The organism is Streptomyces sp. NBC_00414, assembly GCF_036038375.1.
Taxonomy (GTDB): Bacteria; Actinomycetota; Actinomycetes; order Streptomycetales; family Streptomycetaceae; genus Streptomyces.
Map to the genome: position 1 here is coordinate 5,388,003 of NZ_CP107935.1, position 56,270 is coordinate 5,444,272.

A 56,270-nucleotide genomic window follows, 5' to 3' on the forward strand; every position below is an offset into this window, starting at 1 on the left:
GGTGTCGCCGTCGAGCCGGTCCGCGTCCTCGTCGAGGACGTCGGTGACGGCCGACATCGCGGCCAGCGGCGTACGCAGCTCGTGCGACACGTCCGCGACGAACCGGCGGGCGCGGGCCTCCATGCGCCGCAGTTCGGCGACGGACTCCTCCAGCGCGGCGGCCGTCTCGTTGAAGGTGTGGGACAGGTCGGCGAGTTCGTCGGAGCCGTTCACCGCGAGCCGGGTGTCGAGGTGGCCCTCGGCGATGCTGCGGGTGGCGCGGCGCAGTTCGCGTACCGGACGCAGTACGCCCCGGGCGGCCAGCAGAGCGAGCAGGACGGCGAGGCCGAGGGCGGGCAGGACGGCCCGCCCGATGGCGGTGACCAGGGCGTCGACGTAACCCTGTTCGCCGGTCTGCGGCACGGTCAGGAAGACCGCGACCCCGGAAGCCGGGCGGTCGCCGGGTGAGCCGAAGGTGACGGGCATGCCGACGACGAGCGAGGAGCGGCCCTTCGTGGTCACCCGCTGGAAGACGGCGGCCCGGCGGGATCCCACGGCCGACCGCATGGCGGGCGACAGCTCGGTGAACCCGTCCTGCGGGGTGGAGGTGGCGCGCAGATCGCGGTAGGTGGCCAGGACGCGCCAGTTCTGCGTGGGTTCGGCGCGGGACACCTGCGCGGCGACCCATTCCAGGTCGGGCTGGGTAGGGGGGTAACTGATCTCGGCGGCGAAGGAGTTGACGTGATCCCGCAGCCGTTTGATGACGTTGTCCTGGCTCTGCTGGAGCACGCCGGTCCGGGCCTCCCGGAAGGTGAGGGCACCGGTGGTCAGGGTGGCGAGGGCGGCGACGAGCACGAAGGCCACGAGCAGCCGCCCGCGCAGACCGCGCAACGGCGACTTCACCGCGACTGGGAGTGGGGCTGGGGCTGGGGCTGGGGCTGGGACTGAGCATGTGGCTGGTGTCCGGACTGGAACCGGTAGCCGAAGCCGCGCACGGTCTGTATGTAGACCGGGTGCCCGGCGGGGTCGCCCATCTTGGTGCGCAGCCGTTTGACGCACGCGTCCACCAGCCGTGAGTCGCCGTGATAGCTGTGCTCCCAGACCGCCTCCAGCAACTGCTGGCGGGAGAACACCTGGCCGGGCGAGGCCGAGAGCGTCAGCAGGAGTCGCAGCTCGGACGGGGCGAGGGGGACCGGGACGCCCTGCCGGGCGACGGTCAACCCGGCCCGGTCGATGGCGAGTTCGCCGTTCTCGCCGTGGGTCTCGATCTTCGGTATGCCCCCGTCGGGGTTCGGCGCGCCGCCGACCCGGCGCAGGACGGCGCGGATACGGGCTTCGAGCACGCGGGCCTGCACCGGCTTCACGACGTAGTCGTCCGCTCCGGCTTCGAGCCCGACCACGATGTCCGTGTCGTCGCCCCGGGCGGTCGCCATGATGATCGGCACCTGGTCCTCGGTACGGATCCGGCGGCAGACCTCAAGACCGCTGAGGCCGGGCAGCATCAGGTCGAGTACGACGACGTCCGGCCGGAAGGTCCGCAGCCGGGCCAGTCCCTCCTCGCCGGTCCCGGCGACGGTGACGTCGTGCCCCTGGCGGCGCAGCGCGAGCCGGACACCCTCCTGCACGGCGCGGTCGTCTTCGATCAACAGGACGCGTGGCATGGGCTCAGTATCCGTACGGCCGACGGCGGTTGAGGCGGGGAACGGGGAGCGGGCGGGAATTGTTACGGGACGATCACAAAGTCCGGTACGGACCGGGGGCGTTATGAGTTCGTTATGCCTTGAGCCAGAACCCATCACATGCCGTATTCACTCTTGATGCTCATGACCATGATCAACCGCCGCGCGACCGACGCACTCCCGGTCGCCAGGTCCTCGACCGCCAAGCCCCCGGCCGCGCGATCCCGACGCCGTCGCAGAGGCTCCGCGCACGGGGGCGGCGGGCGCGGCGGCCGGCGGGGGAAGGGGCCCCTGCTGTGGGGCCTGGCCGCGCTGGCGGTGTTATCCGCGACGGCCTTGGCGGTGAACGGGACGACGCCGGCGGCCTCCGACTCGGAGGAGGCGCCCGAGGCGACGGGCCGGCAGTCGGACCAGCCCTCGCCATCACCTTCGCCCTCGGTGTCGGCGTCCGCCGAGGACGAGGGCGAGTCCGGTGCGGGTGACGCGGAGTCACCGGACTCGGCTTCCTCGCCCTCGTCCTCTTCTTCTTCCTCCTCCTCACCCTCGATACCGTCGACGGGGCCCGGCACGTTCACCACGGCCGGTGGGGGGAGCGGGACCGTGGGGAAGGGTGCCCGCACGCTGCGCTACAAGGTCGTCGTAGAGGACGGCCTTGAGCAGTCGGCCACGGATGTCGCCCGACAGGTGGAGGGCGTGCTGGCCGACCGGCGCGGCTGGACGGCCGACGGCCGGTCGGGCTTCAAGCGCGTTTCCAGCGGTACCAGCGACTTCGTCGTACGGCTCGCGACGCCGGGAACGGTCGACGAGATCTGCGGCCGCTACGGCCTGAACACCCGTGGCGAGGTCAACTGCAGTGTGGGCAAGGACGTCGTGGTCAACCTCAAGCGGTGGCTGCTGGCGACGCCGGTCTACGCCGCCGACGTGGACGCGTACCGGGCCCTCATCATCAACCACGAGGTGGGCCACTTCCTCGGCCACGGCCATGTGACGTGCCCGGGAGCGGGCAAGCCGGCCCCGGCGATGATGCAGCAGATCAAGGGCATGCGCGGCTGCACACCGAACGTCTGGCCGTACGACACGAAGGGCCGGTTGGTGACGGGGCCTTCGGTGCCCTGAGCACGGGCCTGCCCGCGGGACTGGTCCCGAACGGCTCCTATGCGCTGCCGAGGGTGCCGAGGCGTATGCCGTGGAGGAGGTGGGCGAGGGGGACGGGGGTGGTGACGAGTTCTATGGAGGGGGTGTCGCTCTCGCGGAGGCGGATGGCGTGGGGTTCGGTGGCGAGTTCGACGCAGGCGTTGCCGTCGCCGCCACCGGAAAAGGATGACTTCTGCCAGTTGCCGAGGGTCGTCATGGTGCGCCTCACAGCTCCTTCGCAAGCCTGTGGATGAAGTCACGCGACCGATCGGGTTCGAGTGACGATGCTTCCACCCTACGGAAAAGCGTCCGAAAGCTGGTGAGTTGGGCTTCGGAGTCGACGAACGCCGAGCCGTGAGGCGCGTCCCGCACGACCGTGTCCAGCTTGGGGACGGCCCCTCCCGAGAAGATCATCGCGCTTCCGGCATCGATGAAATCGTCGATGGCGAACGGGATGACCCGCACGGTCACGTGATCGTCCTCCGAGAGTTCCTGGATACGGGCGAGCTGGGCCTGCGAGATGGCGCGGTCGCCGACCTTGATGCGCAGTGCCGCCTCGTGCACCACTGCCGTGTACGGGATGGAGTGGGCGCCGTCGATGATGGTCCGCCGCGCCATGCGGTGCTCGACGCGCAAGTCGAGTTCACGCCGAGGGAGCTCGGGCACTCTGTGCGAGAAGACCCGTTGGGCGTATGCCTCTGTCTGAAGAAGACCGGGCACGTACAGGCAGTCCACGTCCCACCGGAAGGTGGCGTGGTGCTCCAGTTCCGACAGGTCCATGAACGACGTAGGCAACAGGCCTCGGTACTCCTCCCACCAGCCATGCGTCCGATCGGTCGCCATCGCCACCAGGGACTCGACCAACTCCGCGTCCGCGCAAGAATAATGAGCGGCGAGCCTGCGTAGGCGCTCCTCGCTCACACCGCCGATCCCGGACTCCATCTGACTCATCTGTGCCGAGTCGGATCCGATCAGCGCGGCGGCTTCGCGCGCCTTGAGGCCTGCGGCTTCGCGTAGTTTCCGCAGTTCGGTCCCCAAGCGTTCCTGGCGTGCCGTGGGTTGCCGTCTACGCGGCATGACGTCCTCCTTGCCTCAACTGTTGTGAGGCAGTGACTCGTTCGAGGGGCAGGTGGCGGTGGCGGCTTGCGCGGTACCAAATTTTACCCATACCGTCGGTGACGCGACGCACACTCTGCGAATTCGGGGCTCCGGAAGCGCACCACTCCGTCCTGCCATGACGGCTGCGGCATGCCACTACTCCCCACCTCAACTCCCCTTCATGGAAAGGAGTTCACGCATGCCGCAAAACGCCGTCGAACCCTGGGAATACACGCTCCACATCCCCCAGGACCCCCGCGCGGTGACGGTCTGCCGCCGCACCCTCCGCCTCATCCTCACGATCCACGGCCTGATCCGCCTCACCGACGTCGCCGAACTCCTGGCGACGGAGCTGATCTCCAACGCGGTGTGCCACGCGAAGGGTCCCGCCGCCCTGCGCCTGCGCTGGCGGAACGGGGTCCTGCGGATCGGTGCGTGGGACGGCGACCCCGAACCCCCGCAACCAGCACCGGCGTTGACGAACGCGGCGGACATGGCGGAGTCGGAATCGGGCCGGGGCCTGGTCCTCGTCCAGGCCTGCGCGGACGTCTGGGGCTGGCACCCACTGCCGGGAAACGGCAACGGGGGCAAGTACGTGTGGTGCGACCTGGGCGTCGCGTAGTTCGTTGATCACGTGGGCATGCCTGGTCATTCCCCCGGCTCCGCGTACGCGAACGGGGTGGCCGGACACCGTCGTCGTGCGGTGTCCGGCCACCCCGGCCGTCAGAAGGGGGAGTGCGTTACTCCGGCGCCCCGCCGAAGCGCTCCTTGTACGTTTCCAGGTCCTCGTCCGTGATCTTGGCGAAGAGGACCGGGGGGACCGTGAAGGGGGTGCCCGCGGGGAGGGAGTCCAGGGACTTCGCCCCCTCCTGCGTCACCCAGGTCGCCGTGTCGGCGGGGAGGGCGAAGGCTGCCCGCATGGCGGCGGACGACGCCGGGATGAACGGCTCCGAGACCACCGCGTACAGGTGGATCAGGTTCATCGCCGTGCGGAGCGTGAGGGCCGCGCCCTCCGGGTTCGTCTTGATCTCCAGCCAGGGGGCCTTCTCCTCCAGGTAGGAGTTGCCCGCCGACCACAGGGCGCGCAGCGCCGCCGCCGCCTTGCGGAACTGGAGCGCCTCCATCTGGGTCTCGTAGTCGGAGAGGAGCGCGGCGATCTCCTCGCCCAGCTTCGCCTCCGGCTCGCCCGCCTCCGCGCCCGCCGGGACCTCCTCGCCGAAGCGCTTCCTGGAGAAGGACAGGACGCGGTTGACGAAGTTGCCGAGCGTGTCGGCCAGGTCCTTGTTCACCGTCGCCGTGAAGTGCTCCCACGTGAACGACGAGTCGTCCGACTCGGGGGCGTTGGCGATCAGGAAGTAGCGCCAGTAGTCCGCGGGGAGGATGTCCAGGGCCTGGTCGGTGAAGACGCCCCTCTTCTGGGAGGTGGAGAACTTTCCTCCGTAGTACGTAAGCCAGTTGAACGCCTTCAGCTGGTCGACCTTCTTCCACGGCTCCCGTACGCCCATCTCCGTCGCGGGGAACATCACGCTGTGGAAGGGGACGTTGTCCTTCGCCATGAACTCGGTGTACCGCACGTCGGAGGCGCCGGCCGGCTCGTACCACCACGACTTCCAGTCGCGGTTCTCCTCCGGGGCCGCGTCCGCCCACTCCTTCGTCGCCCCGATGTACTCGATCGGCGCGTCGAACCAGACGTAGAAGACCTTGCCGTCGGCGGCCAGCGTCGGCCAGGTGTCGGCCGGGACCGGCACGCCCCAGTCCAGGTCACGGGTGATCGCGCGGTCGTGCAGGCCCTCGGTCAGCCACTTGCGGGCGATGGAGGAGGCGAGCTGCGGCCACTCGTCCGCGACCTCGTCGATCCAGGCCTCCACCTCGCCCTGCAGCTTCGACTGGAGGAGGAAGAGGTGCGTCGTCTCGCGTACTTCGAGTTCCGTCGAACCCGAGATCGCCGAGCGCGGGTCGATCAGGTCGGTCGGGTCCAGGACGCGCGTGCAGTTCTCGCACTGGTCGCCGCGCGCCTTGTCGTAACCGCAGTGCGGGCACGTGCCCTCGACGTAACGGTCGGGCAGGAAGCGGCCGTCGGCCGGCGAGTACACCTGCCGGATCGCGCGCTCCTCGATGAAGCCGTTCTCGTTCAGCTTGCGGGCGAAGTGCTGCGTCAGCTCGGCGTTCTGCGGGCTGGAGCTGCGGCCGAAGTAGTCGAACCGCAGCTGGAAGCCGTCGTACACCGACTTCTGCGCGTCGTGCGCCTGGGCGCAGAACTCGGCGACGGGGAGGCCCTGCTCCTTCGCGGCCAGTTCGGCCGGGGTGCCGTGCTCGTCCGTCGCGCAGATGTAGAGGACGTCGTGGCCGCGCTGGCGGAGGTACCTGGCGTACACGTCCGCCGGGAGCATGGACCCCACCATGTTGCCCAGGTGCTTGATCCCGTTGATGTACGGAAGGGCGCTGGTGATGAGGTGTCGAGCCATTGCGGGCTGCTCCCGAGTCGCTACGTGGGGTGACGTCCGGTCGAGTACTGCTTCGACTTTCGGCCGTCTTACGAACCTTGAAATCGTAGCCGACATGGGTGGGCCGCCCGCTCCTCCTTTTGAAGGGTGGGAAGCGGGCGGCCGGGGTGGGGCTGCGGCGCGGGATTACGGGCGCCAGTTCGCCAGTACGCCCTCGTAGATCTCCGTGTCCGTGAGTTCGCGGGGCGTCGGGCCCGCGTGGAAGAAGGCGGTGTTGTCCGACTTCAGCTTGCGGAGGTAGTCGAAGGCCTTGTTGTCCTGCTCGCCGAACGCGACGAAGGAGAAGAAGAGGCCGGGGTGGCTCTTCGCCGCCGACGTCAGGGCCTGGGTGGCCGGGGTCTTGGCGTCCGGGGCGCCGTCCGTCTGGAAGACGACCAGGCCGGGCTCCGCGGGGGTGCCCGACTTCTCGTGCAGGGCGATCACTTCCTCAACGGCCGCGTGATAGCTGGTACGGCCCATGCGGCCGAGGCCGGCGTGGAGTTCGTCGATCTTGTTGTCGTACCCGGCGAGGGTCAGCTCGCCGGTGCCGTCCAGCTCGGTGGAGAAGAAGACGACCTGGACGTTCGCCTCCGGCGCGAGGTGGGCCGCGAGGGCGAGCGTCTGCTCACCGAGGGCCTGCGCGGAGCCGTCCTTGTAGTACGGGCGCATCGACGCGGAGCGGTCCAGCACCAGGTAGACCTTGGCGCGGGCGTCGGTGAGGCCCTGGTTCGCCAGGGCGGTGGCGGCGGCCTTGTAGGCGCTGAGGAGGGCGGGGGCCTCGGACGCGACCGCGTCCTCGCCCCCGGCGGGGGATTCCGGTGCCGCCTCGGCCTTGGCCTCGGGCGCCGACGGCTTCTCGGCCTCCGCCGCGAGGGGCTCGGGCTTGGACTCCGGCCCGGATTCCGGCTCGGGCGTCGGCTCCGGGGTCACTTCGGCGACGGCGGCCTCGGCCTCGGCCTCCGTGTCGGAGGCCTTCTCGGCGGCGGCGGCCTCGGCCTCGGGCTCCGCCTCGACGACCGGCTCGGTCTCGGGCTCCGGGACGAGCTGGATGACCAGCTCGGGTTCGGCCTCGGCCGCGGCGATCACGGGCTCCGGCTCCGGCTCCGCCTTCGCGGGCTCGGGCGTCGGCTCCGGGGTCACCTCGGTGGCGGCGACGGGCCCGGTCTCGGGCTTCGCCTCGGGCTCGGGCGCCACGACGGGCTCCGGCTCGGCCTTCGGGGCGACCTCGGTGACCTCGGCGACGACGGGCGCCGCCTCCGGCTCCGGTGCCGTCTCGACGACGGGCTCGGGCTTCGCCTCGGGTTCGGCCGCCGCGACGGGCTCCGGCTCGGCCTCCACCACAGGCTTCGTCTTCGTCTTCGTCTTCGCCTTCGCGGCAGGCGCTGCCTCGGGCTCCGCCTCCGCGACAGGCTCCGCGGCAGCCGCGGGCTCCGGCTCAGCCACCGGCTCCGTCTCGGTCTTCGCCGCGGGCGCAGTCGCCTGCTTCGGGACCGTCACGTTGTCGAACGCCGCCGAGACCAGGTCGTCCACCGTGGACGCCTTGGACCCGGTCGTGGAGTCGGTCTTGGAGTCGGTCTTGGGTTCGGTTCCGGACTCGGTCGTGCGGTCGGTCCCGGCCACGGGCTCAGTGGCCGGTGCGGGGACAGAGACCTCAGGCTCGGCTGCCGCAGGCGTGGGCTCGGGAGCCGTCTCCTGCCGGGCCGCCGGGACGGTCGGCTCGGTGGCGGACGCGGAAGGGTCCGCACCGGCAGCGTCCCCCTTGCGTGACTTTCCGAACGCATTCCGCAGGCGGGTGAGAATGCCCATGTGCGCAACCCTTCGCATGAGTTGGTTCCGTCAATCCCTGGCCAGGACGGACACGTAAGGTTAGCCGCCAGGACCGAAGATCTTTATCGGGCCCAAACATGGGCCCGATTACCGCACGCATGTCGGGTTCAAAGCCCTTTTGGCACGGCCTAGTTCACTCTCCGTTCACCTCACGTCCGCGCCCTCGCACGCGCGTGCCCCTAGCGTCTCGCCAGACACAGACATAGGGGAGGGAACGTGCGCAACCTGCTGCCTCTGCTCGGCTCGACCGGTTCACACCCGGGCGGCCGTTCCGAGATGACCTGTCGGTACCGCTGTGGTGATGCCTGCTTCCACCCGGCGCCCAACACCAGCGCCAACGAATACGTCGGCGACGTCATCGCCGGGGCGCTCAGCCGTCGTTCCATGATGCGTGCCGCGGCCGCGGTGACCGTGACCACGGCCGCGGCCGGGAGCGCGGTCCTCGGCGCCGGCGCGACCCCCGCCGCCGCCCAGCCCGCCGAGGGCGCGGCGGCCACCCTCGGAAAGGGCTCGCACGGTTCGCACGGCTCGAAGGGCAAGGCCGCCCGCGGCCTGCGCTTCACCCCCGTCGCGCCGAACACGACCGACGCCGTGACCGTCCCCGAGGGCTACGGCCAGAACGTGGTCATCCGCTGGGGCGAGCCCATCCTGCGCGGCGCTCCCGCCTTCGACCCGGACCGGCAGACCGCGGCGGCGCAGGCAGGCCAGTTCGGCTACAACTGCGACTTCCTCGCCCTGCTCCCGCTGCCGGGCGAGCGCGGCCGTCAGCTGCTCGTGGCGAACCACGAGTACACGGACGAAGTCCTGATGTTCAAGGGCTACGACCCCGCGAACCCGACCCGCGAGCAGGCCGAGATCGCCTGGGCCGCGCACGGTCTGGGTGTCGTCGTGGTCGAGGAGGAGCGCAGGACCGGCAAGCTCACCGCCGTTCCCCGCCACCACCTGAACCGGCGCGTCACCGCGACCACCGAGTTCAAGGTGACCGGACCGGCCGCGGGCTCCGCCCTCCTGAGGACCTCCGCCGACCCGACCGGCAAGAAGGTCCTCGGCACGCTCAACAACTGCGCCGGCGGCGAGACCCCCTGGGGCACGACGCTGCACGGCGAGGAGAACTTCAACCAGTACTTCGCCAACGCGAGCCGCACCACGGACGCCCGCTACGGCATCGGCACCGGCGCCACCGAGCGCAAGTGGGAGCGGTTCGACAAGCGCTTCGACGTCGCCCAGGAGCCGAACGAGGTCCACCGCTTCGGCTACATCGTCGAGCTGGACCCGTACGACCCGACCTCGACGCCCCGCAAGCGGACCGCGCTCGGGCGGTTCAAGCACGAGGGCGCGACGATCCGTCTCACGGACGACGGCCGCCCGGTCGCCTACACCGGTGACGACGAGCGCTTCGACTACATGTACAAGTTCGTCGGCAGCAAGCGGATGCGCCACGGCAGCAGCCGCGCCGCCCGCGAGCACAACCTGACCCTCCTCGACGAGGGCACGCTGTACGTCGCCAAGCTCACCGGCGACTCCCCGGCGATCGAGATCGACGGCACCGGCAAGCTCCCCTCCGACGGCGAGTTCGACGGCAGCGGTACGTGGATCCCGCTCGCCACCGCCACCGCGAAGGGCGCCGTCTCGCACGTCCCCGGCATGACCGCCGAGGAGGTGTACGTCTTCACGCGCCTCGCCGGTGACAAGGTGGGCGCCACGAAGATGGACCGCCCGGAGGACATCCAGCCCTCCCCGCACACCGGCAAGGTGTACGTCGCCCTGACGAACAACGCCAACCGCGGTGTCGGCGCCAACACCAAGGCCGACGAGGCCAACCCGCGCAACGCCAACAAGCACGGGCACGTCCTGGAGCTGACCGAGCGCCGCAACCGCGCCGACTCCACCGGCTTCGCCTGGTCGCTGTTCCTCGTCGCGGGCGACCCGAAGGACCCCGCCACGTACTTCGCGGGCTACCCGAAGGACAAGGTCAGCCAGATCTCCTGCCCGGACAACGTGGCCTTCGACCCGCACGGCAACCTGTGGATCTCCACCGACGGCGCGCAGCTCGGCTCGCACGACGGCCTGTTCGGCGTGGCGACGAAGGGTGAGCGGCGCGGTGAGCTGAAGCAGTTCCTGACCGTGCCGAAGGGTGCCGAGACCTGCGGCCCGCTCGTCCAGGACCGCCGCGTCCTGGTGGCGGTGCAGCACCCGGGCGAGATCACCGGCGCGACCGTCGAGAACCCGGCGAGCGTCTGGCCCGACGGCCCCGGAAAGATCGTCCGCCCGTCGGTCGTCTCCGTCTGGCGCAAGGACGGCGAGGACATCGGCGTGTGACGCACCCATGACCGGAGGCGCCTCCTACGGCAGGGGGCGCCCCCGGCGCCCTCAGGGGCGCGGGGGAACTGCGCGACCAGCCTCCACGCATCCGCATCCGCACCCGCACCCGGCACCCGGCCGCAAGCCGTGAGTCACGCGGTGACAAGATTCAGCCACTCCCCATAGCCGGGGGATTCCCGCGCCACCTCCGCGTACGCCTCCCACAGTTCCGGGAACACAAGGTCCAACTCCCCCTCCGTACGCGCCGCGAGCACCAGCCGGACCCCCAGCGGATCCCCCTGGATCCGCCGCACCGCCATCTCCGGCCGCGGCTGGCACGTCGGCTGGCAGACCGTGACGACCTCGCCGGTCGCGACCAGCGAGGCGGCCGTGTGGTAGTCCCCGTGCAGCACCCGGGGCCGTAGCCCCGCCGCCCGCAGCATGCGGTGCACGGCGTCCCACTCCCCGTCCACCGTCGGATCGATCATCCACCGGTCCCCGGCCAGGTCGGAGAGCTGGACCTCCGGGCGCGAGGCCGCCGGGTGGTCGGCCGGCAGCGAGACGAACTGCGGCTCGCGGTCGACCAGGACGCGCAGCGCCAGCCCGTCCGGCATCCGCAGCGGGCTGCCCTCCACCTCGTGGACGAAGGCCACGTCGAGCCGCCCGTCGGCGAGCATGCGCAGCAGGGCGTTCGGGGAGACGTCCATCTGCAGGACCGGCTCCCGCTGCCGTGAGCGCAGCCGGCGCAGCCAGCCCGCGAGGGCGCGGCTCGCGGTCGAGCCGATCCGGAGCTGGGGCCCGTCGGCGTCCGTCGCGGCGGCCCTGGCCTCCGCTATCAGCGACCGCATTTCGGCCACCAGCGGGCGGGCGCGGCCGAGGACGACCAGCCCGAGGGGCGTCGGCCGGCAGCCGGTGCGTTCGCGGAGGAAGAGAGGGCCGCCGAGCTCCTGCTCGATGCGCTTGAGCTGGGTGCTCAACGAGGGCTGGGCGACGCCGAGCTGCCGGGCGGCCCGGTGCAGGCTGCCGGTGTCGGCTATGGCGCACAGTGCGCGGAGGTGCCTGACCTCTAGGTCCATGCCGTCGGAGCCTAAAGCGGAAGTACAGCTTTCACCAGACGCACAAACCCCACCCAAAACAATCGAGTTGGACGATCGGATTCGGGCGGATAGCTGCGTCCTATCGCCTGTTGGCATCATCACAGCCGCCTCACAGACACCGAAACTCACCGGTGACGACTTCACCCCCCCCACGCAAGGAGTCATCGATGCGACTGTCCACACCCATGCTCTCCGTCGCGGTCGGCCTCGGCCTCACCGCGGCCGCGCTCGGTACCGTCCCGGCCTCGGCGGCCCAGGCGCCGGAGCCGGTGTCCACCGCTTCCCTGCCGGGCGCGGGCTACAACGGTTCCGGCGAAGAGGCGAAGGCCAACCAGGCCTTCTTCGACGCCGTGCTGAAGTCCGTGGCCGAGAAGCGCGCCGCGAACCCGACGTCCGCCGCCGCCGTCACCGTGGTCTACAACGCCTCGGCGGCGCCGTCCTTCGCCACCCAGATAGCCCGCAGCACGTCGATCTGGAACAGCTCCGTCTCGAACGTCAAGCTCCAGGCCGGCAGCAGCGGCGCGAGTTTCACGTACCGCGAGGGGAACGACTCGCGCGGTTCGTACGCGTCCACGGACGGGCACGGCAGAGGCTACATATTCCTCGACTACAGGCAGAACCAGCAGTACGACTCGACGCGCGTCACCGCCCACGAGACCGGGCACGTGCTCGGGCTGCCGGACCACTACTCCGGGCCGTGCAGTGAGCTGATGTCGGGCGGCGGTCCCGGTACGTCCTGCACGAACTCGATCCCCAACAGCGCGGAGCGCGCCCGCGTGAACCAGCTGTGGGCCAACGGTCTCGCGAAGGCGATGGCCAAGGTCAACCAGGGCTAGCCGGCTGCGAGGCGGTGCGGAGTCGGCGCCGCACCGCCTAGAACCGGGGCCGGCAGGCCCCCCTCGGACGCACCACCCCACCCCCCACGGACGTGGGCCGCCCCTCCTGCACAGAGGGCGGCCCACGTCGTGTTTTCCAGGGCTGCGGGGGACAGGGTCGCGGGGGACCCGGGGGTTACGGGTTCTTGTTGAGGGTCAGGTCCACGACGAGTGCGCGGTGGTCGGTGTTCCCGAGGTCCAGGAAACGGGTCCGGGTCGCCGTGAAGCCACGGGACACGAGGACGTGGTCGATCTGGGCTCCGAAGGCCGGGGTCGTCAGAGAGGGCCAGCTCGGGGTGCGGGTGTCGCCGGTGAGGCGGGCGCCGTCCATGAAGCCGGTGTCCAGGATGCGGCGGAAGGCCGCGTGGTCCTGGGTGGCGTTGAAGTCGCCCGCGACGACGGTGGGCCTGCCTATGTTCGCGGCGGCGTAGTCCCGCAGCGCGGCCAGCTCCTTGCGCCAGGTGCCCAGGTGGGACGGGAGCGGTGGCATGGGGTGGGCCAGCTGGAGGCGGATCTCCTGGCCGTCGACCTCGGCGGTGGCGCCGGGCATGCCCATGGTGGCGGGGATGCCTTTCGCGGGCCGCAGGGGATGGCGGCTGAGGATGACCGACCCCTCGGACTCGGCGCCCTCCACGGCCTGCCGGTAGGGGTAGACGACCTTGCCGTCCTTCTCGCCCTTCGTGTCCTTCTCGCCCTTCGCGCTCTTCCCGAGGGCCTGTTCCAGCTTCTTCTCGCAGGTGCTCTCGCACTCCTGGACGAAGACCAGGTCGGGGCGCTGCTTCCCGACCGCCTCGATCAGGCCGTCCGTTGCCTGGCCGAACTCGACGTTCGCCGTGAGGACGCGGACCTCCGCGACCGGGACGCCCCCGGGCTCCATCGTCTTGCCGTACGGCTCGATGTACCAGGCGGTCACGGCGAGGGCGGCGACGCCCCAGACGAGGCCGATGCGCCAGTGGGACAACGCGGCGAACAGGAGGGCGACGCCGGTGGGGGCGAGGAGCCAGGGCAGGAACGCGAGCAACTGGGGTACGGGGGTGACGGCGTCGGTGTCCGCGACGCGGCAGCCCAGGACGATGCTCACGGTGAGGAGCAGCAGGCCGGCGAACCAGGCGCCGGGCCGTGTGCTGCCGTGTCTCGGCGCCGGGACGTTGTTGTCCCCGGTCCACTCGCCCGTCTCCGCCGTCGTGCTGCGCAAGGCCACGTCTCCCACCCCTTCTGACCCACCCACCCCAGTCATCTGCATGGATCCTCCCTCAAAGACGGGGGGAGTGCGTGCGGGGTTGCGTGGCGGGGGGTCGGCTGCGAGCCGGTGGGGGTGGGCCGCGCAGTTCCCCGCGCCCCTCAGGAGCGGGCCCGCCCCCCGGCTCCCCGGGCCGTCGGGTGCGGGTGGGTGGGGGCCGATCGCGCCGTTCCCCGCGCCCCTTCAGGGCAAAAGCTGGGACGCGGCCCCGCTTTCAGGGGCGCGGGGAACGGTGCGGCTCACTTTCACCGGCCCGCACCCGCCGAACGGACCGGTCCTCTCAGGGGCGCGGGGAACTGCGCGATCAGCCCCCGCCCGGCCGCACCCGGTCGCAACGGTCCAGCAGCCCGGCCAGGGCCTCGTTGAACTCCGCCGGGCGTTCGAGATTCGGCATGTGGGCCGCGCCCCGTACGACACACAGCGTCGAGTCCGGGACAGCCTCGTGCATGGCCTCCGCGTCCCCCACGGGAGTGAACTCGTCGTCCTCCCCCACCACCACCAGCGTGGGAACACCGACCCGGGTGAGCAGCGACCGGTAGTCGGGCCGCTCGGCCCGCCCCCGCAGGGCCGCCGCCGCACCCTCCGCCGACGTACCGGCCATCATGCGGTGGACGTGCGCCGCCACCTCCGGCCGGGCGTACGGCGCGACCATCTTGTACAGCACCTCGTCGGCGTACCCGCCCATCCCCTCGCGGAGCAGCCGGTCGGCCGTCGCACCCCGGGCCTCCTTCCCGGAGGGCGTCTCGGCGGCCGGGAACGTGTCCGCCAGGACCAGGCCCCGGATCCGCCCGGGGAACAGGCGGTAGCACTCCATGACGATCTGGCCGCCCATCGACAGTCCCCCGAGGACGAATTCGGGTACCCGGAGATCGTCGAGGAGGGCCGCCACGTCCTCGGCGAAGACGGAGAGCGGGGTGATCCCGGGGACCACCGGGGACGCGCCGTAACCCCGCAGGTCCGGGACGATCACCCGGCGGCCGGCGGCGAAGGCCGCCACCTGCGGGGCCCACATCGTGCGGTCGAAGGGGTGGCCGTGGATCAGGACAAGGGGCAGCGCCGTGGAAGCATGCGCGCCTTTGTCCTCGTATGCGAGGAAGGGAGCCATGGACCGGACCCTAGGTCCACCCCCTTGCTCGGTGCAATAAGATCTTTGCTCTCGGTGCAATCCAGAAAGGGGCCGGTGTGGAGGACTATCGGCGTATCGCCGACCGGTTGGCCGAGGAGATCTACTCGGGGCGGCTGAAGGCCGGCGAACGGCTGCCGCCGCAGCGGGTGTTCGCCCGGCGCCGGAGCATCGCGGGATCCACGGCGGGGCGGGTGTACGGGGAACTGGTGCGGCGCGGGCTCGTCGTCGGCGAGGTCGGGCGCGGCACCTTCGTACGGGCCGCGCCGGCGCCCTCGGGCCGGGCACTCGCGGAGGCCACGCACGCTCACGACCCGCACGTGAAGGTCGATCTGGAGCTCAACTACCCCTCCGTACCAGGCCAGTCGGAGCTGATGGCGGACGGGCTCGCGCCGCTGTTGCGGGCCGACGTGCTGGCCGAGGCGACCCGTACCGTCCCGGCCACCGGGACCGCCGCCGCGCGCGAGGCCGTCGCGGGGCTGCTGGCCGGCTGCGGGTGGCGGCCACGCCCGGAGCAGCTCCTCTTCGCGGGCAACGGCCGGCAGGCCATCGCGGGCGTCCTCGCCTCGCTGGTACGGCCCGGCGGCCGGGTCGGCGTGGAGGCGCTGACGTATCCGCTGGTCAAGGAGATCGCGGAGCGGATCGGCTGCACGCTCGTGCCGCTCGCCACGGACGAGGAGGGACTGCGGCCCGACGCCGTCACCGCCGCCCACCGGGCCGCGCCGCTCTCCGCCCTGTACGTCCAGCCGACGCTGCACAACCCCACCGGGGTGACGGCCGGAGATGCGAGAAAGCGGGAACTGGCCGCTGTGGTGCGGGACTTGGACCTGCCCGTGGTGGAGGACCGCATCTGGTCCTTCCTCCATGAGGGAGGCGTGCCGTTCGCCGCGTACGCCCCCGAGCGCGTCCATGTCGTCGACGGACTGTCGAAGCGGGTCGCGCCCGGACTGACCGTCGGCTTCCTCGTCGTGCCCGGGGAACGGGTCGGGGCGGTGGCCGGGGCGCTGCGGTCGGGCGGGTGGACGGCGGGGCGGTTCGCGCTGGAGGCGGGCACGCGGTGGATCCGGGACGGGACCGTCGAGCGGCTCGTCGGGCAGAAGCGGGCGGACGCGGCCCGGCGCCAGCGCGTCGTCGCGGAACTGCTCGACGCGTTCACGGTGCGGGCCGACCCGTACGCGTACCACGCCTGGTGGGAGCTGCCCGCGCCGTGGCGCGCGGACACCTTCACGGCCGCCGCCGCCGCACACGGTGTCGCGGTCACTCCGGGGGCCGCCTTCGCCGTCGGCCCGCAGGGCGCGCCGGACGCCGTCAGGCTCGGGCTCGCGTCGGTTCCGGTACCGGTACTGGGGCAGGCGCTGCGGACGCTGCGCGACGTCGCGCGCGGTGGTCCGTCAGCCAGGTGGCCAGGGCCACGGTGAGGCCGAGGGCGAGGATGAACCAGGTCGCCGTGCGCAGGGTCTCGGTGAGGGCGTCGTAGACCGCGCCCGCCGCGGCGCGGGAGACGTGCTCGGGCAGGCCCGCGAGGGTCAGGGCACGTCCGAGGACCGTGGCGAGGGCCAGCAGGGCGGCGCCCAGGGCCATGCCGAGCGAGGTGGCCGTGACGGCACGGCGGCGGCGTACGGCGAGGAGGATGCCGCCGACGGCCAGGGCGACCGCCGCCAGGGGCAGCCAGAAGCCCGCGATCTCCAGCATGTGGAACCCTTTCCGCAGGGAGCTGAGCTCCTGGGCCCGGAGGACGGTGACCTCGGTGTGCGCGACGGGGATTCGGTTCGCCAACGGCACGCGGTCGTCGGCGAGCTGTGCCTTCAGGCGGGCCGTGACCGGTGCCAGGTCGAGCGTGACGGCACCCTCGCTGTCGCTGCGCAGGGCCCGCAGGACGGCGTCGTGCGCGGCCCGGTTCGCCGTGGTCCAGGCCGCGCGGAAGGCCTCCGTACCGGTGAAGGACCGCACCGCCCGGTGGACGTACGCGCGGACCTCCCCCTCCAGCGGCCCGACCTCGACCTCGCTCATGATCCCGTCGGTGACAGTGTCCGCGATCGCGCCCTGTACGTCGGGCCCGGCGGCGAGGGGCGCCATCGTGTCGACGTACCGCCCGGTGTCGCCGATCTCGTATTTCGCCCACGCCGAGAGGCCGCCCAGCGGCACGAGGACGCAGGCGAGCACGATCAACAGCGCCGAGAGGACTTTCCGCAGCGCCGAGAGGTCTTTGCGCATTCCTCAAGGAAGAACCCCGGCCGCGCCCTTCGCCATCGGGGCGCGGCCGGGGTGACTGCATCCGGACGCGGATTGCGTTCTTCCGGGGGACCCGGACGGCCTTCGGGAAGCCGTGGAGGGCCGGCTACTTCCGGTTGTAGAGCCTCATCGTGACCGGGCCGAAGACCGCGACCAGCAGTCCGGCCCAGCCCAGCGACCACGCGATCTCGGCGCTCGGCCAGGAGCCGTCCATCAGGCCGCGCACCGCCGAGGAGAGGTGGGTGACCGGGTTGTTGTTGACGAAGGCCTGCAGCCAGCCCGGCATCGTCTCGGGGCGGACGAAGATGTCGCTGAGGAAGGTCAGCGGGAACAGGATCATCATGCTCACGCCCATCACCGACTTCTCCGTGCGCAGCAGCAGGCCGAACATCGTCCACACCCAGGAGAAGGCGAACGAGAAGACGATCAGGAGGAGGACGCCGGCCACCACTCCCTGGACCCCGCCGTCCGGCCGGAAGCCCATGATCAGGCCCACCGCCAGCATCACGACCGACGCGATCGTGTAGCGCAGGGCGTCCCCGAGCAGATAGCCGACCAGCGTCGACGGGCGCCAGATGGGCAGCGAGCGGAAGCGGTCGAAGACGCCCTTCTCGATGTCGATGTTGACCGCGAGGCCCGTGTACATCGTGATCATCGTGACGGACATGACGAGGATGCCGGGGAGCAGGTACTGGATGTACTCCCGCGGGGAACCGGCGAGCGCGCCCCCGAACAGGTACGTGTACATCAGCACCAGCATGATCGGGAACGCCGTCACGTCGAAGAGCTGCTCGGGAACGTGCTTGATCTTGAGGATCGCCCGCCAGCCGAAGGTGAGGGACGTCTGCAGGGCGTTCGGGCGCGGCGGGCGCTCGCCGGAGACCAGGATCGCGGCGAGGCTCTCGGTACGGACCGGCGCGAGGTCCGCGGTGTCCGCGGTGCCGGTGCCGGAGGACTGGGTCGCGGTGCTCATGCCGTGGCCTCTTTCTTCAGCTGCGTCGGGTCCGGTGTCGAGTCCTGCGTCGGGTCCGGTGTCCCGGACGGGGTCCGCGGGTGTTCGGGTTTGCCGGTGAGGGCGAGGAACACCTCGTCCAGGCTCGGCTGGCCCAGGGAGAAGTTGTCGACGGTGATGCCCGCGCGGGCGAGCTCGGCGAGGGCGCGGGACGCCTTCTCGGCGGTGCCGCCGCCCCGGGCGGAGCCGTTGCCGACGCGGGCCGTCAGGGCCACCGGGTCCGGCTCCAGCTGGACGTCCGTGCCCAGCGTCTGCCGGAGCAGCCGCTCGGCGTCCGGCCGCCGGTCCGCGTCCCGCAGGCGTACGTGCACGGAGCCCGCGCCCACCGACGCCTTCAGCTCGCCCTTGGTGCCCTCGGCGATGACCTTGCCCTTGTCGATGACGGCGATCCGGGACGCCAACTGGTCGGCCTCGTCCAGGTACTGGGTCGTCAGCAGGACCGTGGTGCCCTGCGCGACGACCGCCCGCACGATCTCCCACACCTGGTTGCGGCTGCGCGGGTCCAGGCCCGTCGTCGGCTCGTCCAGGAACAGCAGGTCAGGGGTGTTGAGAATGGACGCGGCGATGTCGATACGGCGCCGCATGCCGCCCGAGTAGTTCTTCACCTGCCGGCCGGCCGCCTCCGACAGGCCGAAGGCGTCCAGGAGCTGGGCCGCGCGGTCGTACGAGGCCTTCTTGGCGTGGCCGGTCAGACGGGCCAGCAGCACGAGGTTCTCGGTGCCGGTCAGGTCCTCGTCCACCGACGCGTACTGGCCGGTGAGGCTCACCCGGCTGCGGACCGCGTCCGCCTCCCGTACGACGTCGTGGCCGAAGACGTGGGCCTCGCCGCCGTCGGGGCGCAACAGGGTCGCCAGCATGCGCACGGTCGTGGTCTTGCCCGCGCCGTTCGGGCCGAGCAGGCCGTAGACCGTGCCCGACTCGATACGCAGGTCCACTCCGTCGACCGCCCGGGTGTCGCCGAAGGTCTTCACCAGGCCCGCGGTCTCGATGGCCGGCCCGGCCCAGTGGTCGGTGCGGTTGCTGCTCGTCATGTCGGTCCGCCCATCCGCGTCGTTCTGGTGGTTGGTCTGGTGTCTCGTCCGTCGTGTCTCGTGACCGGTTTCGGAAGTACAGACCCCGGGGGCCGCGAAAACTCATCGGTGGGGCGGTGGGGACGCGGTGGCGGGGCGGTGGCGGGGTGCCTCCGGTGGAGGGCTCACCCGAACGGGTGTTACCTGGTTCTGGGGAATTCTGGGAAGAGGAGGCCGGTCATGCGTGTCACCCTGGCTCTCAGGAATCTTGGAACCGCCCTGGTCAGCGGCTGTGTGCTGACCGTCGCGGCGGCCGGTACGGCGGCTGCGGGCGACCGCGGCGATCAGCATGGCGACCACCGTGGCGGTGATCCCGTCTGGGGGACCGTCGTCTCCGGCGGCGATCTGAAGGTGCGGGCGTATCCCGACACCGGCTCGGCCGTCCTCGACCGGCTCCCGCCCGGCGGTCAGGACCGGGTCGCCTGCGTGGCACGGGGATCGCGCGTCTTCGGCAACCCGCACTGGTACTGGCTCGTCGGGGCGCGGGCCTGGGCGAGCGCCGCCTTCGTGGACATCGGCGGGGAGGGTGTGCCGAGGTGCTCCGACCCCTGCGAGGGGGGCTGGAAGGACCGGTGGCACGACGACGCCTCGGACTCCGGCCGGGAGTGGGTGCCCGGCGGGAGTTGAGTCCGAGGAGATGCGGGGCCCCGGCATGGAGCCGGGGCCCCGCATTCATGTGAGGACTTCCGTCGGGGCCGGTTTTCCGGGCTCAGTCCTCGCTGGTGTAGTAGCGGTAGAAGACGACCATGAGGACGCCCGCCGTGATCACTAGGGACAGGCCCACGGTCTTGAGGACGCTGGCGTCCGTGAGGCTGTAGAGGAAACCGAACGAGATGCCCGCGAACGCCGCCCAGCCGGCCGCGCGCAGTTCGCGTGGGAGGCGGGGGGCGACGGTGTGGATGCCGTACGCCGCGCCGGCGAACGCGAGGGCCGAGACGATGCCCAGGAGGACGTTCCAGCCGGTGATCGGGCCTGCGTGGCGGTCTATGCCGGAGGTCCAGAGGCCGTAGACGATGCCTCCCAGCGCGGGCAGTGCGAGTTTTGCCGGGATCGCCCGGGTCTGGTGTCGGGTGGTTGAACCTGTGCCGGTTCCTGCGCTTGCGGGTGCCGTGTGAGCCATGACAGCACTCCTCTCTTCCTCGCCCCTGCCTTCCAGGTCACACCTGGGGGGTACGGAGGGCAAGTCGTACGGGGTGGCTGCCGCCGGCTGTGCGGTCGTCCTTCGTCCTGGCCGGTGGGGCTGGCTGCGCCGTTCCCCGCGCCCCTTGAAGGTGGGTCCGTGTTCTGGCCCGCTCGTCGGGAGCGGGTCGGTGAGGGTCGGCCGCGCAGTTCCCCGCGCCCCTCAAAAGCGGGGCTGCGCCCCAGCTTTTGCCCCGTAAGGGGCGCGGGGAACGGCGCACTCAGCCCCCACCGGGCCGCAGGTGTGTCTGTGAGGGACCCCGGCGTGCGGCCCGCACCCGTACATGCTTCGCTGGGCGGATGAGCGGCGGCGCGGACCAGGGAACGCCAGCCCAGCGACAGCGGCAGCGGCAGCAACTGCTCCGCGTACGCGGACGCAGCGTCGCCTGGGCACCCCCGCTGCTCCTCCTCGTCGCGATCGCAGTGATCGACAGCAACACCTCGGGCGAGTTCAGGATCATCTCCTGGATCGTCCTCGTCCCCGGCATCGCGGCAGCCATCTGCGGAGTGAGAGGCACGGCCGTCTTCGCCGCGCTCGCCCTCGTCACGTACATCGAGGTGGACGCCGCCTGGCCGCACCAGGACCAGACCGGCCTGCCCGACTTCATCCTCGTCGCCGTGGGCGGCGCCCTGGCGACGACGGCGTGCGCCGTGCGGGTCCGCGAGGAGCGGCGGATGCTGCACATGCGGGACGTCGCCGACACGACCCGCCGTACCGTGCTGCGCCCGATGCCCACCCCCTGGGCCGGCCTGGACCACGCGGCCGTCTACCTCGCCGCCGACATGGAGGCCCGCGTCGGCGGCGACTTCTACGACATCCAGCCGGGCCCGTACGGCACCCGCGTCCTCCTCGGAGACGTACAGGGCAAAGGCCTGCCCGCGGTCGACGCCGCCGCCGCACTGCTCGGCACGTTCCGCGAGTCGGCGTACCACGAGGCGTCCCTGGCCGTCGTCGCCGAACGGCTGGAGGTGCGGATGCGCCGCCAGCGGCAGTACGTGGCGGACCTGGGCGAGGTACCGGACCGCGGTGTGGAGCGCTTCGCGACCGCGGTCCTCGTCGCGTTCCCGCCCCCGGGCGCTCCCGGCGGCCACATCGAGGTCGTCAACTTCGGGCACGAACCCCCGCTGGTGGCCGGGCCGTCCGGGGTGCGCCTCCTGCCGCCCGGCGACGGACTGCCGCTCGGCTTCGGCGGGCTGGCCGGACCGGCGTCGGGCGTCCCGCCGGTCCGGCTGGTGCCCTTCGCCCCCGACGAGACCCTGCTGCTCGTCACGGACGGCGTGACCGAGGCCCGCGACGCCGAGGGTGTCTTCTTCCCCCTCCACGAACGCGTCGCCCTGGCCGTTTCCCTCGACCCCGGCATCACCCACCCCCGTCACCTGGTGGAACTGGTCCGCGAAGGCACCCTCCGCCACAGCACGGGCCACCTGGTGGACGACACGACGATCTTCGCCGTCCGCCCGACGGCGGCGCAGCCGCTCTGAAGGGCCGAACAAACCGCCACCACCCACCCCCTACCGCCCCCACCCCAATACCCTTTGCACCCGCACCGGTTACGGTGCTGCCGTGGTGATCGAAGGGGAAGCGAAGGGGAGGGAGACGGCGATGCCCGGAACCGTACTGCTGATCGCGGCCTCGCCGGCGGGCAGAGGCTGCCTCGTCGACGCCGCGTCCGTGCTCCCCGTGCTCGCCGCGGTGGCACCCTCCGTGCTCTCCGGCACGGACACCGCGAACGTGGTCGAACTCGCCGATCCCCTGCAGCCGCAGGCGGTCCTGACCCGGCTGCGGGCCGCCGCCACGGCCCCCGGCCCGCTCACGGTCTTCCTCACCGGGCAGCTCCAACTGGACCGCCGTCAGCGCCTTCCGCATCTGGCACTCGCCCGGACGACCCCCGCGACCGTCCGCTACACGGGCTTCCCGTGGCACTGGATCCGTGAGGAACTCCGCCTGCGTGCCCCGGGCGGTACGACCCTCCTGGTCGACCTGCACGCCGACGCGGAGGCCTGGCAGCAGCTGGCCACCCGGCCCCTCACCGTGGGGCCCGGCGTCGCGCTGTACGGCCGCGTGGCCCCGGCTCCCCCGCGACGCGCGGTGGCGGTACCGACGTACATGAAGTCCCTGGCCACGATCCTCCGCAGCGGTCACCGCCCGCCGCTCGCGCACCTCCACCAGCAGGCGCTGACCCGGTCGTACGGCGAGGACCCGGACTCCGCCCACCGGGACCTCGTACTCCTCGTCGAACCCAGACACCGGGCCGGGGTCCCGGCGCCGACCCCGGTTCCGGCAGCGGCCCACGGGTACGCGGCACCGGCCCACGCGTACGCGCCACCGGCCGCCGTGCCCGTGCCGCCCCCGCCCTACCTCGCCGCCGTACCCATGCCCGCGACCCCGCCCGAGGCGGCGCCGGTCGCCGCCCCCGCAGGCCCTCCTTCCGGTTCCCCCTCCGGTCCCCCGTCCGATCCGCACGCGGAGATCACCGCCGCCGTGCAGGGCGGCCGGCACGCCGAGGCCGCCGTGCTGGCCGAGCGGTGGGAGCGGACGGCGCTGCGGACGCACGGGCCGGGGGCCGACGAGGTCGTGCACTGGATGGAGGTGCGCGCGGACCTGGCGATGTTCGCGGGCGACGCCGAGCTGAGCTGCCGGATCTGGCTGGCGGTGGCCGACGCGCGGCTGACCGCGGGGCAGCCCCCGGACGCGACCGGTGTCGAGGCGGCCGTCGACCGGGCGCACCACCAGTGGGGCCGTATCGGCGACTCGGCGCGGGCCCGTGAGCTGGGGCTCGCGCTGGCCGGCCTGCGCGGGCGCGTTCCGGGACGCAGGCAGGGCGCGCTGGACGACATCCAGCGCCATCTCAGCCGCCTCCGGACGCAGACGCAGGTGTGACGGCCACCCCGCCAGGGAGGGCCTGACCTACCGGGCGAACATCTCCAGCGCGCCCGACACCAGCGTCCGTACGCCGGGGCCGACCGTCGCGAGGTCGGGGGCGAAGTGCGGGCTGTGGTTGCTGGGCACGGCGGCGAGCTGTTCCATCAGGTCGCCCCCGGCCCCGGCGGCGGCCGCGTCCCACACCTCCGCGGGCGTGCTCGTCACGAACCAGTACGAGTACGGGAGCCCGCCCCCGGGGCCGCCTTCGGGTCCGCCCTCCGCCAGGAACGGGAAGTCCTCGCTGCCCATGACGGGGCCGAAGTCGAGAACCGTGCCCGCGCCGAACACCTCGCCGTGCACGGCCGCGACCCGGCGGTCGGTGTCGGCGTCGTTCACCGTCACCGGGAAACTCCCGCCGACCGTCACGGTGGGTTCGCGCGGGCAGCCCGCAGCCGCGCACTCGCCCGCGGCGATACGCCGGATCGAGGCGAGCATCCGGTCGCGTACCTCGGCGGACTGCGTGCGCAGATTGAGGGAGATATGAGCCTCGGCCGGGATGATGTTGTGCCGGGTGCCCGCCTCGATGCGCCCCACGGTCAGCACCGCGGACTCGCGGGCCGCGATCTCGCGCGAGACGACGCTCTGCAGCCGCGTCACGATGTACGCGGCCGTCACCACCGGGTCCACGCACGCCTCGGGCCGTGAGCCGTGCCCGCCCACCCCGTGCACGACGATGTCGACGTCCGTGGCGGCCGACATGATCAGTCCGGGCGTGTGCGCGTACAGCCCGGCCGGGCCGGGGGCCGCGTGCTGGGCGAGCAGGACGTCCGGGCGCGGAAAACGCTCGTACAGGCCGTCCGCCACCATCGCGGCGGCGCCCGAGCCGGTCTCCTCGGCGGGCTGCCCGACGACGAGGAGCGTGCCGGACCAGGTGTCCCGCCCGGCGGCGAGCGCCCCGGCGGCGCCGGCCAGCCAGGTGACGTGCAGGTCGTGGCCGCAGGCGTGCATGACACCGGGGGTCTCGGAGGCGTACGGCAGCCCGGTCTCCTCGGCGACCGGCAGCGCGTCCATGTCGCCGCGCAGCAGGACGGTCGGCCCGTCGCCGCTGCGCAGCATCCCGACGACACCGGGGCCGCCGGTGCCGCCGACGCCCTCGGCCGTCTCGTACCCGGCCTCGCGCAGGCGCCCGGCGAGGATGCCGGCCGTGCGGTGTTCGCGTGCCGACAGCTCGGGGTGCCGGTGGAGGTCCCGGTAGAGGTTCTCAAGCGCGGGCAGCGGGAGGCCGGCGGTGAGGTCCAGGGCGGTGCGCGCCGCGGCGGAGAGTTCGGTGGATGGCTCGGCGGCGGAGGGTCCGGCGGGAGAGGTCACGAGGGCAGCGTATGCGGCGTGCATCACTCGTACGGCGGTGTTCAACGCGGTTGTGGCCGGGTGTCGCTGCTATCCACAAGTGAGGGGGACGACACCCACCGAAGGAAGTGCGGCATGGCCGGCACGCTCGCCATCAACTTCACCCAGGGGCTCGACGACGCCTGGTCGAAGATCGCGACATTCGTCCCCAAACTCATCGGGTTCCTCATAATCCTGGTGATCGGCTGGGTCATCTCGAAGATGATCGCCCGCGTCCTGGACCGGGTCCTGCGCAAGGCGGGCTCCGAGCGCCTGTCGGAACGGGCGGGCACGGAACGGCTCCTGAGCGAGTCCAAGTACGACATGACGGGGATCGTCTGCAAGATCGTGTACTACGCGCTGATGCTGATCACCCTGCAGCTCGCGCTCGGTGTCTTCGGCGCCAATCCCGTCAGCGAGATGATCAACGGGATCGTGGCCTGGCTGCCGCGCGGCATCGTCGCCGTGGTCCTCGTGGTGATCGCGATGGCCATCGCCAACGGGGTCCGCACCATAGTGGGCAGCGCGCTGTCGTCCGTCTCGTACGGGAAGACGGTGGCCACCATGATGTGGGCCTGCATCCTCGCGCTGGGCGTCATCGCGGCGCTCGGCCAGGCGGGCATCGCGACGGCGGTCACACAGCCGGTCCTGTACGCGGCGCTCGCGGCCGTGGCGGGCATCCTGATCGTCGGTGTGGGCGGCGGCATGATCACGCCGATGCGTCAGCGGTGGGAGCGGTGGCTGGCCACCGCCGAGCGGGAGTCGATGAACGCGAAGGGGAGCATGTCGGCGTACCAGTCCGGGCGGGACGACGCGCTGCGGGGGCAGCCGGCCCGCGAGCGCACGGATCGGGCCTCCGGCCCGGGCTCGACGATGGACATGTGACGGTCGCACGTCGTCCGCGGGCCGGTCGGTGCCGGCCGCGCGGTTCCCCGCGCCCCTGAAAACGGGGCTGCGCCCCAGCTTTTGTCCTTGGGGGCGCGGGGAACCGCGCGCTCGGCACCGACCGGCCCGCACCCGTATCCGCACCGGTACCCGTCGCCGCACCCGCACGGCTAGCGCTCGCGCTGAGGCGGGATCAGTCCGTGCAGGTCGACAAGCCAGCTGATCGCCGTGAGCCGGCACACCGCGTAGTCGTGTCCCACCGGTTCCCGCCAGTCCGTCTCCGCGAGCCCGTCCAGGAAGCCGAGGGCGTAGTCGGTGAGGATCTCGCGGTCCGGCGGGAGCGGGACCAGCCCAGGGCCCGACGCCGTCAGCCGGTCGCGCAGCTCCGCCACGTGCTGGTCGACCGCAGCCGTGAACGCCGGCTCGAACGCGAACTCCGCGAAGCGCGGTGCGTACGCGCGGGCGATCTCGACCAGGGGGACCAGGGATGACATCCGTCCACGGTAAATGTGACGGGGCGGTACGAGGAGGGGGGTTTGGGATGGTTTCCGTCACACCGGGGCGTACGGGAGGGTAGTGGTCACAGCGGTGGGTGTGCCGGTGCCGGGCCCAGGGTCGTCGTGCCGGGCGCGGTGCGGTGTCCGAGCCCCGTCCGGTACGCGTCCAGGGCCGCGTCGATCCGCCCCGTACGCCGCAGCAGGTCGCCCAGCAGACGGCACAGATCGGCCAGGTCGCCCGCCGCGCCCGCCCGTTCCAGCAGGCTGAGCGCACGGACGTAGTGCTCCTCGGCCGTCTCGGTGTCCCGGGCGTCCTCCGCGATGATGCCGAGCAGCCGGTGCGCGCCCGCCGAGTGGACGGCCCCCCGCTCCGAGCTGAGGTCGCCCAGCACGCCGTGGAGCAGGGTCGCGGCCTCCTCCGACTTGCCGCGCCGGTGGAGCACGTCCGCCAGTTCCACCGCGACCTGGCTGGTGTAGAGCGCGGCCCGCTGGGCGGAGTGCATGGCCTGCGCCTCGCGCAACTCGCTCTCGGCGCGCTCCAGGTCGCCGTTCTGCGCGTACAGGTACCCGCGCATCCAGTGGCAGTTGGCCAGCTCGGTACGGATCTGGAGCTGCCGGTACAGCTCCGCCGCCTTGCCCAGGGACGCGTCGGCCTCGGCCATCCGCCCCTCGGCGATCATCGTGCGGGCGACGGACCGGTGCATACGCGCCAGCAGCGCGGGATCGCCGACCTGCGGGGCCAGCGCGAGCGCGAACTCCGCCGCCTGTGCCGCCCGGGCGTGCGCCCCCATGTCCATGTAGGGCGCGATCACCGCCGCGTAGAGCAGCAGCAGGGCGTCCGGGTCGTGCAGCCCGCCCTTGTTCAGCTCGTCGATGGCGGATTCCAGCAGGTAGCAGGCGTACCGGAGTTCGCCCGCGAGGTAGTGCGAGACGGCCCGGCCGCGCAGGGCCGGGACGCGGACGGGCAGCGGTTCGTCCGCGAGCCGTTTCTCCGACTCCTCGAAACGCAGCCGGGCCGTCGCCAGGTCGCCGGTGTCCATGGCGCACTCGCCGAGGCCGAGCAGGGCGGCCGCGCACTCGGCGTTCAGGCCGAGGGCCTCCGCCTCGGCGAGCAGCGCGGTGTACTGCTCGGCGGCGATCTCCGCCTCACCGGTCGCCAGTGTGCGCTGGGCATCGGTGAGTCTCAGCCGCAGATCCGTGGCGAGATGCGCGGGGCGCCCGGTGGCCAGTTCCTCGTACGCGATCCCGAGCCGTTCGGCGATGTGCCGCAGTGCCTCCTCGGAGGGCCGTACGCGTCCTGCCTCCAGCGTGGAGACGTACGCGGGGGTGTAGGCGGGTTCCGCCAGTTGTTTCTGTGTCAGCCCGCGTTCCGTACGCAGTTGCTGCACTCTGCGCCCGATGATTCCCGGGTCGTCGCGCTCGGCCATGGCGTAAGCATGCCAGTAAGTCGACTTACACCTGTCCGCTATCCAACTTCCTGTTGAAACGGGCAAGTTAAGTCTTCTGCGCAGGCCGTCGATCGGCTCAATGCGGCCCTTGCCCCGAAGGCGAACACGCCCTAGGTTAAGCGGCGCGTTAAGCGCACGATGAAGCACATTTAATACGCTGGCCTACGTTGACGTTGCGAGGTTGTCGCCGTGTTCCGACGCATTGCCACGCGCTACCTTCCGGCTCGTTTCATCGCGGCGTTCGGTGCGGCCGTGGTTGCTTTCGCCGCGCTGGTGAGTGCGGCCAACGCAGTGCCTCACTAAGCCCTGCGTCAGCCCCGGGGCCGGGTTTCGGCTGCCGGCCGGTGAGGGCTCGGCGCGCGGTTCCCCGCGCCCCTGACCCGGCCCGGGCGCGCTGACAGGGTTTGCCCAGGTCCTGCGCGGGGCGTGCACAGGGCCTGCCGTTAGCCTGCTCTCTCGTATGGAGAACGGACGGAACGCAGCCGACGGGGCGCGGGTGGTGGCCCGGGCGCTCGTGCACGCGGTGGTCGGCGGGGTGGCGTTGCTCGCCATCGTTACCGTCGGGTCGGTGCTCGGGCCGATGGTCGTGCTCGATCTCGCCACCCCCGCCATGGCCGCCTGGTGGACCGTGTTCACCGCCGTCGCCGTACAGGGCATCCCCTTCCTGCTGCTGGGCACGGTCGTGTCGGCGGCGATCGGGGCGTTCGTGCCGGAGCGGGTCTTCCGGCGCGTACTGCCGAGGAACCCGGCGCTCGCCGTGCCCGTCGCCGGAGCGGCCGGGGCCGTGCTGCCGGGCTGCGAGTGCGCGTCCGTGCCCGTGGCGGACAGCCTGATGCGGCGCGGGGTCGCGCCGGCCGCCGCGCTCGCCTTCCTGCTGTCCGCGCCCGCCATCAACCCGGTCGTCCTCGTCGCCACCTCCATCGCCTTCCCGGGAGATCCGGCCATGGTGGGCGCCCGGCTCCTGGCCTCCCTCGCCACCGCCGTCGCGATGGGGTGGCTGTGGGTGCGGTTCGGCAAGGAGGAGTGGCTGCCCTCGGTTCGGCGCGGGGACGGCACGGCGGCCGGTCCGGGCGGGTGGCGGGGCTTCCGTGACGGGCTGCAGCACGACTTCCTGCACGCCGGGGGGTTCCTCGTGCTGGGGGCGGCCGCCGCGGCGACGTTCAACATCCTGGTGCCGCGGTCCCTGCTCGACGTGTTCACCGGCTCGCCCTGGCTGTCGGTGCTGCTGCTCGCCGTCCTCGCGGTCGTGCTGTGCGTGTGCTCCGAGGCGGACGCCTTCGTGGCGGCCTCGCTGACCGGGTTCTCGCCCACGGCCCGGCTGGCCTTCATGGTCGTCGGGCCCATGGTCGACCTGAAGCTCGTCGCGCTCCAGGCGGGGACCTTCGGGCGGGCGTTCGCGGTCCGGTTCTCGTCCGTGACCTGGGTGGTGGCCGTGGTCAGCAGCGTGCTGGTGGGCGGGTGGCTCCTGTGAGCCACGGCGTCCGCCCGCGTCTGCGCCCGCAGGGCGTGCTGCTGATCCTGTGCGGGTCGGCACTGCTCCGGATCGCACTCTTCAGCGAGCTGTACCTGCGCTACGTGAAGGAGGGTCTGCGCCCGTACCTCATAGCCTCCGGCGCGGCCCTGACAGCACTGGGCCTGCTGGGCCTGCTCACCCTTGACCACGCCCCCGACGAGGAAGACCCCCACGACGCGGACCACGGCGAGGACGTGGAACCCGGCGAGGACGTGGAACCCGGCCACGCCGAGGACGGCGGCCACGACCACACCCACACCCACGCCCACACCCGTAACCCCCGCATCGCGTGGCTCCTCACCGCTCCCGCCCTGGCCCTCCTCCTCTTCCCGCCGCCCGCCCTCGGCTCGTACAGCGCGGAACGCGAGGAGGCGAGGGTCGCGGCCCAGGGCGCCGGCACGTTCCCGGAGCTGCCCGCCGGGGACCCCCTCGACCTGACCCTGGGCGCGTTCGCCTCCCGCGCGGAGTGGGACACCGGCGCGTCCTTGAAGGGGCGCACGGTCCGGCTGACCGGCTTCGTGACCCGCGACGACGACACCTGGTCGGTGGCCCGCCTGCTGGTCACCTGCTGCGCCGCCGACGCCCAGGCACTGAAGGTCGAGATCCGCGGCGAGGACGCCCCGGCGCCCGACACCTGGGTGACGGTCACGGGAACCTGGCACCCCACGGGAAGGCCCGGCACGGACGCGGCCCGCCCCGTACTGGACGCGGTCTCGGTGAAGAGGACGACGGCGCCTTCGGACCCGTACGAGAAGCGTTGATCCGTTGTCAGTGGCGGCGTGTTGACTTGGCGCATGACTGACAAGCACACGGCGGACAAGGCGAGTCACGGCGATGTCCGGCGGACCACGGCGGCTCCCGCGCACGGCACCGAGATGGTGGAGCCGTCGCGGTTCAGGATCCGCGACGTGAGGATCGACGGGCGGGGTGACGGGGTGAGAGTTCCGAGAGGGGGCTCGTACCGGATCGCTTTCGATGTGCTGCACGACTGCTCGATGTGCGGCAACGCCATCAACCAGGTGATCGTCGGACTGGCGGGCGAGGACCGGGCCCAGGCGTCGGTGTGGAACGGCAAGCGGCGCAGCGGGGGCGGCGTGAAGGTGGTCAACGCCGGTTCGAGCGTCGAGGCACTGGCGGAGGACAACCCGGGCCCGGCGGAGTGGGTGAACGTGTCGTGCGACCTCGTCGTGCCCGACGAGCCCGGCGTGCACTCGGTCCGCGCCCGTTACGCCCAGGCGTACCAGGGCCGCCTGATGACCGCCGAGGGCCGCGCGATCCCCCAGCCGGAGTACGAGGACGTACTGGGCTGGTGGAAGGTCGACCGCCCGGACGGCCCCGGCCCGGAATCGACCATAGGGACGATCATCGTGGAGGGCTGACGCTCCGGTCGCGCGTTCAGCCCTGCGGGAGCCACGGCAGATGGTCCGTGTGCGGCGGCGGGGGGCCGGTGCGGGCCAGGAGGATGGCTACGTCGTCTTCCGATGTCGACGGGTCCAGGTGGGTGGTGACCGTTTCCAGGAGGGTGGGGAGCGGGGCCTGCGGGTCGATGGGGAGGTCGGCCAGGGTGGTGAGGCCTGTCTCGATGTCGCGGTCGCGGCGCTCGATCAGGCCGTCGGTGCACAGGAGGAGGACCGAGCCCGGCGGGAGGGGGACCGTGGTGGCCGAGAAGGAGCCGAGGCCCACTCCCAGGGGCGGGGCGACGGGGAGGCTGAGCAGGGTCCTCGTGCCGTCGGGGGCGACGAGCAGCGGCGGGACGTGGCCGGCGTTGGAGAAGGTGGCGCATTCCCTGCGGGGGTCCAGGAGGGCCAGCAGGCAGGTCGCCACCCGGTCCAGTTCCAGGGTGAGCGCGGTGCGTTCGGCCTGCAGCAGGACGAAGTCCGGCGTGCTGCTCTGGATGGCCAGGGTGCGCAGCACCGAGCGGTACTCGCTCATCGCGGCCGCCGCGCGGATCCCGTGCCCCATGACGTCGCCCACCACCAGCAGGGTCCGGCCGTGGGGCAGCGCGAGCGTGTCGAACCAGTCGCCGCCCACCTCCGCCCCCGCGCCCGCCGGCAGATAGCGGCCCAGGATCTCCACGCCGGGACCCGTGCCGGTGGGTGTGTTGAGGAAGGCCCGCTGCATCTCCAGGGCCGTCTCGTGCTCACGGGTGTAGCGGACCGCGTGCGCGATGCCGGTCGCCGCCCGGTCGGTGAGGTCGCCGAGCAGTTCCGCGTCCCCGTCGGTGAGACGCGGGGAGTCGCCGGCCCGGAACACGATCACAGCGCCCACCAGCCCGTCGTTGACGGCCAGGGGCAGGTAGATCCCGGAGTGCGCGCCCATCCGCCGGTAGTGCTCCTTGCGCTCGTACGACAGCGAGAACTGGCGCATGGCCTCGTCGGCCGGGTGGCTGAGGACGAGCGGGCGCCGCTCGGCCAGCACGTGGGCCATGGGGGACCCGGCCCGGTAGACGACGAACTCGCCGAGGAGGCCGAGCGGCGAGGACACCTCCGCGAGCTCCGGTGTGGTGGCGAGCGCGATCCGGCGCAGGCGCAGCGGATACCGGTCCGAGGGCACCTGGGGCGTGCCCTCCGGGTCCACCACGTCCACCGCCGCGTAGTCCGCGAAGCGCGGCACCAGCAGGTCGGCCAGCGCCTGACAGGCCTGGCCGAGGTCGAGGGTCGCGCCGGTGCTGCGGTTCGCCTCGTCGAGCAGTGCCATGCGGTTGCGCGCCCGGACGAGGTCCTCGCGCCCGCGCAGCGCGTCGGTGACCTCCATGACGACGGCGGCCACCCCGAGGACCTCGCCGGACGGCCCGGACAGCCGGTGGTAGGCGCCCAGCCACCACCGGTTGTCCCCCGTCGTGTCGGCCGGGGTCTGTCCGCCGACCGTGATGACCTGCGGAACTCCCGTACGCAGCACTTTCGTGAGCAGCTGCTCCGAGGACTCCAGGTCCGGCAGCACCTCGCGCAGCCGGCGGCCGAGGTGCTCGGCGGCCGGCACGCCGTTGAGCCGGGCGAGGGCGTCGTTGAGGTAGAGGTAGCGCAGCTCGCTGTCGAGAACGGCGATGCCGGCCGGGCAGTTGTCGAGGAGCCGCCGGGTCAGCGTCAGCTCGTCGAGGAGCCGTTCCGCGGACTCCGCCACGTTCTCGGAGCGGTGCACGGCGTCCGCGAGCGCCGCCAGTTCCGCCTGGGTCAGCAGCATGCGCGCACTGGGCTGGACCTGGTCACCGGGCACCCGTCCACAGCACCACGGCACCGGTGCGCCCACCAACGGGCGGGGCTGTCCGGGTGACCCGGACAGCCCCGCCCCGGACATGACTCAGGGACTCGGCGGGGCCGTGGGCTCGGGCGTCTGCGGGGGACGGCCGCCGGGCGAGCCGGCCAGCCGCCACACCTCGTCCGCCTGCAGCGCCGCGTACGAGGCGGGCGGGGAGTCGCCGGTGAGGCCCGCGACCCGCACGGGCTTCCCGCCGCGCTCGGCGAACAGCGCGAGGGTGAGGGCGAGCCGGGGCGAGTACACGCTCTGCCAGACCGTCCGGGCGCCCGGCCCGCTGCCCGCGCCGGCCGAGTGGCCGACCGGCATGGTGGGCACGGCCCCGGCCGGTACGAAGGATCCTTCCTCGACACCCCGCACGAGGGCACCGTCCGTGGCGCCCGGCACGCCCATCAGCTCGGTGACGACCGCCGCCTCCTTCCCGTGCAGCGCCGTACGCGTCTTCGGCCGTGCGGTGTGGACCGTACGGCCCGCCTTGGTGATCTTCGCGACGGTGTACGGGGCCGCGTACGTGCCGTCGGCGGCCAGGGCGGCGTACGCCGAGTTCAGCCGCAGCGGCGTGGGGGCCGTCTCCTTGGCGAGGTCGCCCAGCGGGCTGCCGGGCCGCAGCACCTTGAGGAACGGGTCGAGGACCGTGCCCGCCTCGACCGCCCCGTCGACGGCGTCGTTGAACGGCTGGTGGGCGTAGTCCGCTCCGCCGTACAGCACCCGGACCGCGCCGTCACCGGGGACGGTCGCGACGACCGCGGTGTGCAGCCGGGCGCCCTTGGTGTTCTTGACGTTCTTGGTGCCCTTGGCGTTCTTGCCGTCCGGGTCCTTCTGGCCGTCCGTGTCGTTCTCGGGGCTCCGCTCGCGCACCAGCTCCGCCGTCTCGTCCTGGAGGCCGAGGTCGAAGGTGGTGTGCACCTTGTAGCCGCCGCGCGCCAGCTGGTCCTCCGTGATGCCGAGCCGGTCGGCGGCCTCGGCGGACGCCGTGTCGATCAGATACTGGCGCTGGCCGTTCGTGCCGCCCGGCGGGTAGAAGCGGAAGGCGGGGAAGCGGGCGGCCGTCCGCTCGCGGGCGCTGATCGCGCCCGAGTCCGCCATCGCGTCGAGCACCCACACCCAGCGGCGCTCCAGCGTCCCCGTCACCTTGGCGTCCGCGCCCGCCCGCTCGTAGTACGAGGGCAGGTTGAGGATCCCCGCGAGGGCGGCGCCCTGGGAGACCGTCAGGTCGTGCGCGCCGACGCCGAAGTAGTTGCGCGCGGCCGACTCGATGCCGGCGGCGCCGCGGCCGAAGTACACGGTGTTGAGGTAGCCCGCCAGGATGTCGTCCTTGGACCTCGTGCGGTCCAGCTTCACGGCGATCAGCGCCTCGTGCGCCTTGCGCTGCAGGGACTGCTCGGGGGTCAGCAGGGCGTTCTTCACGTACTGCTGCGTGATCGTGGAGCCGCCCTGCCGGTCGCCGCCCGTCACGGTGGCGAGCGCGGCCCGCACGATCGCGGACGGGGCGACCCCCGAGTCCGTACGGAAGGAGCGGTTCTCCGCGGCGATCACGGCGTCCTGGACGTGCCGCGGGACCTGCTTGAGGGGGATGTCCTGGCGGTCGACGGGGCCGCGCCTGCCGAGGTACTCGCCCCCGGCGTCCACGAAGACCGTGCTCTGGCTGACGGTCTCCGGGTGCGGCTCGGGGATGGGGGTCATCCGGTACGCGACGACGACCGCGGCGCACGCGAGGAGGAACAGTGCCAGCAGGGCGGCCAGGGTGCGGCGCAGCCGCCGGACCCTGGTGCGGCGCCGGCGGACGCGTATCCGCCGCAGGAAGGTCCCGGCGCGGCGCAGGCGGGTGTCGCCGCCGTGGCGGGGCGCGCGGTCGCGGCGCAGCGGGGTGCGGCTGCGGCGGAGCAGGTCGCGGGCGTTCATGAGGGGGTGTCCGTCCGTGCGATGAGGGTGCCGGCGGAGTCGTACGCCTTCACCGTGATGTCCTGCAACAGCGCGTCGGTGCCGGTGAGTTGGACGTCCACGTACCAGGCGGACCAGCCGGGGGAGCCCGCCAGGGTGAGGAGGCGTGCGGTGAACGTGCCGTCGGACGTGACGAGTTCGACGCGGGACGCCTCGCGGGAACCCCGGTGGACTCCGGAGAGGAAGATCCGCTTCCCGGTCGTGGAGTCCGCCCAGACGGTGAGGGCGGAACCCCCGCCCTTGCCGGAGGCGCCCTTGTCGGACGCGCTCTCCTCCGACCCGCCCTCCACCGACCCGTCCTCCTCGGACTCGCCGTCCCCGGAGTCGCGGAACTGGTTCGACTGCCCCGGCGCCGACAGGTGCGTGCCGTCCTTGGTGAGCCAGAACTGCACACCGGGCGCGGCGGCGACGCGCTCGCCGGGTGTCACGACCCGAACGGCCGCCCTCTCCACGGAGACCGTGACGCCACCGGAACCCGAGCCCGTGCCGCGTACCGCCCCCACGACCAGGGGGACGAGGAGCAGGGCTCCCACCGCCGTGAGCACCGCCGTGGTGCGCCGGCGCTGTCTGCGGCGCGTGCGGCCCGCCTCCTCGATGGCGGGGACGGGCACGGGCCCGGCCACGGGCGGACGCCCGGCCGGACTCCCGGCGGGCGGTCCCTCGCGGTACGCGACATGGGCGCGCAGGGCCTTCTCCGCCCGCCGCCCGACCGCTTTCACCGCCCCCGGCGAGGAGTTGAGGAGCGCGGCGATCTCGCGGTGCGTCAGCCCGTCCCAGCGCCGGAGCACGGCCACCGCCCGCCGCCGGGGCGGAAGAGCGGCCAGTACCTCGGTGAGCGGGTCGAGCGGATCGGGCGTGTACGGCCTGGGCGCAGGACCGGAACGGCCGGGCAGCCGTGGCCACCGCCGCAGGAAGCCCCGTACCAGAGCCCGCCGGACGTAGAACTCCTCGTCGTCGCCGGGCAGTCGGCGCCGCGCGTAGACCTCCGCCACCGCCGCTCTCGCGCGTCTGTCCGCGTCGGCGGAGTTCCCCGTCAGCAGACGGGCCGTGCGCGTGAGCCGGGGCCAGTACTCCCCGGCGCGGGCGGTGAAGTCGTCGTCCATGGTCAGTCGAGCGCGACGGTGCGCGCCACTCCCTCCGGATCGGCCCTGCGCGGTGCTTGTGCTTCGATGTACGCGACCTACGTGGCGTACGTGGCGTACGGGACCTGTACGCACGACAGAGGCAGCCGGGTTGCACCGGACATCCGAGAACAGCGGCAGGGGGTGTGGCGGGGGGTATGACGGAGGACGAGTTCGACGGGTTCTACGCGGCCGCGTTCCCCCGCCTGACCGGGCAGCTCTATGCCTTCACCGGTGACCACGGGGAAGCGCAGGACGTCGTCCAGGAGGCGTTCGTCCGTGCCTGGGACCGGCGGCGGGAGTTCCTCGCCGACGGGGCGCCCGAGGCGTGGATCCGTACGGTCGCGATGCGGCTCGCGGTGAGCCGCTGGCGGCGGGCCCGGCGCTGGCTGGAACTGGTCCGCCGCAATCCGCTGCCGGAGCACACGCCGGGGCCGGGACCGGAACGGGCCGTACTGGTGGCGGCGTTGCGGGAACTGCCCGAGGCGCAGCGCATGGCTGTCGTTCTGCACCATCTGTGCGACTTGAGTGTCGAACAGGTAGCCTCCGAAACCGGTGCGCCCGTGGGAACGGTCAAGGCCCGGCTGTCCCGCGGCCGGGCGGCGCTGGCGCGGCGGCTCGGCGAGGCCGACGAACTGGGTGAGAGGGAGGACGACCGTGTCCGATGAGCTCACGCCCGGCCGGCGGCCCGCGGACGAGCACGCCGACGACGGGTCGAACCGCTCTCGACTGGCCGTCGCACTGCATGAGTTGGCGCAGGACCACGAGACCCCCGTGGCCGTTCCGGGGGCGGAGATCCGCCGTCGTGCGGTACGCCGCCGACGGCGCCGCAAGGCCTCGCTGGCCGCTGTGGGCACGGCCGGGGCGGGCGCGCTGGCCCTGGTGCTGGCCGTGGTGCTCACCGGCGGTGAGGATCCCCGGTCGGTGCCGCCCGCGGCCAGCTACGGCGTGGACACGCCCCCCGCCACCGCCGAGCCCTCTCCGGTCCCCGTCGCCGCCACGGTGGACCTCGCCCGGCGGGAACTGACCGCCGCGGGACGCACCCTGCCCCTCTCCGCCGGGACGGGCAGGTCGCCGACGCCGACGGGGCTCATGACGATCACCGCCAAGTTCAAGTCGACGATGGTGCCCGGTGCGGTGGCGGGCTGGAGCACGTACGACGTCAAGGCGACCTGGGTGATGCGGCTGCGCGGCCCCGACGACCGCACGAACTACCTTCTCGCCCTCAGCTGGGACGAGAAGGCGCCCGGCAACTACGACACCACCGGTGGCGCGATCGGTCTGCGGACCGAGGACGCGATGTGGCTGTACGAGGCGCTCAGGCCGGGAGCGGTGGTGCAGGTGGTGGGGACGCCCCCGACGGAGTCGCCCGCGGGGGCCGTGCCGTCGCGTGCGGGCGTGCGGTTTCCCCCCTCGGCGACGGTGACGGCGGAACCGACGGACACGGCCTGGAGGGCGAAGGAGTCGGCGGACGCCTCGGACGCCTCGGACGCGGCGAGGGCGAAGAGGTCGGCGGACGCGACCAGGGCCGAGGACACGGGGCCCTGAGGCCTTTGCGGGCCAAGTCCTGGGGTGGGCTTTACTGCGCGTTAGTTGCAGGAGCGGTGGCATCGCGTGAGGGTGGGAGCAGCTCCACCGGAGGTCCGCACGGCTGCCTCCCGATGACCACCCCCTCCTCCTGGCGTGCCTCCCTCTATCGGGAGGAGCGGGTGTGGCCTCGTACGGGCTGCTTCGGCGGTTCGTCAGTGGTGCGGCATGAGCCGGTCCACGACGCGGCGGGCCGCACCCGGGCGGGGGCCGGGAGCCGCCGGACGCTCCCAGTCGCAGGGCGGTGTCGGACGCCGGAGCGGGACCGCGCCCTGTTCCTTCAGCGCGACGCTCACCAGCCCCAGCAGGAGCTGGACGTCGGCGTCGCAGTCGAGGAGCACGGTGATCCAGGAGGCGCCGGGGCGGACTCTGATCGCGCTGGCGTGCAGGAGTTGGGGAAGCAGGCGCTCGACCGCTGTGGGCGTGAGGTAGAGGTCGGCGGAGTCGTCGGAGTGGAAGTGGACGATCTCGTGTCCCGCCGAAGCGAAGGCATGCCCAACGGCGCACCGGGGCGGGCCACTTACCAGGTTCGGCCAGGTCTCCAGAAGAGCAATGGCGCGAGGGGCCGCGGTCATAACCCCATCCTCGCGCACGCTTCACCTGGAGGACCACCCCCAGCCACCTCCGACTACTCGCACCGCACGGCCGGTTACTCGATCACTGCCGGGCCGCGAACCGCGTCACCCACCCGGCGAACCGCGTCGCCGTCCCGGCGGACCGCGTCACTCCCCGGCGAACCGGAACAGATTGCAGCGGTACGCCTCGACGTCCCGGCGCCTGATCGCCGCCACGACCGGGAGCAGGAGGCGGTAGCGGAGGGGCAGCCGGTGCGCGACCGGGGCCGGCAGCCGGGCCAGCGTGCGGGAGTCCGTCAGGCTGAGGCCCGGCTCCCACTGTTCGAGCGCACCGGGGTTGTCGCAGCTCCAGCGCATCCGGGCCGTGACCTTGGCGAGCACGTCATGGCTGTCCTGGGAGTCGACCACGCGGGACGTCGCGGTCTCCAGGGCGAAGCGGGCCCCCGGCAGCTCCTCGCCGACCTGCTGGAAGACCGAACGGACCAGCTCCGCCTCCAGATAGACCAGCACCGCCTCGGCGACCAGGAAGTACGGTCCGGGGCTGTTGCTCCGCACCAGCTCCATCCACCGCGGGTCGGTGACCGAGGCGGCGAGCATGTGCCGGCGGTCCGTGTCCTCGAAGAAGCCCCGCCGCAGCGCGATCACATCGGGCAGGTCGAGGTCGAACCAGTGGACCGTGCCGTTGTCGAGCCGTTCGAACCGGGTGTTCAGGCCCGTGCCGATCTCCACGACCGTGCCCGAGGGGTGCCGTTCCAGGAACTCCCGTACCCACTGGTCGAAGAGCAGGGTGCGCAGGTTCGCCCCGAGCAGGCTCCGCGCTCCGTCGAAGCGGGAGAAGTCGTAGTCCAGGGAGTCGACCATCTCCACAGCCTGTGGATCGCTGAGCAGGCCGTGCGCCTTACGCGTCTCGACGGCACGGGCGTAGAGGGGGATGAGCAAGGTCTCCTGGACTTCGCCGAGTCGGGGCGCGCGCTTGTCCACCGGCCCTCTCCTTTCCGCCTGCCCTCGCGTCCGGCCGGCCGCGCGGGGCGGGTCCCTCACGGCAAGCTAGCCCAGCCGTTGGTGGTTGGCAGCCCTTCGCGTCACCTGCGCAGCAGTTCCCGTATCGCCCCGACGACCGTGTCGGGGGCCTCCTCCGCCATGAAGTGGCCGCACGAGACGGTGGTGTGCCGCAGGTCGTCCGCCCACGCGGACCACAGCGCGACGGCGTCGAACCCGAGGGCGGAACCCCAGTCCTGCTGGAGCACGCTCACCGGCATCCGCAGCCGGTTGCCGGCCTCGCGGTCGGCCAGGTCGTGCGTGACGTCGACACCCGCGGAGGCGCGGTAGTCCGCGACGATCGACGGGACGGCCGCGCGGGACGCCGCGAGGTAGGCGGCGCGGACGTCCGGCGGCACGGCGGCCGGGTCACGCGTCCAGGCGTCCAGGAAGTGGCCGAAGAACGCGTCCGGGCTCGCCCCGATCAACTGCTCGGGCAGGCCGGGCGGTTGGGCCATCAGATAGAGGTGGAAGCCGATCGCGGCCGACGTCCCGCGCATCACCTCCCACATGTCGAGCGTCGGCAGGACGTCCAGCGAGGCGAGGTGGGTGACCGCCTCCGGGTGGTCGAGGCCGGCCCGGATCGCGACGAGGGCGCCCCGGTCGTGGCCGACCAGCGCGAAACGGTCGTGCCCCAGCGCCCTGGCGACCGCGACCACGTCGGCGGCCATCGCGCGCTTCGAGTACGTGGTCCCGTCGGGGTCGGCGGGCTTGTCGCTGGCTCCGTAGCCGCGGAGGTCGGGGCAGATGACGGTGTGCTCGGCCGCGAGTTCTGTTGCCACGTGGCGCCACATCAGGTTGGTCTGCGGGAAGCCGTGGAGGAGGACGAGGGGGGTTCCCGTGCTGCCCCCTACGGCGACGTTCAGCTCCGCTGCGGTGGCGCCGGGGATGCGGTGGTCGGTGAAGCCCGGGATCGTGGGGCTCGGGTGGGTCATGGGGTTCCTCGGAGGTGTGTCGGGTGCGGGTCGGTGGGGGCTGGGCGCGCCCACGCGGGAGCCGCACATGTCACGGCCCCGCGCCCCTGACGGGGCTGGGGTGGGCCCGGTTCCAGGGTGGGGGGTGTGAATCAGCGGACGATCAGTGGTGTGGGCGCAGTAGCGTGGGACGGGTACGAAAGGCCAGGTGAGGAGCGGATGGTGGCGGTCGTGTTCGGGGTGCTCGGGCCGACGGTCGCCCACGCCGAGGACGGGCGGGAGCTCGCCCTGAAGGGGCCGCGGCACCGGGCCGTGCTGGCCCGGCTGATCGTGGCCCGCCGCCGGGTCGTGCCCGTCTCCCGGCTGGTCGAGGACCTGTGGACGGATCCGCCCGCCGGTGCCGTGGGCGCCGTCCAGACCTTCGTGGCCGCCCTGCGGCGCGCCCTGGAACCGGCGCGGCCACCGCGCACCCCGGCCCGGCTGCTGGTCACCGACGGCCCCGGATACGCGCTGCGGGCCGCGCCCGACGCGGTGGACGCCTGGCGCTTCGAGACCGCGCTCGCCGCGGCGGCCGGCCTGTCCGCACCTGAGGCCCTCTCGGCCCTGGAGGAGGCGCTGGGCCGGTGGCGGGGCCCCGCATACGCCGAGTTCGCCGGGGAGGACTGGTCCCGGGCCGAACGCGCCCGGCTCGCCGAACTGCGCCTCCAGGCCGTGGAACGGCGGGCCGAGACCCTGCTGGCACTGGGCCGCCCCGCCGACGCGGTCCCCGACCTGGACGCCCACCTCACCGACCACCCCTGGCGGGAGAACGCCTGGCGCCTGCTGGCCCTCGCCCTCTACCGCCAACACCGTCAGGGCGACGCCCTGGCAATCCTCCGCCGGGCCCGACAGGTCCTGGTGACCCAACTGGCAGTAGACCCGGGCCCCCACCTACGCCGCCTGGAACAGAACATCCTCACCCAGTCCCCCACCTTGGACCTGCCCCCCGGCACGGCCCCACCGACCAACCCACCCCACCCCCCGCCCACCCAGGGGCGCGGGGAACTGCGCGCTCAGCCTTCACGTCCCGCACCGGACAACACTCCCGCACCCCCGCCCACCCAGGGGCGCGGGGAACTGCGCACTCAGCCTTCACGGCCCGCACCGGACAACACTCCCGCACCCCCGCCCACCCAGAGGCGCGGGGAACGGCGCACCCAGCCCCCACGGCCCGCACCCGACAGCGCGACCGATGCCACAGCCCAGCTGTGGACCACCGCGGCCACGGCCTACGACCGCACAGTCGCCGGCGGCGCCAGAACCCGCCTGGACTCCACCATCGGCCTGCTCCGCAACCTCGCGGTCACAGGCGGCGCAGGCCTGGAGGAGGCCCGCCGCCACCGCACGGCGGCCATCACCGCCGCGGAGGAGTTCGCCGACCCGGAGCTGACCGCCAGAGTGATCGGCGCGTACGACGTCCCGGCGATCTGGACCCGCGCGGACGACCCCACGGCGGCAGCCGAGATCGTGGCAGCCGCGGAACGAACCCTCAAAGCCCTCCCGCCGGGCGCCCGCGCCCACGACCCGGCCCGCTGCCGCCTCCTGACCACCATCGCCCTGGAAACCCGCGGCGCGGCCGGCCCGCGAGGCCCCCAGGCCGCACGCGAGGCGGAAGCGCTGGCCCGCCGCCTCGACGACCCCCCACTGCTGGCCTTCGCCCTCAACGGCGCGTTCATGCAGTCCTTCACCCGCGCGGGCCTCGCCCCACGCCGGGACGCGATCGGCGCGGAACTCGTCGAACTGTCCGCGCGCCACGGCCTGGTGACCTACGAGGTCCTCGGCCACCTCATCCGTCTCCAGGCCCGCGCGGCCCTCGGCGACCTCGCCGCGGCGGACCTCCACGCGGCCGCCGCCGACCGCCTCGCCGAGCGCCACGAACTGCCCCTCGTGGGCGTCTTCACCGAGTGGTACGGAGCCCTGCGGCTCAGCGCGACCGGACAGCCCGCCCAGGCGGAGGAGGCGTACCGGACGGCCGCCGCCCGCCTGCACGGCGGCGGCATGCCCGGCCTGGAACGCGGCCTCCTCCCCCTCGCACTCCTCTGCCTGCGCCTGACCCACGGCCTCCCGCCGGACGCGTACCCGGCCCCGGACGCGGCCCCGGATCCACGGACCGACTGGGGCCCCTACCTCCCCTGGGCCGAGCCGTTCACGCTGCTCGAAGCAGGCCGCCGCACCGAGGCCCGTACCGCCCTGCGCGCCGTCCCGGAACCCCCGCACGACCTCCTGTACGAGGCCTGCTGCGCCCTGGAGGCAGAGGCCGCCCGCCGTCTCGGCGACCGCGCCGCGCTGGAACGCGCCCGCGACCGGCTGCGCCCCGCCGCCGCCGAATTCGCGGGCGCGGGCAGCGGGTTGCTCACCCTGGGCCCGGTCGAGCGGTACCTCACCGACCGGGACTGACAGGGCGTACCCGCGGTACCAGCTCGCCCCGACTCGGCTCGAATCAGCTCAGCTCAGCTCGTCGGGGTCCACCTCGTCGCGGTCCACCAGGTCCTCGTCGGCGTCCTGCTCGGCGGGCGGCTGGACGGAGGGCTGGTCCGAGTCCGGGGCGGACTCCGCAGCGGACTCCGAAGCCGGGGCGGGAGACGAAGGGGGAGCCGCCGGCGTCCGGCCCGCGAGGACCTCCTGGAGGCGCTTCGTGCCGGCCTCGGCGGCGCGCCGGGTGTCCTCGGCGTCCACGTCGTCCAGACCGCCGTCGGTGAGGGAGAGCGCGCTGTCGCCGACCCGTACGGCGGCGAAGTCCAGGGTGAGCACGGCGGGCCAGCCGCCGCCGTCACCGCTCACGGTCACCCGCAGGCCCTCGCCCGCCTCGCCCAGGCCGGGCAGCGGCGCGGACACGGTCCGGACGGTGAACTGCCCGCCCCTGACATCCGTGGCCGTGAACTGCCCGCAGGTCGCCGGCACCGTCTTCAGCCAGGCCAGCGAGGAGTCCAGCGCCGCCCGCTCGTACGCCCCGACCCGGTAGCGCAGCTGCGCCCCGTCGCCCGTGTCGTCAAAGCCGGTCGCCGCACGGGATCCGGCGGGCTCGCCCAGCAGGTTCTCGGCGTACAGGCCGTCCAGCAGCCGCTGGCAGTCGGTGACGTCCGCCGTCCCCTTGAGGAGGGCGTCCCGCCAGGTCGCGGCGCCCTGGGTCGGCGTCCAGTCGCCGCCCAGATCCGCGGGGGTGACCAGCGCCGACTTCGCCTGCGCGTCGGTGAGCGTGGGCGCGACGGTGACCGACGGGGAGGGCGACTGTGCCCGCGCGGCCACGGGGGAGGAGGAGGCCGCCGCGTCGTCCCCCGCTCCGGTGCCGCCACCACCGCCGGCGCCCGAGCATCCGGCCGTCGCGAGCAGCGCGGCCACCGCCAGGACCGGGACGAGGGCCGGCCCGAGGGCGGGGGCGGTACGCCGGTGACGGCGGGGCGGACGGTTCAGCACGGATGCCTCCTACGGCTCCCGACGACAGGGAATCTGCTGGATCTCCTCCCACGGCACCATCGCGCGGCCCCTCCCACCAGCGCACCGGGCCGACCGGGTGAGCCCGGGATGCCCTTGTCCCTTCCCGCGGCCACACTGGGCCCATGCCGGGAAGGATCGAGGACTACGCCCTCGTCGGAGACCTGCTGACCGCCGCCCTCATCGGCCGCGACGGCAGCCTCGACTGGCTGTGCCTGCCCCGCTTCGACTCCCCCGCCTGTTTCGCCGCGCTGCTGGGCGACGAGAACAACGGCCGCTGGCGGATCGCCCCGGTGGCCGCGTACGACAGCCCCGGCGCCCCGGCCGCCACCCGCCGCTACCGAGGGGACTCCCTGGTCCTGGAGACCGAGTGGGAGACGGACACCGGCCGGGCCACCGTCGTCGACTTCATGCCGCGCCGCGACGGCGCCCCCAGCGTCGTACGCGTCGTCGAAGGCGTGTCCGGCACGGTCGACCTGCGCATGGACCTGCGGCTGCGCTTCGAGTACGGGAGCGTGGTGCCCTGGATGCACCGCGAGCACGGGCAGCTCACCGGGGTCGCCGGACCCGAGGCGGTGCGCCTGTCCACCCCCGTTCCGCTGGCCGCGCACGGACACGCCCACACCGCCGACTTCACCGTCACCGCGGGCGAACGGATCCCCTCCGTGCTGACCTGGCAGCCCTCCCACCTGCCCGCCCCCGCCCCCGTGGACCCCTTCGAGGCGCTGCGCCGCACCGAGGAGTACTGGAGCCGCTGGCTGGAGCCCTTCACGTACGACGGCACCTACCGCGAAGCGGTCGTACGCTCCCTCATCACCCTCAAGGCCCTCACCTACGAGCCGACCGGCGGGATCGTCGCCGCACCCACCACCTCCCTGCCCGAACAGCCCGGCGGGGTACGCAACTGGGACTACCGCTACTGCTGGCTGCGCGACGCCGGAATGACCCTGGAGGCCCTGCTGCGCAGCGGCTTCACCGCCGAGGCCGACGCCTGGCGCGGCTGGCTGGAACGGGCGGTGGCCGGCCGCCCGCAGGACATCCAGATCATGTACGGCATCGGCGGCGAACGCAGGCTCACCGAGTGGACGGCCGACTGGCTGCCCGGGTACGAGGGTTCGCGGCCGGTGCGGATCGGCAACGGCGCCGCCCTGCAGCAACAGCTCGACGTACCGGGCGAGTTGATGGACACCCTTGCTCTGACGCTGAGTTCGGGACTGCGGCCCCAGCGGCATCTCGTCGCGCTCCAGCGGGCCGTGCTCGACCATCTGGAGAAGGTGTGGTCCCGGCCCGACCAGGGACTGTGGGAGATGCGCGGCGAGCCCCGCCACCACGTCCACTCCAAGGTCATGTGCTGGGTCGCCTTCGACCGGGCGGTGCGGCTGGCCGAGGACCACGGGCGCCCCGGGCCCGTCGCCCACTGGCGCGAGATCCGGGACCGTATCCACCGGGAGGTGTGCGAGCGGGGCTTCGACCCGGCGCGCGGCACGTTCACGCAGTCCTACGGTTCGCGCGCGCTGGACGCCGCGCTGCTCCTCATCCCGCGGACCGGCTTCCTGCCGCCGGACGACCCGAGGGTGACCGGCACGGTCGCCGCCGTCGAACGCGAGCTGGCGAACGGCGACGGTCTGGTCCGCCGCTACTCGACGGGCCCGAGCACCAGCACGGGCGCCGGCAGCGGCGGGTCCGGGAGTACGGACGGCCTCACCGGTGGCGAGGGCGCCTTCCTGGCCTGCTCCTTCTGGCTCGCGGACGCCCTGCGGCTGACCGGCCGCGAGGAGGAGGCCCGGGCCCTGTTCGAACGGCTGCTGCTCCTGCGCAACGACGTCGGCCTGCTGGCGGAGGAGTACGACCCCGTCGCCGGACGCCAACTGGGCAATTTCCCACAGGCGTTCACGCACGTGCCCCTCATCAGAGCGGCCTACGAACTCGACCGCCACGCGACCGGTCGTCCACGAAAACTTGTTCTGTGAAGTGCCGGTGAATCCTGGGCGTCTTCTGCAAGGCTGACCGAATGCCGACCCTTTACAGAAGACTGCTCGGAATCCTTCCCCGGATAGGCGTGAAGGTGGTCGATCTCGGTCCCGGTACCTCCCTGCTGTTCCGGCGGGGCGATCGGACCGTCCTGCCGGTGGGAGGCGGCGCCGATCTGGTGACCCGCGGCAAGAGCCGGTACGCGGTCACGGACGCCGGGACGGACACCTGGGTGGTGGCCCGAGGGTCCGCGCAGCGGAGCGTGAGGAGTGTTCCCCTCGGCGACACCGGCGCGCGTCTGCTCCTCGACAAGGCGGTGCCGGCGGACGGGGAGCGGGAGTTCCAGCTCGCCGCCGCCCACTACCTGTGCACCCAGCATGTGGCCGCGCTGCTGGAACTGAACCGCGTGAACTGCGTGTTCGACGTCGGGGCCAACAGCGGGCAGTACGGGAAGGGCCTGCGGCGCTTCGGCTACACGGGGCGCATCGTGTCGTTCGAGCCGGTCGCCGCCACGTTCGCGAAGCTGCAGAAGTCCGCGGAGAACGACCCGGACTGGCATGTGTACAACTTCGCGCTCGGCCGCGAGGAGGGCGTCCAGTCCATTCACGTGGACTGGAAGTCCATGAACTCCCTGCTCCCGCCCAGCGAGTACGGCAAGGAGCGCTATCGGCGGTTCGCCAAGGGGCGCACCGAGGAGATCGAGATCCGGCGGCTCGACGACGTCATGCAGAAGGCGCTGGAAGGGGTCGAGAACCCCCGGCCGTATCTGAAGATGGACACGCAGGGCTTCGACATGGAGGTGTTCGCCGGGGCGGGCGAGCGGATCTCGGAGTTCGTCGGGATGCAGTCCGAGGTGGCCGCTCTGCGGCTGTACGAGGGGAGTCCGGCGATGGGGGACGCTGTCGCCGCGTACGAGGCGGCGGGGTTCGGGGTGACGGGGATGTACCCCGTCACCCGGGAGCCTGCCACCGGGCGAGTCGTGGAGTTCGACTGCGTGATGGTCCGCGCACCGTCGGTTGCGGGCTGAGCCTCACCGATTGCGCCGTTCCCCGCGCCCCTAGGAGAGACGTCGGCTGCGGGTCCGCTTCGGCTGGCCGCGCAGTTCTCCGCGCCCCTAAAGGCGGGGCCCGCCTTTAGGGGCGCGGGGAACTGCGCGCTCAGCCCCCACCGGGCCCGCAGCCGAACTTCCCCGGGCGCCCCGCCAGGGCATTGGCGGCGCATCGGCGTGCGTCGGCAAGGTCGCGGGATCGGTAGGCTGTGGCCACTGCGAATCCCCCCACCTCGCGCTCGTGCGTCGCACGAAGTGCCGTTCGCGGTCTTCGTGTTGGCCTTCTGACGTGTTGAGGATGATTCGCTGGTGCTCGTCGCGGAGCGGTATCGGTTGCAGGAGTCCATCGGCCGCGGTGGGATGGGCGAGGTGTGGCAGGCCACCGACGAGGTGCTCGGCCGGGCCGTGGCCGTCAAACTGCTGCTGGGGGACGAGGCGGACAGCGCCGCGTCCGCACGGTTCCGGCTGGAGGCACAGACCGCGGCCAGGCTCAGCCACCCGTACGTCGTCGCCGTCTTCGACTTCGGCGCCTGGGACAACCGCTTCTACCTGGTCATGGAGCTGGTCGAGGGCCGCAGTCTCGCCCAGGAGCTGACCGCGTCCGGCACCCTCGGCGTGGAACGGGTGGCGACCATCGCCGCCCAGGCCGCCGCCGGGCTCGCCGCCGCGCACCGCGAGGGGATCGTGCACCGGGACATCAAGCCCGGCAACCTCCTCGCGGACGCCCAGGGCACCGTGAAGATCGGCGACTTCGGCATCGCCCGCTTCGTCGACGACCCGTCGTCCGCGCTCACCACGGCCGGCCAGATCGTCGGTACGAGCCTCTACCTCGCCCCCGAACGCGCCCTGGGCCGACCGGCGTCAGCCGCCTCGGACGTGTACTCGCTGGGCTGCGTGCTCTACCAACTGCTCACCGGCAGACCGCCGTTCCAGGGCGAGAGCGCGACGATCACCCTGCACCAGCACATCGACATGGCGCCGGTGCCGCCCCGTGAGCGCGGTGTCCAGCTGCCGCCCGCCTTCGAGAACTACCTCCTCGGTCTCCTCGCCAAGCAGCCCGAGGACCGGCCCACGGCCCATGAGGTCGCGGACTGGTTCGCCGGGGGAGCCTGGCAGGGGCGGGCCGAGCCGCTGCCGGTGGCCGCGCAGCAGCCGCGCACCCAGGTGTCGTACGCGTCCGCGCCGCCGCAGCCCGGGGGAGCCGACACCGGGGCCCCGACGACGTACCGGCTCCCGGCGGCCGGCCAGCCGGCCGGCCGCTCCGCCCACGCCGCCCGCTCCGGACCCCTGCCGTCCCAGGCGCCCCCGCCGCACTCGTCACCTTCGCCGCACCCGGCCCACTCCTCGCACTCCGCCCGTTCCGGGCCCTCGCGTCGGGCACGCCCGGCCGGTGGCGGAAGCGGCCGGGGCGGTGTCGGGACCGCGGTCCGTCGCAGGCCCCGGGTGTTCGGCATCCTCGCCGGTGCCGTGCTCTTCGTGCTGGCCGTGCTGGCGGGCATGTCGATGTTCTCGCCGGACAAGACCGGGTCGGAGGGCGGTTCGAAGGACGCGACGCCCTCCGCGGGCGCGACCGGGGGGTCGTCCGGCCGGCCGGCCACCGGGGTGCCCGTGGCCGGGTCGGTGGACCAGGACGACGATCAGGGTCAGGACCAGGAGTCCGGGACCGCGCCCGACGTCAATACGGCGCCCACCGCGTCCCCCTCCCCCACGGAGGAGGTTCCGAAGGTCACACCGGACCCCGCCGAGGACGCGGAGAAGCCGGGTCCGAAGGACAGGGAAAAGGACAAGGGAAACGTGTCGGACGAGTACGTCGGTGACGACGACAGCGACGACGACGGGGACGACGGCGAGGAGTGAGCGCCGGGCTGGACGGGAGGGGGCCGGACGCCCTCAGAAGTCCTTCTCCGGCCAGTCCAGCAGCCGCGCCCCGATGACCGCGGTCTGCAGCGTGTACCGGTGCACCGGGTCCGCCGGGTTCGCCCCGGTCAGCTTGTGGATCCGTTCCAGCCGGTAGGTGAGCGCGCGGACGCTCAGCGCCAGGCGCCGGGCGGCCTCCGCGGCCACACAGCCCGAGTCGAAGTACGCGGTGAGGGTGCCGAGAAGCGGTTCGGCGCCGCCGCGGGCCGCGCGCAGCGGACCGAGCGCGCTCACCACCAGGTCGGCCATGGCCTGCCGGTCCCGGGTGAGTACGGGGTAGACGAGCAGGTCGGCGGAGCGCAGCACGGGTGTGTCGAACTCCAGCCGTTCCGCCAGGTCGAGGGCGTTCAGGGCCTCCTCGTAGGACTGGACGACCCCGCCGGGCCCGGGCTGGGAGCGGCCGATGGCGACCTGCCCGCCGTCGGTGGCCGCGTACGCCTGCTTGGCGAAGAACGAGAGCACGTCGTCCTGGTCGCCGGGGGCGATGCACACCAGGCGGCCGTCCTTGGTGGTCACGAGGATGCTGCGGTCACCGAACCTGGCGATGAGCGCGCGCTCCACCTCGCGGGGCACGGTGTCCCCTTCGTCGTAACCCGCCCTGCCGCGGGCCACGGCGACGGCGTGCGCGTGCGAGAGGCGCAGTCCGAAGCGTTCGGCGCGTTCGGCGAGCAGGCCCAGGTCGCTGCGGCCGTGCAGCAGGTCGTCGATGAACTCCCGGCGCGCGGCCTCCTCCTGCCGTACGGCGAGGAGTTGGGCCCGTTCGTAGCCCTCGGCGAAGGCGTCGACGGCCTGTTCGACGGCGGCGAGGGTGCTCTCCCCTGCGGTGGCGGGCCAGTGCACGCGGGCGGCGGTGAGGTGGGCGCCGACCAGGGCGCGCAGTCCGAACCCGGCCTCGGCGGCCCGTTCGCCCAGCGCCCGCCGGGAGTCGAGTTCGTCCCGGGTCAGCCGGCGGCCGGTCGCGGAGGCGTCCGCGAGGATGCGCGCGTACCCGTCCAGGTACTCCTCGGGTACGTCCCGCCCCGCCATGCGCGCCCCCGTTTCCTCGATGAGCCGTCGACGCCTTTTTAGCGCATGTGCGAGGTGTGCTGTGCGGCGAGGGTCGGGCTCGCTGCCGGAACACGGCAGATGCATGGGTGACGTCGGCTCTCTCGGCGCGGTGGAGGTTCCCGGGATCCGGGAGAAGAGGGAGGAGGGGCAGCGAGGAGGAAAACGGGCGGGGCCCCGGTGCCGGACGTCCGATGACGGTGTCCGGTACCGGGGCCCCTGTCCGTCCCCCGTGGCTCCCCCGTTTCTGCCTGGCCATCGTGCCCCGGGGAGGCGCCCCGCCGCACTGCCGGATCCCGGCAGTCTTCACGCCCGCTCGATGCCGGGCGGCGCGTCCGGACCGTTACGGACGGGGCTCCCGTGCCGAAGCGGCATCAAGAAAGCGTAAAGACTGCCGAGTCACGGCAATGTCCGGCCGCGTACGAAGCTGGCAGAATGCCGGTTGATCGAGGTGATCGGCACCGTCGGGGGAGGTGGACCGGATGACTCTGTTTCTTGGTCTCGGCATCGCGGGAATCGTGCTGCTGCTTCTGACGCTGGTCTTCGACGGCGTGCTGGAAGGTCTGTTCGGCGGGGCGGGCTTCCTGGACGGGCTCTTCGACGGACTGCTCTCGTTGCCGGTCGTCGCCGGGTTCGTGTCGATGCTCGGTTTCGGCGGCGCCCTGGTGCTCGGCACGACCGGCCTCGGGGCCGGAGCCGCCACCGGGGTGGGGATCGGCGCCGGAGCCGCGGCGGGCTGGCTGACCTGGCGGTTCAGCCGGGCGCTGATGCGCGACGAGCCGTCCGCCACACCGCGCGGCACCGACCTCGTCGGCAGCTCCGGCTCCGTCGTCACCCCGATCCCGGCCCAGGGGTACGGCGAGGTGCTCGTGTATCTCGCGGGCCAGCCGCTGAAACTCGCGGCGAAGAGTCCCGAGGCCGTGGCCCGGGGCACCGAGATCTGGGTCGAGGAGTCGCTGTCGCCCACGTCGGTGGCGGTCCGCCCGGTCCAGCGCTGAAGCCGGATTCCGGTTCAGGCCTCACAGCCCCTGCCCGCCGACTCCTGGCTTGCAGCTCCAATTTCATGGTCCATACACATATGCCGCCCCCGGGGTGGCACGGGGGGAATTCATCATGAGTCCAGTTCTTGTCGCGGTCGTGGGAGTCGTCGTACTCCTCGTCCTGCTCGCACTCGTCGTCGTCACCCGCTACAAGGTGGCCGGGCCCAGCCAGGCCTTCATCGTCACCGGCCGGCGCGGCAAGAAGTCCACGGACCCCGACACCGGCCGGGTGGTCACCGACAACAGCGGCCAGAAGGTCGTGGTCGGCGGCGGTGTCTTCGTCGTGCCGTTCGTCCAGCAGAAGTTCACCCTCGACCTGTCCAGCCGGCACATCCCGATCTCGGTGCGCGGCGCGGTCACCCTGCGCGGCGTCAAGGCGAACCTCGAAGGTGTCGCCATCGTCAAGGTCGGCGGCACCGAGGACTCCATCCGCGCCGCCGCCCAGCGGTTCCTGATGCAGCAGAACGGCATCGTCGGCTTCACCCAGGAAGTGCTCTCCGGCGCGCTGCGCTCCATCGTGGGCCGCATGTCGGTGGAGGACATCATCCGGGACCGTGCCGCGTTCGCCGGGCAGGTCGCGGAGGAGGCCGAGGCGAGCCTGTCGGGGCAGGGCCTGGTGCTCGACGCCTTCCAGATCCAGGACATCACCACCGAGGGCTCCTACCTGGAGGACCTCGGCCGTCCCGAGGCCGCCCGTGCCAAGCAGGAGGCCGACATCGCGGAGGCGGTGGCCCGGCGAGCCGCCGAGCAGGCCCGGCTGAAGGCCGAGGAGGAGATCGCGATCGCCCAGCGGACGTTCGCGCTCAAGACGGCGGAGATCAAGGCCGAGACGGACGAGGCGGCGGCCCGGGCCGCGGCGGCCGGTCCGCTGGCCCAGGCGGCCCGCAGCCAGGAGGTCCTCGCCGAGCAGGAGAAGGTCGCCCAGCGGCAGGCCGCGCTGACCGACCGCGAGCTGGACACCAAGGTCCGCAAGCCCGCCGACGCCGCCCGCTACCAGGCCGAGCAGGAGGCCGAGGCCCGCAGGGTCGCCCTGGTCAAGCAGGCCGAGGCCGACGCGCAGCGGTCCAGGCTGACCGGTGAGGGCGAGAAGGCGCACCGCGCGGCGCTCGCCGACGCCGTACGCATCGAGGGTGAGGCCGAGGCCGCCGCGATCGGGGCGAAGGGGGCCGCCGAGGCGGAGGCGATGCGGCTGAAGGCCGACGCGTTCTCGCAGTACGGCGACGCGGCGGTGCTGCAGATGCTCGTCGAGGTGCTGCCGCAGGTTGTCGCCAAGGCGTCCGAGCCGCTCAGCGCGATCGACAAGATGACGGTGATCTCGACGGACGGGGCGAGTCAGTTGTCCCGTACGGTCGCGGACAATGTCGCCCAGGGGGTCGAGCTGCTCAACTCCACGACCGGGGTCGACCTGCCTGAACTGCTCCGCAGGATCACGGCGCCGTCGGCTGCGGTGTCGGCTGCGCCGTCGGCTGCGCCGGGCGATGGCAAGGGCAACGGCAAGGTCGAAGTGACGGACTGAGCTTTGTCTGCGGGGCGGTGGGGGCCGGTCGCGCAGTTCCCCGCGCCCCTAAAGGGCGGGGCTGCGCCCCAGCCTTGTGTCTTTGGGGGCGCGGGGAACTGCGCGCCCAGCCACGGACGACCCGCACGTGCGAACGGTCGCCGGCCCGCGTCTTCAGGGGCGCGGGGAACTGCGCGAACGGGCCCGCCCGGCCGTGGACGAACCCGGTCCGCGGGGCGCCGTAGGGTGAAAGAACACTTGGATCGACATCGGACAGGGGACCAGTCATGGGCACTCCACGCCTGAGCAGTACGCCGTTGCCGGGAATCGGGGTGCGGTACGACCTGACGACCCGCGAGCAACGCCGCATCTCGGTGGTCGCGCACCGCGACGGCGGCCGGACGCTGAGCGCGTACCGCAAGGACGACCCGGACGCCTGCGCCCTGTCCGTCCGGCTCTCCGCAGGAGAGTCCGCGGCGCTGATCGACGCCCTGCATCCCGACCACCACAGTCCCAACCTGCTGTCCACGACCGAGCTGGGGCTGGTGGCCGAGCGCATCGAGCTGTCGTCGGTCTCGCACTGGAACGGACGGCAGCTGGGCGAGACCTGCATGCGTACCGAGACCGGTGTGTCGATCGTCGCCGTACTGCGCCGGGCCGAGGCCATTCCCTCGCCGACGCCGGACTTCCGGCTGGCCGGCGGGGACACCCTGATCGTGATCGGCACCCGCGAGGGCGTGGAGTCGGCCGCGACCATACTCGGAAGGGAGTGACACGTGCACTCATCCGCGGTCTTCTTGATCGAGTTCGGTGCCATCATCCTCGGTCTCGGGCTGCTCGGCCGGTTCGCCGGACGCTTCCAGTTCTCCCCGATACCCCTCTATCTGCTGGCCGGGCTGGCCTTCGGCGAGGGCGGGCTGCTGCCGCTGGGCACCAGTGAGGAGTTCGTCGCGATCGGCGCCGAGATCGGCGTCATCCTGCTGCTGCTCATGCTCGGCCTGGAGTACACGGCGACCGACCTGGTCTCCAACCTCAAGACCCAGTACCCGGCGGGCCTGGTGGACGCCGCGCTGAACGCCCTGCCCGGCGCCGCGATGGCGCTGCTGCTCGGCTGGGGGCCGGTGGCCGCCGTCGTCCTCGCCGGAGTCACCTGGATCTCGTCCTCCGGCGTCATAGCCAAGGTCCTCGGCGACCTGGGGCGGCTCGGCAACCGTGAGACTCCGGTGATCCTGAGCATCCTGGTCCTCGAAGACCTCTCCATGGCGGTCTACCTGCCGATCATCACCGCCCTGCTGGCCGGTGCCGGTCTTGCGGCGGGCAGTGCCACGCTCGCCATCGCGCTCGGGGTCGCCGGACTCGTCCTCGTCGTCGCGGTGCGGTACGGCCGCCACATCTCCCGGTTCGTGTCGAGCGACGACCCGGAGAAGCTGCTCCTCGTGGTGCTGGGACTGACCCTGCTGGTCGCCGGTGTGGCCCAGCAGCTGCAGGTGTCGGCGGCCGTGGGCGCGTTCCTCGTCGGCATCGCGCTGTCGGGGGAGGTGGCCGAGGGGGCGCACGGGCTGCTGTCGCCGCTGCGGGACCTGTTCGCCGCGGTGTTCTTCGTCTTCTTCGGGCTGCACACCGATCCGGCGAGCATCCCGCCGGTGCTGCTGCCCGCGTTGGCGCTGGCGCTGGTCACCGCCGGGACGAAGATCGCCACGGGGTACTGGGCCGCCAAGCGGGCGGGTATCTCCGCGAAGGGGCGGTGGCGGGCCGGGGGCACGCTGGTGGCTCGCGGGGAGTTCTCGATCGTCATCGCCGGGCTGGCCGTCACGTCCGGCATCGAGCCGCGGCTCGGGCCGCTGGCCACGGCGTATGTGCTGATCCTGGTCATCGTGGGTCCGCTCACCGCGCGCTATACGGAGCCGGTGGCCACGATGTTGGCCGGGCGGCGGGGGGCTGGGCGGGGGGCGGCCTCGCGCGAGGCGGAGGTGACGCAGGACCGGGACCTGGTCCCGAGCCCTGACGCACCCGCCGACAAGTAACGCCCCGGCACGACGACCCGTGCGGGTCGCCTGGGGTCCTGGGGTGGGTGGGGGTGCCGTGGGTGTCGGGTGCGGGTTGCCTGTGGCTGGTCGCGCAGTTCCCCGCGCCCCTGGGGGTGGGTGGGGGTACGGGCGTGTGTCTGGCGCGGGTCGCCTGTGGCTGAGCGCGCAGTTCCCCGCGCCCCTTGGGCGGTGGGGGCTGGGCGTGCGCTTTCTCGTGCCGCCCAAGCTGAAGGCCAGGGGCGCAGCCCCGCTTCCAGGGACGCGGGGAACTGCGCGGTTGGCAGCCGCTCACCCGCAGGTGGGAGTGTGCGGTACTCCCATTGACCCTGGGGGCGCGGGGAACTGCGCGGCCGGCAGTCGCTCACCCGCAGGTGAGAGTGTGCGGCACCCCTACTCACCCCAGGGGCGCGAGGAACCGCGCGAGCGGCCCGCAGACGCCATCGGGCCTCCACCCCCGAGGGACCCCCGGTCACGAGGGTGGCGGCTCCGTCGGCCGCCGGCCCGGGTCGATCACCTCGCCCTGAACAACCCGCGGAGCACCCCCCTCGGAGCCCGCCCTCTTCTCGGCCTTGAGGATCCGCGCGGACTTCCCCGCGGAACGGACCAGCTCAGGACCCTTCTTCACGGCCAGGCCGACAATGACGACGACCAGGATGACGGCGAGTTCACTCAGCCCGAACATGGCGCTCCCCTCCTCCGCGCGACCGTCAGACGCCGACGCCGAAGTCCGAGGCGATCCCCGCCAGACCGGACGCGTATCCCTGGCCCACGGCGCGGAACTTCCACTCGGCGCCGTGGCGGTACAGCTCGCCGAAGACCATCGCCGTCTCGGTGGCCGCGTCCTCGGACAGGTCGTAGCGGGCGATCTCGGCGCCGCCGGCCTGGTTGACGACGCGGATGAAGGCCCCCCGGACCTGCCCGAAGCTCTGCCCGCGGGCCTCGGCGTCATGAATGGAGACCGGGAAGACGATCTTCGCGACCTCGGCGGGCACGGTGGCCAGGTTCACCTTGACGGACTCGTCGTCGCCCTCGCCCTCACCGGTGAGGTTGTCACCGGTGTGCTCGACCGAACCGTCCGGGCTCTTGAGGTTGTTGTAGAAGATGAAGTGCTGGTCGGACAGGACCTTGCCCGACTCGTCGACCAGCAGCGCGGACGCGTCGAGGTCGTAGTCGGTGCCCGTCGTGGTCCGCACGTCCCAGCCGAGGCCGACCAGTACGGCGGTCAGGCCGGGTGCCTCCTTGCTGAGCGAGACATTGCCGCCTTTGGAAAGGGAAACTCCCACGCCGATCTCCTTATTGGTGCGAACGTACCTTGTGGGGCAGAATCTACAGCACTGTAGAAAATAAGGAAGGAGACAGGACGTGACGGACCGGCGGCAGCGCCCCCCGCGGCGGGGGCAGGGCGAGCTGGAGGCGCAGGTCCTGTCGGCCCTGCGCGCGGCGGAGGGTCCCGCGACGGCGGGCCGGGTGCAGGAGTGGCTCGGTGGTGACCTCGCCTATACGACGGTGATCACGATCCTGACCCGGTTGCTGGCCAAGGGTGCGGTGACCCGGGAGCGGATCGGCCGGTCCTTCGTGTGGACGCCGGCGTCGGACGAGGCGGGGCTGGCCGCGCGCCGGATGCGCAGGGTGCTGGACGGTGAGCGGGACCGGGAGGCCGTGCTGGCCAGTTTCGTGACGTCCCTGGAGCCGGACGACGAGCGGCTGCTGCGCGAACTGCTGGCCCACCCCGACGCGGAGAGAGGCGACTGAGAGCCGCCCGCCCGGAGTCGGCCGGAGTCGGCCGGAGTCGGCCGCGCGGGTGAGGGACCGTCAGCCCTCCTCCTGCGCCGCCGCCTCCTTCCGCGCCTACTCCTCTTCCTGCTCCTCGTTCTCCTCGTCCCCTTCGAGGGAGTCGCCCACCTCGTCCACCACTTCGGCCGCCACCAGGCCGCCGGCGACACCGACGGCGAGCCCCGCCGCGCCCATGGCGACCCCCGCGCCGATGCCGGGAACCGACCGCTCGTGCACCTCGTGCCGGTCGTGTCCGTACGCGGCGTCGGGATCGTACGACTCCCGGTGCTCGACCAGCTCCCGGACCCAGCCATCGACCACGGCGTTCCAGTCCTGGTGGGCGACCCCCTCGTGGGCGACGGTGAACCGGGTGAGTGTGTCGTCACCCGAGGGGAGGAGGCCGCCGCGCTTGTCGGCCTCCAGGACCACCTCCATGCCGGCGGGGGAGGCGAGGAAGGTCAGCTCGATCTCGTTGACCGCGTGGGCGTACCGGGGCGACGGGGTGAGTTCGAGCTCCTGGTAGAAGGGGAGCTGCTGGCCCGTGCCGCCGATCCGGCCCAGTTCCAGGTCCGCGGACCTGAAGCCGAAGCCGAGCTGCCCGAACGCCTCCAGGATCGCCTCCTGCGCGGGCCGGGGCGCCACGTTCAGCCGGTCCAGGTCGCCCTTGTCCCGCGCGCCCGCCACCGAGAGCTCGGTACGCAGGCCGAGGGCGATGCCCAGCTCCTGCCCGTACAGCTCGGTGACCGGGGTCTCCCACGGGAGCGTGATGCCGAACGGGACGGTCCGCTCCTCGCCCTCGGTGAGCCGGAAGCCGCCGCCGACGGTGAACCGGTCGAAGACGACCGCGCTCTCGCTCTCCCCCTCCGCGTGTTCGGCCTCGACGCCCGCGACCAGTTCCAGCGTGATGTGCTCGATGTCGACGTCCGAGCTGCCGCCCCTGAGCCGGATCTCGCCCGACAGGGTCCCGCCGGGCAGGGCCGGGTCCGGGCTCAGGACCGTGTCCACCGTGGGGCCGCCCACGCCGAGTGATCCGAGCAGCCGTTTGAACACCATTGAGGGGTCCACTCCTTCATGTGCGGGTGGTCGTTTCGGGTCGTGCCGGGTCGTGCTCTACGTTCATGTAGAGGTTAAGGGG

General features: G+C 72.5%; 51 protein-coding genes (1 of these 51 only partly in view). 23 read left to right on the forward strand and 28 right to left on the reverse strand.

The annotated features are described in order from the left end of the window. The 3 genes from OHS59_RS23365 to OHS59_RS44595 all read right to left on the reverse strand — a co-directional run. Positions 1–882, reverse strand: the 5' portion of a protein-coding gene (locus OHS59_RS23365) for a sensor histidine kinase (RefSeq protein ID WP_328495351.1). Its footprint begins 672 nt before the window's first position; only the first 882 of its 1,554 coding nucleotides appear in the window; the start codon lies at positions 880–882; its stop codon lies off the left edge, out of view. Next, positions 879–1,640, reverse strand: a complete 762-nt coding sequence (locus OHS59_RS23370; RefSeq protein ID WP_328495352.1) for a response regulator transcription factor — start codon at positions 1,638–1,640, stop codon at positions 879–881. Before OHS59_RS23370 ends, OHS59_RS23365 begins: the two co-directional genes overlap by 4 nt. Before the next feature lie 134 nt (positions 1,641–1,774). Continuing rightward, positions 1,775–2,236 (reverse strand): hypothetical protein, encoded by a 462-nt coding sequence (locus OHS59_RS44595; protein ID WP_443061483.1) that lies wholly within the window; start codon positions 2,234–2,236, stop codon positions 1,775–1,777. 22 nt (positions 2,237–2,258) lie between these two features. Between OHS59_RS44595 and OHS59_RS44600 the strand changes: the two genes are divergently transcribed. Continuing rightward, positions 2,259–2,774: a DUF3152 domain-containing protein gene (locus OHS59_RS44600; RefSeq protein WP_443061484.1), complete on the forward strand. Its 516-nt coding sequence runs from the start codon at positions 2,259–2,261 to the stop codon at positions 2,772–2,774. A 37-nt stretch (positions 2,775–2,811) separates the two neighbouring features. On the opposite strand, the gene OHS59_RS23380 is transcribed toward OHS59_RS44600, so the two are convergent. Beyond that, positions 2,812–3,009: a DUF397 domain-containing protein gene (locus tag OHS59_RS23380; protein WP_328495353.1), complete on the reverse strand. Its 198-nt coding sequence runs from the start codon at positions 3,007–3,009 to the stop codon at positions 2,812–2,814. Positions 3,010–3,017: 8 nt separating this feature from the next. Next, positions 3,018–3,869 carry a helix-turn-helix domain-containing protein gene (locus tag OHS59_RS23385; RefSeq protein WP_328495354.1) on the reverse strand — a complete coding sequence of 284 codons (852 nt, stop codon included), beginning with the start codon at positions 3,867–3,869 and terminating at the stop codon, positions 3,018–3,020. Positions 3,870–4,089: 220 nt separating this feature from the next. Between OHS59_RS23385 and OHS59_RS23390 the strand changes: the two genes are divergently transcribed. Further along, the gene (locus OHS59_RS23390) at positions 4,090–4,512 is read left to right on the forward strand and encodes an ATP-binding protein (protein ID WP_328495355.1); all 423 of its coding nucleotides are present in this window, start codon (positions 4,090–4,092) and stop codon (positions 4,510–4,512) included. A 118-nt stretch (positions 4,513–4,630) separates the two neighbouring features. Here OHS59_RS23390 and metG read toward each other — a convergent pair whose 3' ends face one another. Beyond that, a complete protein-coding gene (gene metG, locus OHS59_RS23395; RefSeq protein ID WP_328495356.1) occupies positions 4,631–6,355 on the reverse strand; it encodes a methionine--tRNA ligase in 1,725 nt (574 codons plus the stop codon). Between the two features lie 165 nt (positions 6,356–6,520). Then, a complete protein-coding gene (locus OHS59_RS23400; RefSeq protein ID WP_328495357.1) occupies positions 6,521–8,179 on the reverse strand; it encodes a VWA domain-containing protein in 1,659 nt (552 codons plus the stop codon). Between the two features lie 237 nt (positions 8,180–8,416). Between OHS59_RS23400 and OHS59_RS23405 the strand changes: the two genes are divergently transcribed. Further along, on the forward strand, positions 8,417–10,519 hold the full coding sequence (locus tag OHS59_RS23405; RefSeq protein ID WP_328495358.1) for a PhoX family protein: 2,103 nt from the start codon (positions 8,417–8,419) through the stop codon (positions 10,517–10,519). A 134-nt stretch (positions 10,520–10,653) separates the two neighbouring features. On the opposite strand, the gene OHS59_RS23410 is transcribed toward OHS59_RS23405, so the two are convergent. Then, on the reverse strand, positions 10,654–11,577 hold the full coding sequence (locus OHS59_RS23410) for a LysR family transcriptional regulator (RefSeq protein ID WP_328495359.1): 924 nt from the start codon (positions 11,575–11,577) through the stop codon (positions 10,654–10,656). A gap of 188 nt (positions 11,578–11,765) precedes the next feature. Here OHS59_RS23410 and snpA point away from each other — a divergent pair, with 188 nt between their 5' ends. Continuing rightward, positions 11,766–12,434, forward strand: a complete 669-nt coding sequence (gene snpA / locus OHS59_RS23415; RefSeq protein WP_328495360.1) for a snapalysin — start codon at positions 11,766–11,768, stop codon at positions 12,432–12,434. 175 nt (positions 12,435–12,609) lie between these two features. Here snpA and OHS59_RS23420 read toward each other — a convergent pair whose 3' ends face one another. Next, positions 12,610–13,674: an endonuclease/exonuclease/phosphatase family protein gene (locus OHS59_RS23420; protein WP_328495361.1), complete on the reverse strand. Its 1,065-nt coding sequence runs from the start codon at positions 13,672–13,674 to the stop codon at positions 12,610–12,612. 343 nt (positions 13,675–14,017) lie between these two features. Next, on the reverse strand, positions 14,018–14,818 hold the full coding sequence (locus tag OHS59_RS23425; protein WP_328495362.1) for an alpha/beta fold hydrolase: 801 nt from the start codon (positions 14,816–14,818) through the stop codon (positions 14,018–14,020). Positions 14,819–14,895: 77 nt separating this feature from the next. On the opposite strand from OHS59_RS23425, the gene OHS59_RS23430 reads away from it, so the two are divergent. Beyond that, positions 14,896–16,254 carry an aminotransferase-like domain-containing protein gene (locus tag OHS59_RS23430; protein WP_328495363.1) on the forward strand — a complete coding sequence of 453 codons (1,359 nt, stop codon included), beginning with the start codon at positions 14,896–14,898 and terminating at the stop codon, positions 16,252–16,254. Here the strand turns inward: OHS59_RS23430 and OHS59_RS23435 are convergent. The 3 genes from OHS59_RS23435 to OHS59_RS23445 all read right to left on the reverse strand — a co-directional run bounded on the left by OHS59_RS23435 (position 16,145) and on the right by OHS59_RS23445 (position 19,111). Then, the gene (locus OHS59_RS23435; RefSeq protein WP_328495364.1) at positions 16,145–17,050 is read right to left on the reverse strand and encodes a hypothetical protein; all 906 of its coding nucleotides are present in this window, start codon (positions 17,048–17,050) and stop codon (positions 16,145–16,147) included. The two genes, OHS59_RS23430 and OHS59_RS23435, sit on opposite strands and share 110 nt — an antisense overlap. A 124-nt stretch (positions 17,051–17,174) precedes the next feature. Next, a complete protein-coding gene (locus OHS59_RS23440) occupies positions 17,175–18,041 on the reverse strand; it encodes an ABC transporter permease (RefSeq protein WP_328495365.1) in 867 nt (288 codons plus the stop codon). Further along, complete coding sequence (locus tag OHS59_RS23445) at positions 18,038–19,111, reverse strand: ATP-binding cassette domain-containing protein (RefSeq protein WP_328495366.1); 1,074 nt, start codon at positions 19,109–19,111, stop codon at positions 18,038–18,040. The genes OHS59_RS23440 and OHS59_RS23445 overlap by 4 nt, the downstream gene beginning before the upstream one ends. Before the next feature lie 219 nt (positions 19,112–19,330). Here OHS59_RS23445 and OHS59_RS23450 point away from each other — a divergent pair, with 219 nt between their 5' ends. Further along, positions 19,331–19,777, forward strand: coding sequence for an SH3 domain-containing protein (locus OHS59_RS23450; RefSeq protein ID WP_328495367.1), 447 nt, complete (start codon positions 19,331–19,333; stop codon positions 19,775–19,777). An 82-nt stretch (positions 19,778–19,859) separates the two neighbouring features. On the opposite strand, the gene OHS59_RS23455 is transcribed toward OHS59_RS23450, so the two are convergent. Next, on the reverse strand, positions 19,860–20,270 hold the full coding sequence (locus OHS59_RS23455) for a hypothetical protein (RefSeq protein ID WP_328495368.1): 411 nt from the start codon (positions 20,268–20,270) through the stop codon (positions 19,860–19,862). Positions 20,271–20,629: 359 nt separating this feature from the next. On the opposite strand from OHS59_RS23455, the gene OHS59_RS23460 reads away from it, so the two are divergent. Further along, the gene (locus tag OHS59_RS23460) at positions 20,630–21,811 is read left to right on the forward strand and encodes a PP2C family protein-serine/threonine phosphatase (protein ID WP_328495369.1); all 1,182 of its coding nucleotides are present in this window, start codon (positions 20,630–20,632) and stop codon (positions 21,809–21,811) included. A 121-nt stretch (positions 21,812–21,932) separates the two neighbouring features. After that, positions 21,933–23,210 (forward strand): hypothetical protein, encoded by a 1,278-nt coding sequence (locus tag OHS59_RS23465; RefSeq protein WP_328495370.1) that lies wholly within the window; start codon positions 21,933–21,935, stop codon positions 23,208–23,210. 27 nt (positions 23,211–23,237) lie between these two features. On the opposite strand, the gene OHS59_RS23470 is transcribed toward OHS59_RS23465, so the two are convergent. Continuing rightward, positions 23,238–24,560, reverse strand: coding sequence for an amidohydrolase (locus OHS59_RS23470; RefSeq protein WP_328495371.1), 1,323 nt, complete (start codon positions 24,558–24,560; stop codon positions 23,238–23,240). 114 nt (positions 24,561–24,674) lie between these two features. On the opposite strand from OHS59_RS23470, the gene OHS59_RS23475 reads away from it, so the two are divergent. After that, positions 24,675–25,463, forward strand: a complete 789-nt coding sequence (locus OHS59_RS23475) for a mechanosensitive ion channel family protein (protein ID WP_328495372.1) — start codon at positions 24,675–24,677, stop codon at positions 25,461–25,463. A 170-nt stretch (positions 25,464–25,633) separates the two neighbouring features. Here the strand turns inward: OHS59_RS23475 and OHS59_RS23480 are convergent, their stop codons facing one another. Then, positions 25,634–25,957, reverse strand: a complete 324-nt coding sequence (locus tag OHS59_RS23480; protein ID WP_328495373.1) for a DUF6401 family natural product biosynthesis protein — start codon at positions 25,955–25,957, stop codon at positions 25,634–25,636. An 86-nt stretch (positions 25,958–26,043) separates the two neighbouring features. Further along, positions 26,044–27,387, reverse strand: a complete 1,344-nt coding sequence (locus OHS59_RS23485) for a helix-turn-helix domain-containing protein (protein ID WP_328495374.1) — start codon at positions 27,385–27,387, stop codon at positions 26,044–26,046. Positions 27,388–27,868: 481 nt separating this feature from the next. Between OHS59_RS23485 and OHS59_RS23490 the strand changes: the two genes are divergently transcribed. The 3 genes from OHS59_RS23490 to OHS59_RS23500 are packed head-to-tail and all read left to right on the forward strand — an operon-like array spanning position 27,869 to position 30,300. Further along, complete coding sequence (locus OHS59_RS23490) at positions 27,869–28,879, forward strand: permease (RefSeq protein WP_328495375.1); 1,011 nt, start codon at positions 27,869–27,871, stop codon at positions 28,877–28,879. A 20-nt stretch (positions 28,880–28,899) separates the two neighbouring features. After that, positions 28,900–29,682, forward strand: a complete 783-nt coding sequence (locus OHS59_RS23495; protein WP_443061645.1) for a TIGR03943 family putative permease subunit — start codon at positions 28,900–28,902, stop codon at positions 29,680–29,682. A gap of 33 nt (positions 29,683–29,715) precedes the next feature. Continuing rightward, complete coding sequence (locus OHS59_RS23500) at positions 29,716–30,300, forward strand: hypothetical protein (RefSeq protein ID WP_328495377.1); 585 nt, start codon at positions 29,716–29,718, stop codon at positions 30,298–30,300. Between the two features lie 16 nt (positions 30,301–30,316). Here the strand turns inward: OHS59_RS23500 and OHS59_RS23505 are convergent, their stop codons facing one another. From OHS59_RS23505 to OHS59_RS23515, 3 genes are all read right to left on the reverse strand, one after another. After that, positions 30,317–32,101 (reverse strand): SpoIIE family protein phosphatase, encoded by a 1,785-nt coding sequence (locus tag OHS59_RS23505; protein WP_328495378.1) that lies wholly within the window; start codon positions 32,099–32,101, stop codon positions 30,317–30,319. A 117-nt stretch (positions 32,102–32,218) separates the two neighbouring features. Beyond that, positions 32,219–34,075, reverse strand: coding sequence for a transglycosylase domain-containing protein (locus OHS59_RS23510; RefSeq protein WP_328495379.1), 1,857 nt, complete (start codon positions 34,073–34,075; stop codon positions 32,219–32,221). After that, complete coding sequence (locus tag OHS59_RS23515; RefSeq protein ID WP_328495380.1) at positions 34,072–35,217, reverse strand: sigma factor-like helix-turn-helix DNA-binding protein; 1,146 nt, start codon at positions 35,215–35,217, stop codon at positions 34,072–34,074. Before OHS59_RS23515 ends, OHS59_RS23510 begins: the two co-directional genes overlap by 4 nt. 176 nt (positions 35,218–35,393) lie before the next feature. Here OHS59_RS23515 and OHS59_RS23520 point away from each other — a divergent pair, with 176 nt between their 5' ends. Continuing rightward, the gene (locus OHS59_RS23520) at positions 35,394–35,903 is read left to right on the forward strand and encodes a SigE family RNA polymerase sigma factor (RefSeq protein ID WP_328495381.1); all 510 of its coding nucleotides are present in this window, start codon (positions 35,394–35,396) and stop codon (positions 35,901–35,903) included. Beyond that, the gene (locus OHS59_RS23525; RefSeq protein ID WP_328495382.1) at positions 35,893–36,783 is read left to right on the forward strand and encodes a L,D-transpeptidase; all 891 of its coding nucleotides are present in this window, start codon (positions 35,893–35,895) and stop codon (positions 36,781–36,783) included. The genes OHS59_RS23520 and OHS59_RS23525 overlap by 11 nt, the downstream gene beginning before the upstream one ends. A gap of 194 nt (positions 36,784–36,977) precedes the next feature. On the opposite strand, the gene OHS59_RS23530 is transcribed toward OHS59_RS23525, so the two are convergent. From OHS59_RS23530 to OHS59_RS23540, 3 genes are all read right to left on the reverse strand, one after another. After that, positions 36,978–37,397 carry a luciferase domain-containing protein gene (locus tag OHS59_RS23530; protein ID WP_328495383.1) on the reverse strand — a complete coding sequence of 140 codons (420 nt, stop codon included), beginning with the start codon at positions 37,395–37,397 and terminating at the stop codon, positions 36,978–36,980. Positions 37,398–37,544: 147 nt separating this feature from the next. Then, entirely contained in the window at positions 37,545–38,378 is an 834-nt protein-coding gene (locus OHS59_RS23535; RefSeq protein ID WP_328495384.1) for a class I SAM-dependent methyltransferase, read from the reverse strand. A 101-nt stretch (positions 38,379–38,479) separates the two neighbouring features. Beyond that, the gene (locus tag OHS59_RS23540; protein WP_328495385.1) at positions 38,480–39,370 is read right to left on the reverse strand and encodes an alpha/beta fold hydrolase; all 891 of its coding nucleotides are present in this window, start codon (positions 39,368–39,370) and stop codon (positions 38,480–38,482) included. 198 nt (positions 39,371–39,568) lie between these two features. On the opposite strand from OHS59_RS23540, the gene OHS59_RS23545 reads away from it, so the two are divergent. Continuing rightward, complete coding sequence (locus OHS59_RS23545) at positions 39,569–41,785, forward strand: BTAD domain-containing putative transcriptional regulator (RefSeq protein ID WP_328499323.1); 2,217 nt, start codon at positions 39,569–39,571, stop codon at positions 41,783–41,785. A gap of 48 nt (positions 41,786–41,833) precedes the next feature. Here the strand turns inward: OHS59_RS23545 and OHS59_RS23550 are convergent, their stop codons facing one another. After that, positions 41,834–42,802, reverse strand: a complete 969-nt coding sequence (locus OHS59_RS23550; RefSeq protein WP_328495386.1) for a hypothetical protein — start codon at positions 42,800–42,802, stop codon at positions 41,834–41,836. 143 nt (positions 42,803–42,945) lie between these two features. On the opposite strand from OHS59_RS23550, the gene OHS59_RS23555 reads away from it, so the two are divergent. From OHS59_RS23555 to OHS59_RS23565, 3 genes are all read left to right on the forward strand, one after another. After that, on the forward strand, positions 42,946–44,790 hold the full coding sequence (locus tag OHS59_RS23555; protein ID WP_328495387.1) for a glycoside hydrolase family 15 protein: 1,845 nt from the start codon (positions 42,946–42,948) through the stop codon (positions 44,788–44,790). 41 nt (positions 44,791–44,831) lie between these two features. Beyond that, on the forward strand, positions 44,832–45,818 hold the full coding sequence (locus OHS59_RS23560; protein WP_328495388.1) for an FkbM family methyltransferase: 987 nt from the start codon (positions 44,832–44,834) through the stop codon (positions 45,816–45,818). A gap of 330 nt (positions 45,819–46,148) precedes the next feature. Beyond that, positions 46,149–47,696, forward strand: a complete 1,548-nt coding sequence (locus OHS59_RS23565) for a serine/threonine-protein kinase (RefSeq protein WP_328495389.1) — start codon at positions 46,149–46,151, stop codon at positions 47,694–47,696. Between the two features lie 33 nt (positions 47,697–47,729). Here the strand turns inward: OHS59_RS23565 and OHS59_RS23570 are convergent, their stop codons facing one another. After that, positions 47,730–48,782 carry a PucR family transcriptional regulator gene (locus OHS59_RS23570; protein WP_328495390.1) on the reverse strand — a complete coding sequence of 351 codons (1,053 nt, stop codon included), beginning with the start codon at positions 48,780–48,782 and terminating at the stop codon, positions 47,730–47,732. A gap of 500 nt (positions 48,783–49,282) precedes the next feature. Between OHS59_RS23570 and OHS59_RS23575 the strand changes: the two genes are divergently transcribed. The 4 genes from OHS59_RS23575 (at position 49,283) to OHS59_RS23590 (ending at position 53,359) form a co-directional block, all read left to right on the forward strand. Further along, a complete protein-coding gene (locus tag OHS59_RS23575) occupies positions 49,283–49,798 on the forward strand; it encodes a hypothetical protein (RefSeq protein ID WP_328495391.1) in 516 nt (171 codons plus the stop codon). A 115-nt stretch (positions 49,799–49,913) separates the two neighbouring features. Further along, a complete protein-coding gene (locus tag OHS59_RS23580; protein ID WP_328495392.1) occupies positions 49,914–51,356 on the forward strand; it encodes a flotillin family protein in 1,443 nt (480 codons plus the stop codon). Positions 51,357–51,622: 266 nt separating this feature from the next. Further along, entirely contained in the window at positions 51,623–52,108 is a 486-nt protein-coding gene (locus tag OHS59_RS23585; protein WP_328495393.1) for a cation:proton antiporter regulatory subunit, read from the forward strand. Positions 52,109–52,111: 3 nt separating this feature from the next. Beyond that, positions 52,112–53,359 (forward strand): cation:proton antiporter, encoded by a 1,248-nt coding sequence (locus OHS59_RS23590; RefSeq protein WP_328495394.1) that lies wholly within the window; start codon positions 52,112–52,114, stop codon positions 53,357–53,359. Positions 53,360–53,831: 472 nt separating this feature from the next. Here OHS59_RS23590 and OHS59_RS23595 read toward each other — a convergent pair whose 3' ends face one another. Together OHS59_RS23595 and OHS59_RS23600 are read right to left on the reverse strand one after the other, a co-directional pair. After that, complete coding sequence (locus tag OHS59_RS23595) at positions 53,832–54,044, reverse strand: twin-arginine translocase TatA/TatE family subunit (RefSeq protein WP_328495395.1); 213 nt, start codon at positions 54,042–54,044, stop codon at positions 53,832–53,834. A gap of 25 nt (positions 54,045–54,069) precedes the next feature. After that, positions 54,070–54,645: a TerD family protein gene (locus OHS59_RS23600; protein ID WP_107017966.1), complete on the reverse strand. Its 576-nt coding sequence runs from the start codon at positions 54,643–54,645 to the stop codon at positions 54,070–54,072. 79 nt (positions 54,646–54,724) lie between these two features. Between OHS59_RS23600 and OHS59_RS23605 the strand changes: the two genes are divergently transcribed. Further along, the gene (locus OHS59_RS23605) at positions 54,725–55,114 is read left to right on the forward strand and encodes a BlaI/MecI/CopY family transcriptional regulator (RefSeq protein WP_328495396.1); all 390 of its coding nucleotides are present in this window, start codon (positions 54,725–54,727) and stop codon (positions 55,112–55,114) included. Between the two features lie 96 nt (positions 55,115–55,210). On the opposite strand, the gene OHS59_RS23610 is transcribed toward OHS59_RS23605, so the two are convergent. Then, entirely contained in the window at positions 55,211–56,188 is a 978-nt protein-coding gene (locus OHS59_RS23610; RefSeq protein WP_328495397.1) for a sporulation protein, read from the reverse strand. Between the last annotated feature and the right edge of the window lie 82 nt (positions 56,189–56,270).

Excerpts from the sequence above, each read along its gene's own strand:
- OHS59_RS23370 (WP_328495352.1), bottom strand. The coding sequence starts at position 1,640 with ATGCCACGCGTCCTGTTGATCGAAGACGACCGCGCCGTGCAGGAGGGT.
- OHS59_RS23380 (WP_328495353.1), bottom strand. The coding sequence starts at position 3,009 with ATGACGACCCTCGGCAACTGGCAGAAGTCATCCTTTTCCGGTGGCGGC.
- OHS59_RS23385 (WP_328495354.1), bottom strand. The coding sequence starts at position 3,869 with ATGCCGCGTAGACGGCAACCCACGGCACGCCAGGAACGCTTGGGGACC.
- OHS59_RS23390 (WP_328495355.1), top strand. The coding sequence starts at position 4,090 with ATGCCGCAAAACGCCGTCGAACCCTGGGAATACACGCTCCACATCCCC.
- metG (WP_328495356.1), bottom strand. The coding sequence starts at position 6,355 with ATGGCTCGACACCTCATCACCAGCGCCCTTCCGTACATCAACGGGATC.
- OHS59_RS23400 (WP_328495357.1), bottom strand. The coding sequence starts at position 8,179 with ATGGGCATTCTCACCCGCCTGCGGAATGCGTTCGGAAAGTCACGCAAG.
- OHS59_RS23410 (WP_328495359.1), bottom strand. The coding sequence starts at position 11,577 with ATGGACCTAGAGGTCAGGCACCTCCGCGCACTGTGCGCCATAGCCGAC.
- snpA (WP_328495360.1), top strand. The coding sequence starts at position 11,766 with ATGCGACTGTCCACACCCATGCTCTCCGTCGCGGTCGGCCTCGGCCTC.
- OHS59_RS23425 (WP_328495362.1), bottom strand. The coding sequence starts at position 14,818 with ATGGCTCCCTTCCTCGCATACGAGGACAAAGGCGCGCATGCTTCCACG.
- OHS59_RS23435 (WP_328495364.1), bottom strand. The coding sequence starts at position 17,050 with ATGCGCAAAGACCTCTCGGCGCTGCGGAAAGTCCTCTCGGCGCTGTTG.
- OHS59_RS23440 (WP_328495365.1), bottom strand. The coding sequence starts at position 18,041 with ATGAGCACCGCGACCCAGTCCTCCGGCACCGGCACCGCGGACACCGCG.
- OHS59_RS23445 (WP_328495366.1), bottom strand. The coding sequence starts at position 19,111 with ATGACGAGCAGCAACCGCACCGACCACTGGGCCGGGCCGGCCATCGAG.
- OHS59_RS23450 (WP_328495367.1), top strand. The coding sequence starts at position 19,331 with ATGCGTGTCACCCTGGCTCTCAGGAATCTTGGAACCGCCCTGGTCAGC.
- OHS59_RS23455 (WP_328495368.1), bottom strand. The coding sequence starts at position 20,270 with ATGGCTCACACGGCACCCGCAAGCGCAGGAACCGGCACAGGTTCAACC.
- OHS59_RS23460 (WP_328495369.1), top strand. The coding sequence starts at position 20,630 with ATGAGCGGCGGCGCGGACCAGGGAACGCCAGCCCAGCGACAGCGGCAG.
- OHS59_RS23465 (WP_328495370.1), top strand. The coding sequence starts at position 21,933 with ATGCCCGGAACCGTACTGCTGATCGCGGCCTCGCCGGCGGGCAGAGGC.
- OHS59_RS23475 (WP_328495372.1), top strand. The coding sequence starts at position 24,675 with ATGGCCGGCACGCTCGCCATCAACTTCACCCAGGGGCTCGACGACGCC.
- OHS59_RS23480 (WP_328495373.1), bottom strand. The coding sequence starts at position 25,957 with ATGTCATCCCTGGTCCCCCTGGTCGAGATCGCCCGCGCGTACGCACCG.
- OHS59_RS23485 (WP_328495374.1), bottom strand. The coding sequence starts at position 27,387 with ATGGCCGAGCGCGACGACCCGGGAATCATCGGGCGCAGAGTGCAGCAA.
- OHS59_RS23490 (WP_328495375.1), top strand. The coding sequence starts at position 27,869 with ATGGAGAACGGACGGAACGCAGCCGACGGGGCGCGGGTGGTGGCCCGG.
- OHS59_RS23500 (WP_328495377.1), top strand. The coding sequence starts at position 29,716 with ATGACTGACAAGCACACGGCGGACAAGGCGAGTCACGGCGATGTCCGG.
- OHS59_RS23505 (WP_328495378.1), bottom strand. The coding sequence starts at position 32,101 with ATGCTGCTGACCCAGGCGGAACTGGCGGCGCTCGCGGACGCCGTGCAC.
- OHS59_RS23510 (WP_328495379.1), bottom strand. The coding sequence starts at position 34,075 with ATGAACGCCCGCGACCTGCTCCGCCGCAGCCGCACCCCGCTGCGCCGC.
- OHS59_RS23515 (WP_328495380.1), bottom strand. The coding sequence starts at position 35,217 with ATGGACGACGACTTCACCGCCCGCGCCGGGGAGTACTGGCCCCGGCTC.
- OHS59_RS23520 (WP_328495381.1), top strand. The coding sequence starts at position 35,394 with ATGACGGAGGACGAGTTCGACGGGTTCTACGCGGCCGCGTTCCCCCGC.
- OHS59_RS23530 (WP_328495383.1), bottom strand. The coding sequence starts at position 37,397 with ATGACCGCGGCCCCTCGCGCCATTGCTCTTCTGGAGACCTGGCCGAAC.
- OHS59_RS23540 (WP_328495385.1), bottom strand. The coding sequence starts at position 39,370 with ATGACCCACCCGAGCCCCACGATCCCGGGCTTCACCGACCACCGCATC.
- OHS59_RS23545 (WP_328499323.1), top strand. The coding sequence starts at position 39,569 with ATGGTGGCGGTCGTGTTCGGGGTGCTCGGGCCGACGGTCGCCCACGCC.
- OHS59_RS23555 (WP_328495387.1), top strand. The coding sequence starts at position 42,946 with ATGCCGGGAAGGATCGAGGACTACGCCCTCGTCGGAGACCTGCTGACC.
- OHS59_RS23560 (WP_328495388.1), top strand. The coding sequence starts at position 44,832 with ATGCCGACCCTTTACAGAAGACTGCTCGGAATCCTTCCCCGGATAGGC.
- OHS59_RS23570 (WP_328495390.1), bottom strand. The coding sequence starts at position 48,782 with ATGGCGGGGCGGGACGTACCCGAGGAGTACCTGGACGGGTACGCGCGC.
- OHS59_RS23575 (WP_328495391.1), top strand. The coding sequence starts at position 49,283 with ATGACTCTGTTTCTTGGTCTCGGCATCGCGGGAATCGTGCTGCTGCTT.
- OHS59_RS23580 (WP_328495392.1), top strand. The coding sequence starts at position 49,914 with ATGAGTCCAGTTCTTGTCGCGGTCGTGGGAGTCGTCGTACTCCTCGTC.
- OHS59_RS23585 (WP_328495393.1), top strand. The coding sequence starts at position 51,623 with ATGGGCACTCCACGCCTGAGCAGTACGCCGTTGCCGGGAATCGGGGTG.
- OHS59_RS23595 (WP_328495395.1), bottom strand. The coding sequence starts at position 54,044 with ATGTTCGGGCTGAGTGAACTCGCCGTCATCCTGGTCGTCGTCATTGTC.
- OHS59_RS23610 (WP_328495397.1), bottom strand. The coding sequence starts at position 56,188 with ATGGTGTTCAAACGGCTGCTCGGATCACTCGGCGTGGGCGGCCCCACG.